The sequence below is a fragment of the Rahnella sp. BCC 1045 genome, assembly GCF_019049615.1.
GTDB classification, from domain to species: domain Bacteria; phylum Pseudomonadota; class Gammaproteobacteria; order Enterobacterales; family Enterobacteriaceae; genus Rahnella; species Rahnella contaminans.
This window is the reverse complement of record NZ_JAFMOZ010000125.1, coordinates 1-57671: the sequence shown is the minus strand read 5'-3', so window position 1 is coordinate 57671 and position 57671 is coordinate 1. Positions and strand designations below refer to the sequence as shown.

The 57671-nt window shown below is 50.3% G+C and carries 50 protein-coding genes, 1 tRNA gene and 4 pseudogenes (1 of these 55 running past the window's edge); 31 read left to right on the top strand and 24 right to left on the bottom strand.

Going from position 1 to position 57671, the window contains the following annotated elements; all coding sequences use genetic code 11:
* The 3 genes from upp to hda all read left to right on the top strand — a co-directional run.
* Positions 1–70, top strand: the final stretch of a protein-coding gene (gene upp / locus J1782_RS12125; RefSeq protein ID WP_104922995.1) for a uracil phosphoribosyltransferase. The gene continues 557 nt to the left of window position 1, outside the view; 70 of the gene's 627 nt are visible here — the last part of the coding sequence; its start codon lies beyond the left edge, outside the window; it ends in the stop codon at positions 68–70.
* Positions 71–152: 82 nt separating this feature from the next.
* Entirely contained in the window at positions 153–1445 is a 1293-nt protein-coding gene (gene uraA / locus J1782_RS12120; RefSeq protein ID WP_217153233.1) for a uracil permease, read from the top strand.
* A 165-nt stretch (positions 1446–1610) separates the two neighbouring features.
* Complete coding sequence (hda, locus tag J1782_RS12115; RefSeq protein WP_152328029.1) at positions 1611–2318, top strand: DnaA inactivator Hda; 708 nt, start codon at positions 1611–1613, stop codon at positions 2316–2318.
* A 63-nt stretch (positions 2319–2381) separates the two neighbouring features.
* On the opposite strand, the gene arsC is transcribed toward hda, so the two are convergent.
* Positions 2382–2738 (bottom strand): arsenate reductase (glutaredoxin), encoded by a 357-nt coding sequence (gene arsC, locus J1782_RS12110; protein ID WP_217153255.1) that lies wholly within the window; start codon positions 2736–2738, stop codon positions 2382–2384.
* A 26-nt stretch (positions 2739–2764) separates the two neighbouring features.
* Positions 2765–4141 (bottom strand): annotated as a pseudogene (locus tag J1782_RS12105) (M48 family metalloprotease); the annotation flags it as partial.
* A 420-nt stretch (positions 4142–4561) separates the two neighbouring features.
* Between J1782_RS12105 and J1782_RS12100 the strand changes: the two are divergent.
* Positions 4562–5626 carry an AI-2E family transporter gene (locus J1782_RS12100; RefSeq protein ID WP_152327940.1) on the top strand — a complete coding sequence of 355 codons (1065 nt, stop codon included), beginning with the start codon at positions 4562–4564 and terminating at the stop codon, positions 5624–5626.
* 108 nt (positions 5627–5734) lie between these two features.
* On the opposite strand, the gene bcp is transcribed toward J1782_RS12100, so the two are convergent.
* Positions 5735–6202, bottom strand: a complete 468-nt coding sequence (bcp, locus tag J1782_RS12095) for a thioredoxin-dependent thiol peroxidase (RefSeq protein ID WP_165059358.1) — start codon at positions 6200–6202, stop codon at positions 5735–5737.
* Positions 6203–6227: 25 nt separating this feature from the next.
* Positions 6228–6794, bottom strand: coding sequence for a glycine cleavage system transcriptional repressor (locus tag J1782_RS12090; protein WP_152327942.1), 567 nt, complete (start codon positions 6792–6794; stop codon positions 6228–6230).
* A gap of 145 nt (positions 6795–6939) precedes the next feature.
* On the opposite strand from J1782_RS12090, the gene dapA reads away from it, so the two are divergent.
* From dapA to ypfH, 7 genes are all read left to right on the top strand, one after another.
* Positions 6940–7821 (top strand): 4-hydroxy-tetrahydrodipicolinate synthase, encoded by an 882-nt coding sequence (gene dapA / locus J1782_RS12085; RefSeq protein WP_152327943.1) that lies wholly within the window; start codon positions 6940–6942, stop codon positions 7819–7821.
* Between the two features lie 16 nt (positions 7822–7837).
* A complete protein-coding gene (gene bamC / locus J1782_RS12080) occupies positions 7838–8917 on the top strand; it encodes an outer membrane protein assembly factor BamC (protein WP_152327944.1) in 1080 nt (359 codons plus the stop codon).
* 56 nt (positions 8918–8973) lie between these two features.
* Positions 8974–9687 carry a phosphoribosylaminoimidazolesuccinocarboxamide synthase gene (gene purC, locus J1782_RS12075; protein ID WP_047608889.1) on the top strand — a complete coding sequence of 238 codons (714 nt, stop codon included), beginning with the start codon at positions 8974–8976 and terminating at the stop codon, positions 9685–9687.
* A gap of 226 nt (positions 9688–9913) precedes the next feature.
* On the top strand, positions 9914–10792 hold the full coding sequence (locus J1782_RS12070) for a neutral zinc metallopeptidase (protein WP_217153232.1): 879 nt from the start codon (positions 9914–9916) through the stop codon (positions 10790–10792).
* A gap of 114 nt (positions 10793–10906) precedes the next feature.
* The gene (locus J1782_RS12065; protein WP_101075569.1) at positions 10907–11359 is read left to right on the top strand and encodes a DUF441 domain-containing protein; all 453 of its coding nucleotides are present in this window, start codon (positions 10907–10909) and stop codon (positions 11357–11359) included.
* A gap of 10 nt (positions 11360–11369) precedes the next feature.
* Complete coding sequence (locus J1782_RS12060; RefSeq protein ID WP_217153231.1) at positions 11370–13409, top strand: tRNA(Met) cytidine acetyltransferase TmcA; 2040 nt, start codon at positions 11370–11372, stop codon at positions 13407–13409.
* Positions 13410–13517: 108 nt separating this feature from the next.
* A complete protein-coding gene (gene ypfH, locus J1782_RS12055) occupies positions 13518–14168 on the top strand; it encodes an esterase (RefSeq protein ID WP_152327947.1) in 651 nt (216 codons plus the stop codon).
* Positions 14169–14235: 67 nt separating this feature from the next.
* Here ypfH and J1782_RS12050 read toward each other — a convergent pair whose 3' ends face one another.
* From J1782_RS12050 to J1782_RS12025, 6 genes are all read right to left on the bottom strand, one after another.
* Complete coding sequence (locus tag J1782_RS12050) at positions 14236–15336, bottom strand: phosphoserine transaminase (RefSeq protein WP_217153230.1); 1101 nt, start codon at positions 15334–15336, stop codon at positions 14236–14238.
* 2 nt (positions 15337–15338) lie between these two features.
* Positions 15339–16610, bottom strand: coding sequence for a RimK family alpha-L-glutamate ligase (locus tag J1782_RS12045; RefSeq protein ID WP_217153229.1), 1272 nt, complete (start codon positions 16608–16610; stop codon positions 15339–15341).
* Between the two features lie 129 nt (positions 16611–16739).
* Positions 16740–16925, bottom strand: coding sequence for a YpfN family protein (locus tag J1782_RS12040; protein WP_152327950.1), 186 nt, complete (start codon positions 16923–16925; stop codon positions 16740–16742).
* 15 nt (positions 16926–16940) lie between these two features.
* Complete coding sequence (locus J1782_RS12035; RefSeq protein WP_217153228.1) at positions 16941–17615, bottom strand: M15 family metallopeptidase; 675 nt, start codon at positions 17613–17615, stop codon at positions 16941–16943.
* Complete coding sequence (gene dapE, locus J1782_RS12030; protein WP_165059374.1) at positions 17612–18739, bottom strand: succinyl-diaminopimelate desuccinylase; 1128 nt, start codon at positions 18737–18739, stop codon at positions 17612–17614. The genes J1782_RS12035 and dapE overlap by 4 nt, the downstream gene beginning before the upstream one ends.
* Before the next feature lies 1 nt (position 18740).
* Positions 18741–19124, bottom strand: coding sequence for an ArsC family reductase (locus J1782_RS12025; protein WP_165059375.1), 384 nt, complete (start codon positions 19122–19124; stop codon positions 18741–18743).
* A 198-nt stretch (positions 19125–19322) separates the two neighbouring features.
* Between J1782_RS12025 and ypfM the strand changes: the two genes are divergently transcribed.
* Positions 19323–19382: a protein YpfM gene (ypfM, locus tag J1782_RS26555; protein WP_152328030.1), complete on the top strand. Its 60-nt coding sequence runs from the start codon at positions 19323–19325 to the stop codon at positions 19380–19382.
* A 174-nt stretch (positions 19383–19556) separates the two neighbouring features.
* On the opposite strand, the gene acrD is transcribed toward ypfM, so the two are convergent.
* Entirely contained in the window at positions 19557–22712 is a 3156-nt protein-coding gene (gene acrD / locus J1782_RS12015) for a multidrug efflux RND transporter permease AcrD (RefSeq protein ID WP_165059377.1), read from the bottom strand.
* Positions 22713–23027: 315 nt separating this feature from the next.
* On the opposite strand from acrD, the gene J1782_RS12010 reads away from it, so the two are divergent.
* Positions 23028–23318, top strand: coding sequence for a helix-turn-helix domain-containing protein (locus J1782_RS12010; protein ID WP_152327955.1), 291 nt, complete (start codon positions 23028–23030; stop codon positions 23316–23318).
* Between the two features lie 72 nt (positions 23319–23390).
* The gene (gene nudK / locus J1782_RS12005; RefSeq protein ID WP_152327956.1) at positions 23391–23981 is read left to right on the top strand and encodes a GDP-mannose pyrophosphatase NudK; all 591 of its coding nucleotides are present in this window, start codon (positions 23391–23393) and stop codon (positions 23979–23981) included.
* Positions 23982–24050: 69 nt separating this feature from the next.
* On the opposite strand, the gene J1782_RS12000 is transcribed toward nudK, so the two are convergent.
* A complete protein-coding gene (locus tag J1782_RS12000) occupies positions 24051–25226 on the bottom strand; it encodes a hypothetical protein (RefSeq protein WP_165059381.1) in 1176 nt (391 codons plus the stop codon).
* Positions 25227–25482: 256 nt separating this feature from the next.
* Between J1782_RS12000 and J1782_RS11995 the strand changes: the two genes are divergently transcribed.
* Positions 25483–26553, top strand: a complete 1071-nt coding sequence (locus tag J1782_RS11995) for a DUF1176 domain-containing protein (RefSeq protein WP_217153227.1) — start codon at positions 25483–25485, stop codon at positions 26551–26553.
* Between the two features lie 90 nt (positions 26554–26643).
* Here the strand turns inward: J1782_RS11995 and ybcJ are convergent, their stop codons facing one another.
* The gene (gene ybcJ / locus J1782_RS11990) at positions 26644–26862 is read right to left on the bottom strand and encodes a ribosome-associated protein YbcJ (protein WP_152327959.1); all 219 of its coding nucleotides are present in this window, start codon (positions 26860–26862) and stop codon (positions 26644–26646) included.
* 32 nt (positions 26863–26894) lie between these two features.
* Complete coding sequence (gene folD / locus J1782_RS11985; protein WP_152327960.1) at positions 26895–27767, bottom strand: bifunctional methylenetetrahydrofolate dehydrogenase/methenyltetrahydrofolate cyclohydrolase FolD; 873 nt, start codon at positions 27765–27767, stop codon at positions 26895–26897.
* Between the two features lie 185 nt (positions 27768–27952).
* On the opposite strand from folD, the gene J1782_RS11980 reads away from it, so the two are divergent.
* The 4 genes and pseudogenes from J1782_RS11980 to J1782_RS26385 all read left to right on the top strand — a co-directional run.
* A complete protein-coding gene (locus tag J1782_RS11980; protein WP_217153226.1) occupies positions 27953–28870 on the top strand; it encodes an L-lactate dehydrogenase in 918 nt (305 codons plus the stop codon).
* Positions 28871–29017: 147 nt separating this feature from the next.
* Positions 29018–29094: transfer RNA gene (locus J1782_RS11975), tRNA-Arg, on the top strand.
* A 195-nt stretch (positions 29095–29289) separates the two neighbouring features.
* Positions 29290–30504, top strand: coding sequence for a tyrosine-type recombinase/integrase (locus tag J1782_RS11970; RefSeq protein ID WP_217153225.1), 1215 nt, complete (start codon positions 29290–29292; stop codon positions 30502–30504).
* 135 nt (positions 30505–30639) lie between these two features.
* Positions 30640–30880 (top strand): annotated as a pseudogene (locus J1782_RS26385) (hypothetical protein); the annotation flags it as partial.
* A 115-nt stretch (positions 30881–30995) separates the two neighbouring features.
* Here the strand turns inward: J1782_RS26385 and J1782_RS11965 are convergent.
* The 8 genes from J1782_RS11965 to J1782_RS11930 all read right to left on the bottom strand — a co-directional run bounded on the left by J1782_RS11965 (position 30996) and on the right by J1782_RS11930 (position 46297).
* The gene (locus J1782_RS11965) at positions 30996–32498 is read right to left on the bottom strand and encodes a hypothetical protein (protein ID WP_254303064.1); all 1503 of its coding nucleotides are present in this window, start codon (positions 32496–32498) and stop codon (positions 30996–30998) included.
* Positions 32495–37471: an AAA domain-containing protein gene (locus tag J1782_RS11960; protein WP_217153224.1), complete on the bottom strand. Its 4977-nt coding sequence runs from the start codon at positions 37469–37471 to the stop codon at positions 32495–32497. Before J1782_RS11960 ends, J1782_RS11965 begins: the two co-directional genes overlap by 4 nt.
* A 116-nt stretch (positions 37472–37587) precedes the next feature.
* Positions 37588–40869: a type I restriction endonuclease subunit R gene (locus J1782_RS11955; protein ID WP_217153223.1), complete on the bottom strand. Its 3282-nt coding sequence runs from the start codon at positions 40867–40869 to the stop codon at positions 37588–37590.
* A gap of 90 nt (positions 40870–40959) precedes the next feature.
* A complete protein-coding gene (locus J1782_RS11950) occupies positions 40960–42387 on the bottom strand; it encodes a restriction endonuclease subunit S (protein ID WP_254303063.1) in 1428 nt (475 codons plus the stop codon).
* Positions 42377–43981, bottom strand: a complete 1605-nt coding sequence (locus J1782_RS11945; RefSeq protein WP_217153222.1) for a class I SAM-dependent DNA methyltransferase — start codon at positions 43979–43981, stop codon at positions 42377–42379. Before J1782_RS11945 ends, J1782_RS11950 begins: the two co-directional genes overlap by 11 nt.
* Before the next feature lie 442 nt (positions 43982–44423).
* Positions 44424–44561: an AlpA family phage regulatory protein gene (locus tag J1782_RS11940; RefSeq protein ID WP_217153221.1), complete on the bottom strand. Its 138-nt coding sequence runs from the start codon at positions 44559–44561 to the stop codon at positions 44424–44426.
* A gap of 210 nt (positions 44562–44771) precedes the next feature.
* Positions 44772–45392 (bottom strand): inovirus Gp2 family protein, encoded by a 621-nt coding sequence (locus tag J1782_RS11935; RefSeq protein WP_217153220.1) that lies wholly within the window; start codon positions 45390–45392, stop codon positions 44772–44774.
* 695 nt (positions 45393–46087) lie between these two features.
* A complete protein-coding gene (locus J1782_RS11930; RefSeq protein WP_217153219.1) occupies positions 46088–46297 on the bottom strand; it encodes an AlpA family transcriptional regulator in 210 nt (69 codons plus the stop codon).
* Positions 46298–46762: 465 nt separating this feature from the next.
* Between J1782_RS11930 and J1782_RS11925 the strand changes: the two genes are divergently transcribed.
* The 11 genes and pseudogenes from J1782_RS11925 to J1782_RS11875 all read left to right on the top strand — a co-directional run bounded on the left by J1782_RS11925 (position 46763) and on the right by J1782_RS11875 (position 54185).
* Positions 46763–47566 carry a hypothetical protein gene (locus J1782_RS11925; RefSeq protein WP_217153218.1) on the top strand — a complete coding sequence of 268 codons (804 nt, stop codon included), beginning with the start codon at positions 46763–46765 and terminating at the stop codon, positions 47564–47566.
* A gap of 79 nt (positions 47567–47645) precedes the next feature.
* A complete protein-coding gene (locus J1782_RS11920; protein WP_254303062.1) occupies positions 47646–48527 on the top strand; it encodes a GTPase family protein in 882 nt (293 codons plus the stop codon).
* A gap of 244 nt (positions 48528–48771) precedes the next feature.
* A complete protein-coding gene (locus J1782_RS11915) occupies positions 48772–49326 on the top strand; it encodes a hypothetical protein (protein WP_217153217.1) in 555 nt (184 codons plus the stop codon).
* A 2-nt stretch (positions 49327–49328) separates the two neighbouring features.
* Entirely contained in the window at positions 49329–49820 is a 492-nt protein-coding gene (locus tag J1782_RS11910; protein WP_217153216.1) for a hypothetical protein, read from the top strand.
* A gap of 54 nt (positions 49821–49874) precedes the next feature.
* Complete coding sequence (locus J1782_RS11905) at positions 49875–50231, top strand: hypothetical protein (RefSeq protein WP_217153215.1); 357 nt, start codon at positions 49875–49877, stop codon at positions 50229–50231.
* A 143-nt stretch (positions 50232–50374) separates the two neighbouring features.
* Positions 50375–51196: a DUF932 domain-containing protein gene (locus J1782_RS11900; protein WP_217153214.1), complete on the top strand. Its 822-nt coding sequence runs from the start codon at positions 50375–50377 to the stop codon at positions 51194–51196.
* Between the two features lie 82 nt (positions 51197–51278).
* Positions 51279–51730: pseudogene (locus J1782_RS11895) on the top strand (antirestriction protein).
* An 11-nt stretch (positions 51731–51741) separates the two neighbouring features.
* Positions 51742–52221 carry a DNA repair protein RadC gene (gene radC / locus J1782_RS11890; RefSeq protein WP_217153213.1) on the top strand — a complete coding sequence of 160 codons (480 nt, stop codon included), beginning with the start codon at positions 51742–51744 and terminating at the stop codon, positions 52219–52221.
* A gap of 249 nt (positions 52222–52470) precedes the next feature.
* Positions 52471–52839: a type IV toxin-antitoxin system YeeU family antitoxin gene (locus tag J1782_RS11885; RefSeq protein WP_217153212.1), complete on the top strand. Its 369-nt coding sequence runs from the start codon at positions 52471–52473 to the stop codon at positions 52837–52839.
* Between the two features lie 74 nt (positions 52840–52913).
* Entirely contained in the window at positions 52914–53234 is a 321-nt protein-coding gene (locus J1782_RS11880; RefSeq protein ID WP_004720097.1) for a TA system toxin CbtA family protein, read from the top strand.
* Positions 53235–53351: 117 nt separating this feature from the next.
* Positions 53352–54185, top strand: a complete 834-nt coding sequence (locus tag J1782_RS11875) for a DUF4942 domain-containing protein (protein WP_038251289.1) — start codon at positions 53352–53354, stop codon at positions 54183–54185.
* A 203-nt stretch (positions 54186–54388) separates the two neighbouring features.
* Here J1782_RS11875 and J1782_RS11870 read toward each other — a convergent pair.
* A pseudogene (locus tag J1782_RS11870) lies at positions 54389–54817 on the bottom strand (integrase); the annotation flags it as partial.
* 339 nt (positions 54818–55156) lie between these two features.
* Here J1782_RS11870 and J1782_RS11865 point away from each other — a divergent pair.
* Complete coding sequence (locus J1782_RS11865; RefSeq protein ID WP_217153210.1) at positions 55157–55561, top strand: tail fiber assembly protein; 405 nt, start codon at positions 55157–55159, stop codon at positions 55559–55561.
* A gap of 52 nt (positions 55562–55613) precedes the next feature.
* On the opposite strand, the gene J1782_RS11860 is transcribed toward J1782_RS11865, so the two are convergent.
* Positions 55614–57671 (bottom strand): hypothetical protein (locus tag J1782_RS11860; protein WP_371819776.1); only part of this gene is annotated, 2058 nt, incomplete at its 5' end.

Genomic DNA, 57671 nt, shown 5'->3' with positions numbered 1-57671 from the left:
ACTCAACGAAAAGGGCTACATCATGCCGGGGCTCGGCGATGCGGGCGACAAGATATTTGGTACGAAGTAAGCGTTAAGCCGACTCATGAGTCGGCTTTTTTTTGGTTTTTAAAACACATAACACAACACCACACTTTAAGAGGATCACATCCATGACCCGTCGTGTCATCGGGGTAAGTGAGCGTCCGCCTTTACTGCAGACAATCCCCCTGAGTTTCCAGCATCTGTTTGCCATGTTTGGTGCCACCGTTCTGGTTCCCATTCTGTTCAAAATTAACCCGGCAACGGTGCTGCTGTTCAATGGCATAGGGACTTTGCTGTATTTATTTGTCTGTAAAGGGAAAATACCGGCGTATCTGGGTTCAAGCTTCGCGTTCATTTCACCGGTGCTGTTGCTGTTGCCGATGGGGTATGAAGTGGCGCTGGGCGGATTTATTGCCTGCGGTTTACTGTTCTGCCTGGTGGCGCTGATTGTTAAGAAAGCCGGGATTGGCTGGATTAACGTGATGTTCCCGCCCGCAGCGATGGGCGCAATCGTTGCCGTCATCGGGCTGGAGCTGGCCGGTGTGGCTGCCAATATGGCCGGTTTGCTGCCGGCTGACGGCGTACCGGTGGATTCCAAAACGATCATCATCTCTCTGGTGACGCTGTCGGTGACGATCCTTGGTTCCGTGCTCTTTCGCGGTTTCCTGGCGATTATCCCGATCCTCATCGGCGTGCTGGTAGGTTATGCGCTGTCCTTCTTTATGGGCGTTGTGGATGTTTCTGCGATTGAAAACGCGCACTGGTTTGCTCTGCCAACTTTCTACACACCGCGTTTCGAATGGGTAGCGATCCTGACCATTTTGCCTGCGGCGCTGGTGGTTATTGCCGAGCATGTCGGGCATTTAGTCGTGACGGCGAACATCGTGAAAAAAGATTTGCTGCGTGATCCGGGCCTGCACCGTTCGATGCTGGCTAACGGCCTTTCTACCGTGTTGTCCGGTTTCTTCGGTTCTACTCCCAATACCACATACGGCGAAAATATCGGCGTGATGGCGATCACCAAGGTTTACAGCACCTGGGTGATTGGTGGTGCGGCGATTCTGGCGATCCTGCTTTCCTGTATCGGGAAACTGGCGGCGGCAATTCAGGCCGTTCCGGTTCCGGTAATGGGCGGCGTTTCCTTGCTGTTGTATGGCGTGATTGGCGCATCCGGTATCCGCGTACTGATTGAATCTAAAGTCGATTACAACAAGGCACAGAACCTGATCCTGACGGCGGTGATCCTCATCATCGGCGTCAGCGGCGCGAAGATCCACATCGGTGCGGCGGAGCTGAAAGGCATGGCGCTGGCCACGATCGTGGGTATCTTCCTGAGTCTGTTGTTCAAAGTGATCGAGATTTTCCGCGGCGAAGAACAGATCATTGATATCGATGACGAGAGGGAAAATCCTTCAGTCTGAGGGTGATCATTTCTGACCGGTTTGCCAGCGCGCAACCGGTCAGGTGCTCGGATCGCAAGCGGTTGCACCGGGCACAGTTCATTTCACCGCGGATCCTTGCTAGAATTCGGCAGTTCCTTTTATTGACGTGACAACATCTGCGGTCTTCATACCGCTTTGGTTGAGGTGCTTCTGAATACGCCGGCACAGCTTTCCCTGCCACTTTATCTGCCCGATGATGAGACTTTTGCCAGTTTTCATCCGGGGGAAAACTCTTCTCTGCTTTCTGCGATTCAGACCGCATTGCATCAGGAACACGGCACGTATATCTATTTTTGGTCCCGCGAAGGTGGTGGCCGCAGCCATCTTTTACACGCAGCCTGCGCCGAATTATCGCAACGCGGTGAAGCCGTGGGTTATGTGCCTTTAGACAAGCGCGCTTATTTCGTCCCTGAAGTGCTGGACGGCATGGAGCATCTGGCGCTGGTTTGTATTGATAACATCGAAGGGATTGCCGGAGATGATGAATGGGAAGCGGCCGTTTTCCATCTTTATAACCGCATTCTCGAAACCGGTCGCACGCGCCTCTTTATTACCGGCGATCGTCCTCCGCGTCAGCTGAATCTCAGCCTGCCGGATCTCGCTTCCCGTCTCGACTGGGGGCAAATCTACAAACTCCAGCCGCTTTCCGATGATGAAAAACTTCAGGCATTACAGTTGCGCGCCAAGCTGCGCGGTTTTGAATTGCCGGAAGACGTGGGGCGTTTCCTGTTAAAACGCCTGGATCGCGAAATGCGGACATTGTTCATGACGTTGGATCAGCTCGATCGCGCGTCCATCACGGCGCAGCGGAAACTCACGATCCCGTTTGTGAAAGAAATTCTGGGGCTGTAAATCAGGGTTGTAAATCGGAGAAGATCCGGGTTCGTGTGGCGAACCCGAATTTGACGCGGGGAATTACAAAATCTCTTTCACCTGTTCCGGAGGCCGGCCTAAACGCGCTTTGCCGTTGGCGATCACAATCGGACGTTCAATCAGTTTCGGGTTTTCCACCATCGCCTGCAAAAGCTGAGCTTCACTCAGGTTTTTATCGGCCAGATTCAATGTTTTATAAATCTCCTCGCCTTTGCGGATTAATTCCCGCGCAGAGCTGAATCCCAGCTTTTTCAGCAAACCTTGCAACGTTTCGGCAGACGGAGGTGTGTCCAGATACAGGATCACTTCCGGTGTAATACCTTCATCTTCCAGCAGTTTCAACGTTTCGCGGCTCTTTGAGCAGCGCGGATTGTGATAAATAGCAACTTCATCTGACATAACTTTCTCTCTGATAGATTCAGACATCAGCCTTTCTGATACTGGCGGAAACGCCCCTGTAACTGGCGGAGCTGATCAATACGTGCGTCGTAGCGGGCCTGCTCGAGGCTGCCTAATTTCTGCAATGCACTGGCATTACTCAGCATTTCAATCGCCTGATCCAGGCGCCCGACCAGCGCCATACTTTCAGCGCGCGCGGCCAGTTCCTGCGCACGCAAGCCTTGCGCGGCAGCAGCCTGAGACAATAAATCCCAGCCGTTCGGGTCGCCCGGATAATTGAACGTATAACGGTTAAGGATTTTCATGGCGTTGGCCGGTTTCGCACCTTCCAGATAGGCGTTTGCCAGGTTCAGCTGCAAAACAGGGTTGGAACTGGTCGCCGCACCGGCCTGCTCCAGACGGGCGATCGCCTGTGGAGCGCGTTTGCTGTCGATGTCATTATCGGTGGACAAATCGAGCAACCATTCGTTGCCCGGATAGGTCGTCAGCAACGGCTCAAGAATGGCGCGCGCCTGATCGAATTTTTTCGCTTTATAGAACAGCAATGCGTGGCCATATTTCGCCGCCAGCTGCTCGCGGACATTGCCGTTACTCAGCTTTTGCAGATAGTCATCGGAAAGCGGATAGCTTTCTGAGCCGTACATCCCGAGGATACGCACCTTCGCCATCACGTAGTCCTGTGACGACTGGACGAACAGATGCGGCATCTGGTTGGCGCGGTTACGGATATCGGCCAGACGGCTGTCCGGCAACGGGTGCGTCAGCAACATTTCCGGCGGACGCGTCGAATAACTGGCCTGATCGGCAAGCTTTTGCAGGAATGCAGGCATGGCCTGCGGATCAAAGCCGGAACGCTGCAACACCTGGATCCCGATGCGGTCGGCTTCCTGTTCGTTGGCCTGCGTGAAGCTGATCATCCCCTGCGCGGTTCCGGCCAGCGTGCCGGTCAGCGCCGCCATGCCCATTTGCGGGCTGGCCATTGCCAGAAGAATCGAACCGAGTGCGCCAACCCACGTCAGCGGCGCGTTACGCTGCTGATCTTCCATCGCACGCGCCAGATGGCGTTGCGTTACGTGAGAAATTTCGTGCGCCATCACCGAAGCCAGCTGGCTTTCGTTATCGGTATACCGGAACAGCGAGGAGTGAAGCACTACGTTGCCGCCGAAGAAGGCAAAGGCGTTCAGCTCATCGTTATTGACGATAAAGAAATGGAAAGGCGTGCGGACGGAATACGCGTGGGCGACCAGACGTTGGCCGAGCGCATTAATGTATTGATTCAGCAGCGGATCGTTAATCAGCGGCGTACTGGCGCGCATCTGACGGACGTAAAAATCGCCCATCTGCAGTTCCTGATTAATACTGAGCGTCCCGCCTGCGGTGGTGCCGATGTCGGGAAGCTGATCGCTCGACACGGGCGCTGACGGTGAACGGGTATTTTGGGATGAAGAACCAACGGGCGTCGACCAGAATGAACTGTCGTCGGCTCCTGCGGGGAGGACTGTGCCAGTGAACAGGCTGCCCAGGCACAGGGCGATCACCGTTTTTTTCAACCGCATTACCATAAACATTTGCTTCCCAATAAGTTAACCGCGATGCCGATAAGCATTAAGAGCCTTTCATCCATGAACTGTTGGTCACACCATTATTTTGTGACGCTTTTCTTTGCGCCGGTCTCTATAGTAGCTATCCTCGTGAGAGTTTAAAACACTCCGCAGCTACAGTTGTGTGACAACGAGATTTGAAGATAGTTACTTGTGTCTGAGCGCGCAGGGAACGAACAGCGCAAACCCGTCAGACCCGGAATTTACAGGAGTGTTCTCACGATGTTGGACATGTTATTGCAATGGTATCGCCGCCGCTTTACTGACCCGCAGGCCATCGCGCTGCTGGCTATTCTGGTGGCGGGTTTTTGTATTCTTTATTTTCTCAACGGCATTCTGGCACCGCTTTTAGTGGCGATTGTGCTGGCGTATTTACTGGAATGGCCGACGGTACGGCTGCAACACGTCGGGCTGTCGCGCACGCTGGCGGTCAGCGTGGTGCTGATTATATTTGCCGGAATTTTACTGCTCGGCATGTTTGTGGTGGCGCCGGTGACGTGGCAGCAGGGCGTCAATTTGCTGGCCGATTTGCCAAGTATGCTTAACCGTTTCTATGATTTTGCCGCCACATTGCCTAAACGTTATCCGGCGCTGGTGGATGCGGGCATCATCGATATGATGGCCGAAAACCTGCGCAGCAAGCTGTCAGGGCTAGGCGAATCCGTAGTGAAATATTCACTGGCGTCGCTGGTCGGTTTACTGACGCTGGCGATCTACCTGATTCTGGTGCCGATGATGGTGTTCTTTTTGCTCAAGGATAAAGAGCAGATGCTGAACGCTGTGCGCCGTATTTTGCCCCGCGACCGCGGTCTGGCCGGGCAAGTGTGGGCAGAGATGAATCAGCAAATCACCAATTATATCCGCGGAAAAGTGCTGGAAATGATCATCGTGGGTGTGGCGACCTATCTGGTGTTTGTGGTTATGGATTTGCGTTATTCGCTCTTACTTGCTGTGCTGGTGGGCGTCTCGGTGCTTATCCCGTATATCGGCGCGATGCTGGTGACGATTCCGGTGGTCATTGTGGCGATGTTCCAGTGGGGTCTTGGCGCGGATTTCTGGACGCTGATTGTGGCGTATCTGGTGGTTCAGGGATTAGACGGCAACGTTATCGTGCCGCTGTTGTTCTCGGAAGCTGTAAATCTGCATCCGCTGGTGATTATTCTTTCGGTGGTGGTATTCGGCGGACTGTGGGGATTCTGGGGCGTGTTCTTCGCGATACCGCTGGCCACACTGGTCAAGGCCGTGGTTCACGTCTGGCCGGATGAATCCCTGAACGAAACCGTCTGAAAGGGCGTTACATGTTGGTTTAGCAGCAATAAAAAAAGCGCGTCTGCGCTTTTTTATTTTCCACTACCGTAAGCCAACTTTGTGATGGTGCGAAGGTTACCGGTTGGCTCAATTGCCGTTGAGGTAAGCCATCACAATGTCGTGGTGGTTGGTAGTTTTGAAGTCGTCGAAGACTTTCTCAACGTTGCCATTCCCGTCGAGCAGGAAGCTGATGCGATGGATGCCGTCGTAGGTTTTCCCCATAAAGGATTTTTCACCCCAGACGCCAAACTGTTCGCAAACCTGATGATCTTCATCGGACAGCAATGTGAAGTTCAGCAGTTCTTTTTCTGCGAAGCGTGACAGTTTTTCTGGCTTATCAGTGCTGATCCCCAGCACTTCAACGCCTGCGCTTTTCAACTGATCCATGTTGTCGCGAAGACCACAAGCCTGCACGGTGCAGCCCGGCGTCATCGCTTTAGGGTAGAAATAGACCAGGACTTTCTGTCCCTGGAAGTCGGCCAGATTAATTTGTTCACCATCTTGATCGGGCAAACTAAATTGCGGCGCAGGGTCACCGGCTTTCAGTGGGCTCATTGTCTTTCTCCGTATCTCTTAGCTGTTACTGCAGTTTATCTTCATTCTCAGAATAACTAACGACGTTAATACTGCCTTGCGCTTTCAGTTCTGTACATAGCTGATGGAACGCTTGCTCAATAATTGCCGGGTCGGTATTGGCGGCACTGTGCGCGGTCATCTGAATAGATAACTGCGCAGGCGTGGTCGCATCGGCCGGACGTGTTTTTGACGCAAGTTCGGCGATATTCATCTGATGTGTATCGAATAAATCAGTAAAACGCTCAATCAGATGAGGGGAGTCTTTAACATCCACTTTTACCCAAACCGTCGCAGGCATCGGCGGGCGTTCATGTGCGCTGGTACGCTTCATCACGATCAATAATTCCAGCTCAGCGCCTTTCTGCGGCAGGGTGGATTCAATCAGCGTGATGGCATTCCAGCTGCCGGAAAGCAGCATAATAAACGTAAATTCATCGCCGAGCATCGCCAGACGGCTGTCTTCGATATTACAGCCGCAGCTGCTGACCTGGCGGGTGATGGTGTTCACGATACCCGGACGATCGGCACCTAATGCGGTAATAACCAGATAATGTTGTTGTGGCTGCGGCAAATTGTGTCTTCCTGTCGTGCTTGGGAGTATTCCCAAGGTAAACATAAAAAAAACCGCCGGACAAGCGCTTACCGCTCGTTGTTTGCTTGCTTTTGCAGTGGTGTCAAAAGTACCATGAGTGACCTGTTTGTGGAGGGGAAGGTCAATGTTTACGGGAAGTATTGTTGCACTGGTTACGCCGATGGACACCAAAGGTGCTGTCGATCGCGCGAGTCTGAAAAAACTGATTGATTATCATGTGTCCAGTGGTACTGCGGCGATCGTTTCCGTTGGCACGACCGGTGAGTCGGCAACGTTAAGCCATGAAGAGCACGGTGACGTGGTTCTTCAGACGCTGGAACTGGCCGATGGGCGCATTCCTGTTATCGCCGGGACCGGGGCAAATGCCACCGCTGAAGCGATTTCTCTTACACAACGCTTTGAAAATAGTGGCGTTGTTGGCTGCCTGACAGTCACTCCCTATTACAATCGCCCGACGCAGGAAGGCCTGTATCAGCATTTCAAAGCGATTGCTGAAAACACGTCTCTGCCGCAAATTCTCTATAACGTGCCTTCACGTACCGGCTGCGATATGTTGCCGCCGACCATCGCGCGTTTAGCAAAATTGAAGAATATTGTTGCTGTTAAAGAGGCAACAGGGAACTTAAGTCGTGTTAGTCAGATCCAAGTGCTGGTTGATGATGAAGATTTCATTCTGCTGAGCGGCGATGACGCCAGCGGTCTGGACTTTATGCAACTCGGCGGCAAGGGCGTCATTTCCGTCACTGCCAACGTAGCTGCCCGTGAAATGGCTCAACTGTGTGAGCTGGCGGCCTCCGGTAACTTTGCCGAAGCGCGTCGCCTGAATCAGCGCCTGATGCCGTTGCATCAGCATTTGTTTGTAGAAGCAAACCCAATCCCGGTGAAATGGGCCTGTAAGGCACTGGGTTTGATGGCAACCGATACTCTGCGTCTGCCTATGACGCCGTTAACAGATGCTGCCCGTCCGGTCGTGGAAGAAGCATTAAAAAGCGCCGGTTTGCTGTAACTCTTAGGAAGATTTGATGGCCTCTTTATTTGACAAGAATAGTTTCCAGATGACCCATTTGCAGAAGTCTGCCGTAGCAAAAGTGGTCGGGGTTTCCCTGATTATGTTGCTGGCCGCTTGTTCAAGCGATCAACGTTATAAGCGCCAGGTAAGCGGCGATGAAGCTTATCTGGATGCCCCTGCGCTGCATGATCTGAAAGCGCCAGCGGGCATGATTTTACCGGTTCAGAACGGTACGTATGAAATTCAGGCCGGTTCAATGCAGGGCGCTGTCGGCAAACAACTCGACATTCGTCCGCCGTCCCAGCCGCTGGCCTTACTGAACGGTTCTCAGACCCAGTTCTCTGGCGACAGCAGCACCGTACTGCTGGAAAACACGCCGCAAAACCGCGACCTGTGGAACAGCGTAGTGAAAGCCGTTGAGCAAAATAATTACAAAATTGCTAACCGCGATGATGCTAACCAGACTCTGACCACTGATTTCGTTAACTGGAATCGTGCCGATGAAGACTTCCAGTATCAGGGCCGTTATCAGATCAGCGTGAAACAGCAGAGCTACCAGTTAGCGCTGACCGTGAAAACGCTTGAGCTGAAACAGCAGGATAAAGCGGTCACAACCACAGCTGAAATCCAGCGTTACAACAGCCAGATGATGAACACCATCACGGCGAATCTGGATAAAGTGCAGCAGGATACTCAGGCACGCCTCGACAACCGTCGTGTGGGTGAGATTGATGTCCAGAGCGGTGCGGATGATACCGGTTTACCGGTGCTGATCGTTCGTTCAACGTACGGCGTAGTGTGGGATCGCCTGCCGAATGCCCTGGCGAAAGCTGGCATGAAAGTCACCGACAGCAGCCGTCCGCAGGGCACCTTGTCCGTGACCTACAAACCACTAAACGACGACGCGTGGCAGACACTGGGTGCGAAAGATCCGGGCCTCACTTCCGGTGATTACAAACTTCAGGTCGGCGACCTCGATAACCGTAGTAGCTTGCAGTTCCTTGATCCGAAAGGACATGCTCTCAGCCAGTCGCAAAACGACGCGATGGTGGCGGTCATGCAGGCCGCGTTTAGCCAGAGCAGCGCAAAATAATACCAAGGGGCTCCGGCCCCTTTTTACATCTGTTTTTTCCACTGGAGTAAGTAAAGATGCAAAAGTTAGCTGAGTTGTATCGCGGCAAGGCGAAAACCGTCTACACCACCGAAAACCCGGACCTGCTGGTACTGGAGTTCCGTAACGATACGTCAGCACTGGATGGTCAGCGTATTGAGCAGTTCGACCGTAAAGGGTTGGTTAACAACAAATTTAACCATTTCATCATGGCTAAGCTGGAAGAAGCGGGTATCCCAACGCAAATGGAACGCCTGTTGTCTGACACCGAAGTGCTGGTGAAAAAACTGGATATGGTCCCGGTTGAATGCGTTATCCGTAACCGTGCTGCGGGTTCGCTGGTAAAACGTCTGGGCATTGAAGAAGGTCTGGAACTGAACCCGCCATTGTTCGATCTGTTCCTGAAAAACGACGCGATGCACGACCCGATGGTCAATGAGTCCTACTGCAAGACCTTTGGCTGGGTAAACGAGGAAAACCTCGCGCGCATGAAAGAGCTGAGCTACAAAGCGAACGACGTTCTGAGCAAACTGTTTGACGATGCAGGTCTGATCCTGGTCGACTTCAAACTGGAGTTCGGTCTGTTCAACGGTGAAGTTGTACTGGGTGATGAATTCTCCCCGGACGGCAGCCGCCTGTGGGATAAAGAAACCCTGAACAAAATGGATAAAGACCGTTACCGCCAGAGCCTCGGTGGCCTGATCGAAGCGTACGAAGAAGTTGCGCATCGCATCGGTGTAAAACTGGACTAAGCGACCGCTATTTTTTTAGCGGGGCTGCGCAATCGTTTACGCGGTGCAGCCCGGTGTTCAACGGGTGATGAAAATCATCACCCGCTCTTTTCTTTACGTTTTATTTTCCCTTTTCCTCACTGTTTTATTTCATTTAAATATTCCTCGCCTAAAATTACGTCCCTTCGCAGATGGTATTAATCGTGTGCGCTGGCTAGTCTTTAAAAAAACAGTCTGGAGGTGGGGTATGCGTTGGCAAGGGCGTCGCGAAAGCGACAATGTAGAAGACAGACGCGGAGAAGGAGCTAACGGCGGGCCGGGAATGGGCGGTGGCGGAATGCGCCTGCCTATACGTGGCAAAAGCGGCATTGTGATTATTATCGTCGTACTGGTGGCCGGTTATTACGGCATCGACCTGACGCCGCTGATTGACGGCGGTCAGTCCGGCGACATACAGCGTCAGACGCAATCGCAATCCATCAGCCCGAAAGATGACGAGCAGGCGAAATTCACGTCCGTGATCCTCGCGTCAACAGAAGACACCTGGAAAGAAATATTTCAGAAAGAGGGGATGACCTACCGCGAGCCAAAACTGGTGATGTACCGCGACGCAACCCGAACCGGGTGTGGCACCGGTCAGTCGGTCATGGGGCCTTTTTATTGCCCGGCGGACAGCACGGTTTACATCGATCTTTCTTTCTATCAGGATTTGCAGAATAAGCTCGGCGCGGGCGGCGATTTTGCGCAGGGTTATGTGGTCGCGCACGAAGTCGGTCACCATGTGCAAAACCTTCTGGGCACCGAGCGTAAAGTTCGTCAGATGCAGCAGGGCGCTTCGCAAACTGTGGTGAATCAGCTTTCCGTAAAAATGGAACTTCAGGCCGACTGTTACGCCGGTGTCTGGGGCCACGCGATGCAGCAGCAAAACGTGCTTGAAGAAGGCGATTTAAAAGAAGCGCTGGATGCCGCGCAGGCGATCGGCGATGACCGTTTGCAACAGCAAAGCCAGGGGCGCGTCGTGCCGGACAGCTTTACGCACGGCACGTCTCAACAACGCTACACCTGGTTTAAACGCGGGTTCGACACCGGTAATCCTGACCAGTGCAACACCTTCGCCAGCCGCTGATTAAGTGAGAATAAGCTCTGGTCTGCCAGTAAAAACTGTTCAATAATCAATGTCCGACTTTGAGAGGCTCACTGAGCCTCTCTTTCATCTGCATGTTGAACCGCTGGGAACGCCATGGCTTTTCTCGATCCAACCCTTTTAATTCTGCTCGTTTTTGCCGGTCTCGGAATTATCAGTCACAACAGTGCCGTCACTATCGCAATGTTTTTTCTCCTGACGGTGCGCATTACACCGCTCAATAATTTCTTTCCTTGGATCGAAAAATACGGCCTTACTATCGGCATTATTATTTTAACCATCGGGGTGATGGCACCGATTGCCAGCGGCAAAATCAGCGCCAGTACCGTGGTTCACTCTTTCTTCCACTGGAAATCCATTCTGGCGATCCTGGTGGGCGTGCTGGTGTCATGGCTGGGCGGACGCGGTTTGACGCTGATGGGCAGTCAGCCGCATCTGGTGGCGGGTCTGCTGGTCGGGACGGTGCTGGGCGTGGCGATGTTTAAAGGCGTTCCGGTCGGGCCGCTGATTGCGGCAGGTCTGCTGTCGATGCTGGTGGGAAAAACCTGAGCGGTAACCCATGGATATTGCGCTAAAAAATACCCTGCAACAGCAGATGCTTGAACAGGGCGTTCGCCGTCTGCTGGTTTTCAGCGGCGAGGCCGCGTGGTGTGCCGCACAGGCGGAGCAGTTCGCGCAAGGGCAACCTGGCGACTGGGTGTGGGTCAGCGGAAATTCCCCGGCAGGCGCGCAGTCTGTGACTTTTTCTGCGGTACACACGTTGCTGGGACAGGAAAAACTGCACGGCATATTCGACGCGCGAACCGGGCTGAATGCCGACGCGCTGGCGGTGTTTTCCGGCATTCTGAAAGCGGGAAGCTGGCTTATTTTACTGGTGCCGGAATGGGATGAGTGGCCGCAGCGTCCTGATGCCGACAGTCTGCGCTGGAGCGAACAGCCGCAGGCGATCCCGGCTCCGCGTTTTATCCAACGTTTTCAAACTTTACTGCGTCGCCATCCGGAAATTTCCGTGTGTCGCCAGAATGCGCCTTTAGCCATTCCACCTTTATCGCCCGCCGTTGCGTGGATACCGCCCGACGGCCAGCCAACGCCTCAGCAGCATCTGATTTTGCAACAGCTGCTGAGCGCGGACTCCGGCGTCTGGGTGCTGACGGCACCGCGCGGTCGCGGCAAATCAACGCTGGCCGGCATGCTCGCCAGTCGCTGGCCGGGTATCTGCCGGATTACCGCGCCGGGTAAAGCGTCCGCAAATCAAATCCTCAGTCATCTTCCGGAATCGGCCTGTTTTATCGCACCGGATGCCTTGCTTGCATTAGGTGACACCGGGCCGGTGACGGACGCCGACTGGCTGATAATCGATGAAGCGGCGGCGATCCCCGCACGGATGCTCTCGGCGCTGATTGCCGCGTTTCCCCGCGTTTTACTTTCCACCACGGTTCACGGCTATGAAGGCACAGGCCGCGGTTTTCTGCTGAAATTCTGCGCCTCGCTGCCGCACTGGCATGATTTACGTCTGACCGAACCGGTCCGCTGGTCCGCAGGCGACCTGCTGGAGCCGTTCATCAGCGAGTTATTGCTGTTTTCGGAAGAAATTCCCGCCGGAGATACCACGACAGCAACGTCCGAAATATTCTCCATCGATGCCGGTGACTGGCTGCGTGAACCTGCGCTTTTGCAGCAGTTTTACGGTTTACTGACCAGCGCGCACTACCGCACCTCTCCGCTGGATTTACGCCGCCTGCTCGATGCACCTGGCATGATTTTCAGTGCCGCCCGGCAGAAAAGCACGCTGACCGGTGCGCTGTGGCTGGTGGAAGAGGGCGGGCTGAGTGCGGAACTGGCGCATGAAGTCTGGGCCGGAAGGCGGCGTCCGCGCGGGAACCTGGTCGCACAATCTCTTGCTGCGCACGCCGGTTTCCCGCAGGCGGCGGTTTTGCGTTCGCGCCGCATCAGCCGTATTGCTGTTCATCCGGCGTTCCGGCGTCAGGGAATTGCCAGCGAGTTGCTGATGCAGCAAAAACACAGCGCGCAGCAACAGAGGCTGGATTTTATGTCGGTCAGTTTCGGGTATACCGATGAACTCGCCGCGTTGTGGCAGCAGGCCGGTTTTCGTCTGGTCCGCGTGAGTTCGCAGAAAGAGGCCAGCAGCGGATGTTACGCCGCGATGGCGCTGTTACCGTTAAGCGATGCCGGAAAGGCGCTGACGGATGCCGCAGAGTCGCAGCTCAACCGCGACTGGCGCTGGCTGGCACCGCAGATTGACCGCCAGCTGCCGCTCCCGTTAACGGGCGATTTATCATTAGATGAAGCCGACTGGCGCGAACTGGCCGGATTTGCGTTTGCGCACCGGCCGCTGGAAAGCAGTTTACCGGCGCTGAACCGCCTCTTACTGCAACTTTCCCTGCCGCTGGTCGCCCTGCGCGCTTACCTGCAACAGGGGAAAAGTGTCGCCGACATTGTGCAGATGCTGCGGCTGAATGGCCGGAAAGACCTGCTGGTCCGCTGGCGTCAGGAAACGGCGCAGGCGCTGAAAGCCACGGATGCGACGGCGTGTGAAATTTGGCGTCGGCGGGCAATTTCCCTGCACACTGGCGATTAAATCAACGGTTTTATTGCAAAAAATGGAAAGACTCGTTCAATAAAACCCGATTTCACTGACCGGCGGGCGGCGTATAGTAAGGCCATTAACCTACAACGGGAGAAATTCATGAGCTCAGAACAGATTATTGTCCAGCAACCGGAAGAAAGAGCTAACCAGCTGATTTTACTGTTTCATGGCGTGGGCGATAACCCGATTTCCATGGGTGAGATCGGCAAGTTTTTTGCGCTTTCTTTTCCACAGGCGCAGGTTATCAGCGTCGGCAGCCCGGACATCTGTGATTTTGGCCGTGGCTTCCAGTGGTTCTCCGTGCAGGGCGTGACGGAGCAAAACCGTCAGCCGCGTGTCGACGCGGCGATGCCCGCATTCGTCGAAATTGTCCGCGACTGGCAGCAGAAAACCGGCGTGCCGCCGGAACATACCACGCTGATTGGTTTTTCTCAGGGGACCATCATGGCGCTGGAATCCACCAAAGTGGAAGAACATCTGGCTTCGCGCATTGTGGCTTTCAGCGGACGTTTCTCCGTCCTGCCGGAAAAACCGATTTCTGCCGGTACGGTGGTGCATTTTATTCACGGTGAACAGGATCCGGTGATTAACCCGTTCCAGTCAAAAAGTGCCGCTGAGCGCCTCAAATCATTAGGCTGCGATTGCACCCTGAATCTTCAGCCGGGCATGGGCCACGGGCTGGATTCACACATGATCAATACCGCGATTGCGCATTTGAAAAACTACGAACCGAAGTCTCATCAGCACTGATTTTTACCCGTAAAAAAGCCCCCGCCTGTTGATCAGTTGGGGGCTTTTTTATTGAAATCACAGAGGTTTATTTGCGGTTATGACGCAGGAAGTCATCCATGAAGTTGGTCAGTTTCTCTGCCGCTGGCAGTGAAAGCGCGTTGTAGATTGAGGCGCGGATCCCGCCAATGGCGCGATGCCCCACCAGACCTGAGAAACCGGCTTCATGGCTTTCTGCCAGGAATTTTTGCTCCAGCGTCTCATCCGGCAATTTAAACGCCACGTTCATTTGTGAACGGTCTTCCTTGCTGCTCCAGCCTTTGTAAAAACCGTCGCTGTTATCAAGCATCGCATACAGCAATTCGGCTTTATGGCGGTTGGTTTGGGCCATATTTTCCAGACCGCCTACGTCATTGAGCAGCCAGCGGGTGACCAGCAGAACCACGTAAATCGCAAAAACTGGCGGCGTATTCAGGTTGGAATGGGATTCAACCTGACGACGGTAGTTGAGGAATGTCGGCAGTTCGTCAGAGGAGGCTTTCACCACGGTGTCATGCACCAGCACAATCGTCACACCGGCCGGGCCGATGTTTTTCTGGGCATGGGCGTAAATCACCGAGAATTTATTAGCATCGCACGGTTTAGACAGGAAATCAGAGGACATATCGCAGACGCGAGGCACATCATCGCGGCCCACAACACGCTGGAATTGCAGCCCTTCCACGGTTTCGTTCGAAACGTAATGCAGATACGGCGCGTCCGGTGAAAAATCCAGCTCGCCATCAGATGGCAGACGGTTAAAACCACAGGACTCACCGCTCCACAGCACTTTTACCGGGCCTTCGCGACGCGCTTCGGTCACAACCTTGCTGCTCCAGTAACCGGTATCCAGATATTCAGCCGCATGTTTCTGGCCGCGAAGTAACGTCATCGGTACCATGGAAAACTGCTGCGTGGCGCCGCCTTGCAGAAACAGAATATGGAAATCCTGAGACAAGCCGAGCAGGGTACGGATGTTATTTTCCGTTTCTTCGACGACGGCAGCGAACCAGTCTGAGCGGTGGCTGATCCCGAGGATCGACAGGCCAACCTCCGGCACTTCTTTGATGGCGGCCTCGACCTGCGCCAGAACCGTTTCCGGCAATGCGCCGGGACCACCAGAGAAATTCAGGGCGTTACGTGAAATCATGCTTATTCTTGTCCTGTTAGCGCATCAGCGGAAGTGTCGGCGTGCGCAAAGGCACGGGATAACAGCAACTCGCGGCATGCTGTTTTAACTTTATTCATATGGATTTGTTTGTGCGGGAACATGACTTCCAGATCCATGGCGTGAACCACCATTGCCGGGTCAATTTCAAAGACCAGCAATGAGCCGTCGGGCGCTTCGCTGCAATCAATCCCGACATAATCGAGTTGGGTTGTGTCATAAATGGCCTTCAGCGCGGCGTGGTGGCGCGCGGCGAATTCGTGGAAATTCGTCAGGAAGGCCGCTTCTTCTTCACGTTTTTTGTGATCTTCATACATCGCCGCGTTGACGTAATGCACCATCCAGTGCGACGAAATAGCCATATGGCAGGCGTAAGGTTTACCGTCGATCAGCGATATACGGTATTTACGGAACTGGCCGTCCGCGTTGCTGTAATCGATGAATTTCGACAGGAAATAATCTTCAACGCCAACGCGCGCAAGGTAATCCGCCAGTTCGTCCTGCCGGGTGATTTTCTCCAGACCGTGGCCACCGTGCGAACCTGCGGGGCGCAGGATAACCGGGAAATCACTGCCCGGTAACGCATCGCTCAGCGTCATTTGCCCGCTTGCGACCGCAGTAAGCAGGGCGTGCGTCACCGGATGCGCCTGCGCGATGGTGAGCCCCGGTTTGTTTTGTAAAACGCGGCTGGCGATGTGGCGTTCTGAATGAGGAATGCACTCGGGAGCGTTGATCACCGGCACCGGCCACTGGCAGGTCACGGTTTCCAGTTGTTGCAACAGGAACAGATTATCGGTGGTCGCGCTGATGCCAATCATCAGCAGGTCATGTTCAGGAATGGGCGCTTCAAACGGTGCTTCCGGCGTGATGTAGTAATAAATCAGGTCGATGTCGCTGTTTTCCAGCAGACAGTCGAGGGGCACGTTGGCGGACAGCGTACCGGGCACCATCAGCATCAGTAAACGCAGTTTTGCCGGTTTTTGCACCGCGCTGAGGGTATAAACCTGCTGCATCGCCAGCGCCTGATTCTGGATAGCCAGGCCAAGATCGGTGCGTTGCAGGCACAGCATCACCGTGGAAAGGTTCATCCACAAAATGGCATCATCAGGATTTTGCTGCGCACGTGTGACCAGTTCCTGCGCGATCGCGGTGCACTCGTCACCGGCTATGCTCATGCGTAAAAATGGAGCAAGCCCCAGAAATTGCGTGGCGTCGGCTGTCGCCTGCTCTGGTGTCGGGGTTGTTAAAGTTGGCAAAGGACTCGTCTCTCCGTACGTCAGTTTCACGTCACATGATACTGGCCGGAGAGAGAGTCAATCGGCGGAGAATCGCTACATAATCCGCCGACTAATATTGATTAGGTTTTGTAGCCGTGCTGACCGGTGTTACTTTTTCTTTGGCCAGTCATCGTCTTTATCCCACTCGGCATTGTTGTCGCGATGCGGTGGAAGTTCAGGTTTATCTTTCAGGTATTTCTTCACGTCCACACGACGTAACTCTTTCATCCCGCTGATAAACATGCCGATCAGAATGATCAGAACGATCCACCAGTAATCTTTAATCCACTCCATGGCGTGCTCCTTAATTTATGTAGGGTTTAGGGCGATAAAACGCAGAAAAATTGTCGCTATCTCACTGATGACCCAGTCAGAACCGGCGATATCCTGGCCCTGCCACGCGCTGATTAGCACCTCCGGCGTCAGCTGTGATTCGCACTGCTGTGCCAGAGGACGATAACTCAGGTGCCAGGGTTCAACGGCAACGCCGCCACGATCCTGTGCAAAAGGCCGGTAAAAGCCAAATGCTTCCATGTGTGCCGACATCCAGAGGTTCAGCGGATGAAAATAGCCGTTTTCCTCGTATTCCCACGGCTCCAGTTGCAGCGTCCGGCCTTCCGGAAGCAGAGACGGATCGTAAACATCCAGATCGCTGCCCCAGTGGTGGCGGCTTGCGCCCGGTAGTGCCGACCAGCGCAGGATCAGTTCACAACGTTCAGCGGCAGACAACGTGCTGATGTCCACCGGCTGGCTGTTCTTATCTAATACTGGTCGCTCGCCGCGAAATTTGCCATTCCAGAGGGCCTGCTGGCGACTGAAATCACGAAAAGTACTGGCTGGCTGCAAATTAAACCCGGCCTGTGCCGCTGCTTTTTGCATTTCTGCAAAGGCACCAGCGGCGGCTTTTTGTAACCGGTGCGGGCCTTCGCCCAATGTGACCAGATGCGCGTCTGAGCGGCCGGTCAGCATTTCGTGGCTGATCATGCGACTAACTGTTCCATGATGCGCTGATACATACGGCTGAGAACCTGCAAATCGGCGGCATGTACGCATTCGTTGATTTTGTGGATGGTGGCATTCACCGGTCCCAGTTCAACCACCTGAGCGCCCATCAGCGCGATGAAACGCCCGTCGGAAGTTCCGCCGGTGGTTTGCAGTTCTGGCGTGATTTCGCTGTAGTGGCGAACGGCATTCACGACGGCGTCAACCAGTTCACCGCGGGACGTCAGGAACGGCTGGCCGGACACCACCCAGTTCAGGGTGTACTGAAGATTGTGGCGATCCAGCAGTTCAGCGACGCGCTGCTTAATGATGGCATCGGTCAGTTCCGTGCTGAAACGGAAGTTAAACTGCACATACAGCTCGCCGGGGATCACGTTATTGCTGCCGGTACCGGCATTGATATTGGCGATTTGCATGCTGGTCGGCGGGAAGAATTCGTTGCCGTTATCCCAGACCGTAGCGACCAGTTCGTTGAGCGCAGGCATGGCGCGGTGCACCGGATTATCGGCCAGATGCGGATAGGCAACATGCCCCTGAACGCCATGCACGTGCAGGTTAGCGGTCATCGAGCCGCGACGGCCATTTTTCACAATATCGCCCACGCGCGTGGTGCTGGACGGCTCGCCGACCAGGCAAAAATCCAGGCGCTCTTTGCGTTCCATCAGGGCGTTAACCACTTTGACGGTGCCGTTCACGGCGCTGGCTTCTTCATCGGAAGTAATCAGAAACGCCAGACGGCCTTTGTGATTCGGGTTTGCTGCCACAAAGCGTTCTGCCGCGACCACCATCGCCGCCAGCGAACCTTTCATATCGGCAGCGCCACGGCCATACAGCATGCCATCGCGCAGGGTTGGCTCGAACGGGCCGGTTACCCACAGATTGTGATCGCCGGTCGGTACGACGTCAGTGTGCCCGGCAAATGCCAGGGTTTTGCCTTCACCGCGTGTCGCCCAAAAATTGAGGGTATCGCCAAAATTCATCGGCTCAACGTGAAAACCAATGGCCTGCAGGCGGGCAATCATAATTTCCTGGCAGCCTGCATCGTCCGGGCTGAGGGAAGGGCGGCGGATTAACTGCTGGGCTAAATCGAGAACCGGACAACTCATGTTACTTCACCTGTGCGAGAAATTGCTGATAGCTTTCTGGTTTGAATCCCAGCAGAGACTGGCCATCTGGCGCCAGCAAGAAAGGGCGTTTGATCACCGCCGGATGTTCAAGCATCACGGCTTTGGCGCTGGCTTCGTTATCACAGGCCGTGCGCGTGGCTTCGTCCAGTTTGCGCCAGGTGGTGCCGCGCGTGTTGAGCATCGCTTCCCAACCCTGTTTGTCGATGAGGTTTTGCAGCAGCGCCTCGTCCAGGCCTTCAACCCGATAATCGTGGAACTGGCATTCAACGCCATTTTCTTCCAGCCAGCGGCGGGCTTTTTTGACGGTATCGCAATTTTTAATGCCGTAAAGAATAAAAGTGGTTTGAGCAGACGTCGTTGCCATAAAAAAACATAACCTGTGAGTAATAAAGGAACTTTTGACCAGCGCAAAAAGCGGGACACGAATAATCACATAATGAGGCAAAACGCGGGCAGGATCCAGACGGGGCGGGATTGTGATCGCGATTAAACAATTGTCATTGAATTTTTGCGTGTACAAAAAATAGACGTATAATGATGCCGTCCAATCAAGGGGAGAAAAATGTTAGAGCAAGAATTAGGTAACTGGAAAGACTTTATCGACCGTATGTTGAAAGCGTAATTGCCCACAGTACCAGCGACAAAGCAAAGAGAAGATTTATTCACCGTGCCAGCGCGTCATAATAAAAACGTTTGTTCAGGAAGACCATTACGTCCATTTAGAGACGATTTACACCAGCCAATAAATCATTAATAAAAAAGGCGTTAATTCACATTAACGCCTTTTTTGTGCCTGCTATTTGTGTTCGTGAGGCACGGTTGCGACGATATCCGAGATGACCGGCTCACCGGTTTTCCCCGGGAAGCGGCGGCGGACCAGCACAAAGAACAGCGGAACGAAGAAGATTGCCAGAACGGTGGCAGAAATCATCCCGCCGATAACCCCGGTGCCGACTGCGTGCTGGCTCGCGGAACCCGCGCCGGTGCTGGTCGCCATCGGCAAGACCCCGAAAATAAACGCCAGCGACGTCATCAGAATAGGGCGCAGACGCATCCTTGAGGCTTCGAGCGTGGCTTCCACCAGCGCTTTGCCTTTGTGGTTAAGGTCATTGGCAAACTCGACGATCAGAATGGCGTTTTTGGCCGACAAACCGATGATGGTTAACATCCCGACCTGGAAGTAAACATCGTTTTCCAGCCCGCGCAGCCACGTTGCAATCACCGCCCCGATCACGCCTAACGGCACCACCAGCATGACCGAGAACGGAATCGACCAGCTTTCATAAAGCGCCGCCAGACACAGGAATACGACCAGCAGGGAGATGGCGTACAGCGCCGGAGCCTGCGCACCGGAGAGGCGTTCCTGATAAGAAAGCCCCGTCCATTCAAGACCGAATCCGGCGGGGAGTTTCGCTACCAGTTTCTCCATCTCGTCCATCGCCGTACCGCTGCTGACGCCCGTTGCAGCTTCACCGACAATTTCTACCGCAGAATAACCGTTGTAACGTTCCAGACGCGGTGAACCGGTTTGCCAGTGCGACGTGGTGAATGCGGAGAACGGCACCATCGTTCCGCTGGAATTGCGCACGTACCATTTATTGACGTCGTCCGGCAGCATACGGAACGGCGCGGCAGCCTGAACATAAACTTTCTTCACACGCCCGCGGTCAACGAAGTCATTCACGTACGTGGAACCCCAGGCGGTACTCAGCGTGCTGTTGATATCCGCAACGGAAACCCCCAGCGCCTGCGCTTTTACCTGATCGATGTCGATCTGCAACTGCGGGCTGTCATCGAGACCGTTATGACGAACGCGGCTCAGCGTGCTGTCTTTGCTGGTCATTTCCAGAAGCTGATCGCGCGCGGCCATCAGTGCATCATGACCATTCCCGGCGTGATCCTGCAATTCCATATCGAAACCGGCAGATGTCCCCAGTCCGTTGATGGCCGGTGGTCCGCTGGCGATAACGCGCGCCTCGCGGATGTGCCGGAATTCTTTGGTCGCGCGGTCAATAATGTCGAAGACAGAGTTATGACCGGAGGTGCGTTTGTCCCAGTCCGTCAGGCTGATAAACAGACGGGCAACGTTCTGACCGTTACCGCCCGGGCCTGCGCCCAGCGTGGAGAACACGGAAACCACATCATTCTTTTCTTCCGTCAGGAAATAGTGCTCGATTTTCTCGACCACTTTTTGTGTCTGTTGCAGCGTAGAACCCGGCGGCAGCTGAACCTGAACGGTCAGTACGCCCTGATCTTCCTGCGGCAGGAATGACGTCGGCAGTTTCACAAACAGGAACGCCAGAATGCCGAGGATCAGCAGATAACCCAGCATATAACGCACGCTGTGACGGAGAATGCTGCCAACGCCCCGTTCATAACGGTGCGCATTCTTATCGAACGTGCGGTTAAACCAGCCGAAGAAACCTGTTTTGCCGTGATGATGGCCCTTGGCAATCGGCTTAAGAATGGTCGAACACAGCGCCGGTGTGAGGGTCAGCGCGACAAAGACAGAAAGCACCATCGCGGCAACAATAGTGATGGAGAACTGACGGTAGATCGCACCGGTTGTACCGCCGAAAAACGCCATCGGGATAAATACGGCCGACAGCACCATGGTGATACCGACCAGCGCACTCTGAATTTGCCCCATCGATTTTCGGGTTGCGTCTCTGGGGCTTAGCCCTTCCTCGCTCATCACGCGCTCGACGTTTTCCACCACCACGATGGCGTCATCGACCAGCAGCCCGATGGCGAGCACCATCGCGAACATTGTCAGGGTGTTGATGGTGTAACCGAACTGATGCAGCACCACGAACGTCCCCAGCAAAACCACCGGGACGGCAATGGTCGGGATCAACGTTGCGCGGATATTTTGCAGGAACAGATACATTACGAGGAACACCAGCACGATCGCTTCGAACAGCGTTTTCACCACGTCGGTGATCGCCGCTTTGACGAATGGCGTGGTTTCATAGGCGATGCGGGTTTCGAGCCCGTGGGGGAAGTATTTTTCCAGTTCCGTCAGACGTGCGCGAACCAGTTTGTCGGTTTGCAGTTCGTTGGCGCCGGACGCCAGCTGCACGCCCATACCAGATGCGGCCTGGCCATTATAACGGCTGAGAATGCTGTAGTCTTCAGCACCCAGACCGACGGTTGAGACATCGCCGAGTTTGACCTGTGAGCCGTCCTGATTCACTTTCAGGGTGATATCGCGAAACTGTTGCGGCGTTTGCAACTGCGACTGCGCGTTAACCGTTGCGTTGAGCGCCTGCAAATCAACCGACGGTGCGCCGCCGAGCTGCCCGACTGCCACCTGACTGTTCTGGTTTTCAATTGCCGTCACCACATCGCTGGTGGTCATCTGGTAGTTAGTCAGTTTGTTCGGATCGAGCCAGATACGCATCGCATATTGCGTGCCGTAAGCGGTAATGCTGCCGACACCGTCGATACGGCTTAGTGGATCCTGAATATTGGAGGCCACATAGTCGGCGATATCCTGCTTATCCATACTGCCGTCGGTGGACACGAATGCGACGGTCATCAGGTTGGTATCACCGGTTTTCGAGACGGTGACCCCCTGCGTTTGCACCGCCTGCGGCAATCGCTTCATCGCCTGTTGCAGCTGGTTTTGTACCTGCTGCAAGGCTTCATTCGGGTCGGTTCCGGCCACAAAACTCAGGGTAATCTGTGACTTGCCGTTGCTGCTGCTCTGAGAAGACATGTACATCAGGTTGTCTAACCCGGTCATGTTCTGCTCGATGATTTGTGTCACCGTGTTTTCTAACGTCTGAGCTGATGCGCCCGGATAAGTCGCGGTTATACGCACATTTGGCGGAGCCAGATCGGGGTACTGTTCAACGGGCAAAGAATAGATAGCCAGTGCGCCGGACAAGGAAATGATGATCGCTAAAACCCAGGCAAAGATCGGGCGATCGATAAAAAAGTTAGCCATGCGTCAAGAACCTCGTTGTCACTCTGGCGTGAGTGACTAACATCAGCAAACAAACAGAGCGTCAGTAATCTGACAAAAAAATCCCCTGAAAAGGTTTTCTCAGAGGCAGTACCGTCCGGAAAGGACTGAGCGAGTGTTAGAGTGTCGTTCTACGTCAATGCACTTTACCTTCTCATTCCCGATAAAACGTGGAGAAATAAAGGAGATAATGTAAAAAAGCCTCCCCGCACACAGGGTTATGTCTCACACGTATTCGCTGAAACAGTCTACGCTTTGGCTATCTTCTTTTTATGACAATACGCAGGGGTCGTCCAGATGAGTTTGAATTTGAATTCGGTGTTTGCGCGCCGTCTCTATCTTTGCTGGTTGCTGGATAACGAACAAAAACCGAATGTGCCCAAACTGATGGAGATTACCGGCTGGCCGCGCCGCACTTTGCAGGATGTGCTGAAAGCGTTACCGGGGATGGGCATCGAGCTGGAATTTGTGCAGCAGGGCGTGCGCAATAACGACGGCTACTATCAGATTTCCGGCTGGGGACCGCTGGATCCCCAATGGATTGGCCGACATCGCGAGCAACTTCTCGACGCCATTGAGCACGGCTGACGCTGGCAGGGGCGTACTATTGCGGCTATGATATCGGGCTTCTCTCACCCCTTCTGAGCGGAGGCACGCTAAATGTCATCTCATGGCAGGTCATCTAAAATCGAAAACGTCCGGACCGAGTTACTCTCTGATAACTGGTATGTTCTTCGAAAATTCACCTACGACTTAATCAAACGCAACGGTGAACGTCAGCCGCAATCCCGTGAAGTGTATGACCGGGGAAACGGTGCGACCATTCTGCTTTATAACCGGCCAAAGAAAACCGTTCTGCTGATCAATCAGTTTCGTATGCCGACGTATGTCAACGGCAACCCGACCGGCATGTTGCTGGAAACCTGCGCAGGGTTGCTGGACGATGATTCGCCGGAAGACTGCATCCGTAAAGAAGCGATTGAAGAAACCGGTTTTGCCGTCGGGCACGTCGAGAAACTCTTCGAATGCTACATGTCGCCGGGCAGCGTGACGGAAATCGTTCACTTTTTTGCCGCAGAATATGATGAATCGCAGCGGGCGAATGCTGGCGGTGGCGTGGAAGATGAAGATATTGACGTGCTGGAAGTGCCGTTCACCGAAGCGCTGGCGATGATCAAAGATGGCCGCATCAAAGACGGTAAAACAATTATGTTGCTGCAATACGCGCAGTTGCAGGGCTGGCTGGCGTAAAAATTTTAATCCCGAAAAGTCACTGTTATCTTAAAAGTCAAAGGCACCCGCAGGTGCCTTTGTTGTTTTTTAGTGTTCCAGACTGATGGCGGTGCTCCCTGCGTGGCCTTTCAGCGCTGACCACGGCAAGACTGACCATTCCGGGCTTTCGCACGAACGTTGTACGCGGGCGAACGTCGGATCAAAATACAGGCCTTTCGGTGTGAAATACCACGCCGGGAACTGCCAGACGGACGGATCCGAATAATCGCAGTCATCGTCGCTATCGTCGGTCGGCTTCTTCATCTGTTCCGGATGCGCCGCAGTAAGTTGTTTCACCAGCCACGGTGCCCATTTCTTATCGCGGTACGAGGCGAAGGTATCGAAATCCACGTCATTTTTGCCCGATGAGGCACGATCTTCCGCATTGAGATAATGGAACGGCGCGCCGTCACCGACCCACACGATGTCTTCCAGCGTCAGTGTATCCGCCGTTTGGGCGTTCATATTGACCGGCGCTTCGCCGAAATCAGGATGCGCACCGCCGCAATCATAGGACGTGAACAGACTGACACTGACGACTTCCGGGCTCATGAATTCCGGCGTAACGGTCTGCTGATATTCGCCCTGACCAAACCGGCTGGCGCCGAGCATACACGCATGCCATCCGCTGACTTCCTGCCATAAACGGGTGCGCAGTTTCTGGTTCATCGCCTGCAAACTGGCGTCCGGATAACCGGACACAATCTCGAAAAGCGTGATTTTCGACTGAGGCTCAACCCACCATTGCAGCTGATAGCCCATGAAATTCTCGCTTTTACCGGCCTTCAGCTGCAATTCGGATAACCGCAGATACTCGTAAGGATCGGTATGAATCAGCGAACCCAGATAGCTGTCGTCGGTAGCCGCCGCAGGAAGCTGCGCAGGTTTTAGCGTCACCGGCAGCGTTTTGCCCTGCGGGTTGGTCCAGTTGCCTTGCCAGCCACCGTTTTCATCTTTGGTCAGGGTAAATTCAGGACGCGGCGTATCGTCAAAATCGTCCAGCCCTTCCTGAAGTTTGAGATCCTGCCCGTCCAGCGCGCCGTTGAGTGGCAAATCCAGATGGTACTTCTGATAAAAGTAACGGCCCGTCACTTCGTCAGGTTTATTCATGTCCAGCTCAACCACTATGCTGGTTTTTCCCAGTGTGCCGTTGTACACCACCGGCGGCTCTTCCGCCCACGCGGACAGAGAGAACAACGTTATCAGCCAAATCCATAACTTCATCTGAATCTCCCGGAGAAATGAACATCATCCTTTCGCCATTTTTTTTCGTTATTGGCGGAGTCAGTGTACTGAAAGTTTCGTTACGTCACCATTACGTGATTTCGTAAGTGGTGAAAAATAAATGCCTGCAAAAAAATAAATCCGGCAAAGTATCTCTTTCTTATTTCGAATAAAAAATGCTGCATTGTTGGCAGAGTCTTGGCGGCGGTTACGCTATTATCAAAAAAGATAATTTCGAACAGAGCAGAAACTCATAATGAGCAGATGGATTACCGCCCCTTTATGCCTGCTGGCCGGAATGCTGGCTTTCAGCGCGCAGGCCGAGCCGACGCAGGCAATTTATAACGACTGGCAGGTCAGCTGCGACAATCTCAATCACTGCGTCGCCCGAAATTCTCAGGACGGGCAGGAGCTGGTAATGAAAATTACCCGCGAAGCCGGACCCGAAGGTAAATCGACTGTCAGCATTGATTACCAGCGCAACAGCGATGAACAGTCTGCTGAAGCGCCAATCGCCAGCCGTTTGCAGATGAATGGCAAAACGCTGAGCTTTAATCATCGTGAATGGGATGTCAGCAAAAAACACCTTTCTACCGGTAACCGTCTGGTGGTGAATGATTTTATTGCCGCTATCCGTGAAGGCAGCAGCATTCAGCTGGCCGGTAAAGCCGATACCGCGCAGCCGGTCAGGCCGGTTATTTCACTCAAAGGGCTGAAGGCCGCTTTGCTGGCAATCGATGCACAGCAGGGGCGCGTTGGCACGAAAACTGCCTGGGCGAACCGCGGAACGAAGCCGGTGAATACGGTGCCGCCGATCCCGGCAACGCCGGTTCTGCCGCGTTTCAGCGAACCTCATGCGCTTTCTGAAACTGAGATTTCGGCGATTACGCAGAATGCCGCGACTACCATTGAGAACAACGATTGCAGCCTCGACCCGTCGGAGCGCGAAGTACATATCTTTGCACTCAGCAACGAGAAAGCGCTGATGACGGTGAACTGCGATATGGGCGCGTATAACCTTTACGCGCTGGGATTCCTGGTTTCGCGTCAGTCACCGTATAAAATGGACGATCTGGCGCTGAGCATGCCGTTCAAACTGGGCGAAGACGATCAGTCTCCGGAACTGATCAATGCTGATTTTGATCCGAAAACCGGATTGCTGACGACCTACGATAAAGGCCGTGGCGTCGGAGATTGCGGCGTCTCTTCCCGCTGGATATTCGATGGCAAAACGTTCCGCCTGGCCGCGTTTACGTCAGAGCCAAGCTGTGATGGCTACAGCAGCGGCGGCGACTGGCCGGTATTGTGGGTTACACAGGCTCCGTAACTCAGTCTTTGTCCTAAAGCAGACATAAAAAATGCCCTGTCAGCGTGAAGCTTGCAGGGCATTTTTTCGAAGCCGGATTGGGTCAGAAAATTATACTGACGCCTTCACCACGACTTTATTGCTGGCGAACTCAACGTTCTGGTCAGCAACGATTTTGCAGCGTTTACGGGTTTCGACTTTACCGTTGACCTTAACCTGGCCTTCAGCGATCACCGCTTTAGCGGTACCGCCACTGTCACACCAGCCCATAAATTTGAGCAGGTCGCACAGTTCAACGTGCGGATGTTTTTCGAGAAAAAAAGTTTCCATGTATTCCTGACTTTATGTGTAGTGCTACTTGTTTAAGACTTATTTGCGCTGATGTCGTGATATTCCTCGCAAGCCTGCAAGGTATTCTGGATCAGCGTCGCGACCGTCATCGGGCCAACACCGCCCGGCACCGGTGTGATAAAGGAAGCTCGCTCAGCGGCGCCATCATATTCCACATCGCCGACAACTTTACCACTTTCCAGACGATTTATACCGACATCAATGACAATCGCGCCCGGTTTAATCCATTCGCCCGGAATAAAACCCGGTTTACCGACGGCAACCACCACCAGATCGGCGTTTTCAACGTGATGGCGCAGATTTTTAGTGAAGCGGTGCGTGACCGTCGTGGTGCAGCCCGCCAGCAGTAACTCCATGCTCATCGGACGGCCAACAATATTGGATGCGCCGATCACCACGGCGTTCAGCCCGAATGTATCAACGCCATAACGTTCGAGCAGGGTCACGATACCGCGCGGCGTACAAGGGCGCAGCGTTGGCGCGCGCTGGCACAGACGCCCCACGTTGTACGGATGGAACCCGTCGACGTCTTTGTCAGGATGAATACGCTCGAGCACCTTGATGTTATCAATGCCCGCAGGCAGCGGAAGCTGAACCAGAATACCGTCGATTTCGTTGTCGTTATTGAGCTGATCGATAAGGCCGAGCAGTTCGCCTTCGGTGGTCGTCGCCGGTAAATCGTAAGAGCGGGAAATAAACCCGACTTCTTCGCAAGAACGGCGCTTGCTGGCAACATAAATCTGCGATGCCGGGTTTTCACCGACCAGTACGACAGCCAGCCCGGGAGCACGTTTCCCTTCCGCCAGTCGTTGTTGAACACGCGCCGCAACTTCGTTTCTGACTTGCTGCGCAATCGTTTTACCGTCAATAATCTTTGCTGCCATCAGGGAATAAATCCATCAATTAAAAAATGCAGGGGGATGCGTCTATTTTGTCAGAAGCGGCGTGCGCTGTCAGGCGCTGAATGCGAATAACTTGTTATCGGCGGGTGAGAATTTAACCTGAGACAGTGGCGAAAAAAGTGTCTATTTTAGATGTGACTCTATTTAAATCATGAGGAAAGGAATAAATGACACGTAAAGTGGGAATCATCGGTGCCGGGCACGTGGGCGCTGACGTCGCGTTTTCACTGGTCACACAGGGTTTGTGCGACATCATTGTGCTGCTGGATGAAAATGAAAAGAAAGCCGTCAGCCAGTCGCTTGAACTGCGCGATATGGCTTCACTGACAGCTTCGCGCGTTCAGGTCATCGCTAATGATTACAGCGAATTGCATGACGCCGACGTGCTGGTCATCGCCGTCGGCCCTAAAACGCTGTTACGCGAAGACCGTCTGGAAGAGTTGGCCGAAACCCGTGCGGCAGTCCGTGAAGTCATTCCCCGTGTCATCGCCAGCGGTTTTGGCGGCGTTATTATCAACATCACCAACCCGTGCGACGTAATCACCCAGATTATTCAGCAAACCAGCGGCCTGCCGGATTCGCAGGTATTTGGCACCGGCACGTCTCTGGATACCGCACGGATGAAACGCGTCGTCGGCGAGTTTTTCGGCTTTGATCCGAAAAGCGTCACGGGCTACGTGATGGGCGAACACGGTGAGTCGCAGTTTGTCGCCTGGAGCACTGTCACGCTCGGTGGACGTCCGGTCGCCGAACTGGCGGGCGATCGCGAGGTTGACTGGGCAAAAATGGACGACGCCGTTCGCGGCGGCGGCTGGGAAATCCTGCAAGGGAAGGGCTGGACCAGCTTCGGTATTGCGACCGCGACAGCGCGTCTGGTGGATGCCGTGCTGTCCAATGCGCAGAGCGTGTACCCGGTTTCCGCGTGGGATGAAGAACTTAGCGTGTATATCGGGCAACCGGCGGTGATCGGTAAAAACGGTATCGTACAAACTTTGCAGCCGGAACTGACCGCCTACGAAGGCGTGGCATACCACGCCTCCGCGCGCGTTATCACCGCTGCATTGAAATCTGAGCACGAAAAATAACCACCGCTGATGACATCGTCTTATCAGGCATACCGGGAATAACTGCTAATTGTTCAGGCATTAAGCAGAGAGTTCGAAAGCCATTGACTCAACCCGGTCTGCCCGTATAATCCGAACCCGCAACGCTCCCAATTTGGGACAAGCAATGCGCCCTTAGCTCAGTTGGATAGAGCAACGGCCTTCTAAGCCGTAGGTCACAGGTTCGAGCCCTGTAGGGCGTACCATTTCAAAGTAAATAGACGTCAACCGACGTCTTTTTTTATGCCTGAAATTCAGTGAGTTGGTTGATTTCAGCGCGTCGAAACTCTCTCAGTATCTACCTACATCTACCAGCATCAAGTAGTATCTGTTGGTATTTGTGATGGTACATCCCCGTTCAATGAAATCTTGTACCAACAGCCAGCAACGGAGGGCCTCAAATGGCATTAACCGATGTGAAGGTAAGAAGTGCAAAGCCCACGGATAAGCCTTATAAGCTTACTGATGGCGAAGGCATGCATTTAATGGTTCATCCTAATGGTTCTAAATACTGGCGCTTACAGTACCGCTTTGATGGTAAACAAAAGATGTTGGCGTTGGGTATCTATCCTGAGATTTCGTTATCTGAAGCCAGGCAGCGGAGAGATGAAGCTAAGCGGCAAGTCGCAAACTATATCGATCCCAGCGAACAGAAAAAGGTTGAGAAACAAGCTCGCAAAGCGACAGTGGAAAATACCTTCAAAGCTATCGCATTAGAATGGCATGAGTACAAACGTCCTAACTGGTCGAAGGGTTATGCTGAAGACATTATGGAGGCGTTTGAAAACGATATCTTTCCGGATATCGGTAAGCGCCCAATTGCAGAGATAAAGCCTCTGGAGATCCTTAGTTCACTTCGCAAACTCGAAAAACGTGGTGTACTCGACAAGTTGCGCAAAATCCGTCAGGCCTGCAACCAGGTGTTTCGTTACGCTATTGTCACTGGTCGAGCTGAAAGTAACCCAGCCTCAGAGTTGGCAAGTGCATTAACCCCGCCAAAATCTGTTCATTACCCTCATTTGCTAGCGGATGAACTTCCTTCTTTTTTAGAGGCTCTCACCGCTTACTCCGGCAGCCCAATAACTCGGCTAGCAACAAAGATTCTGATGTTGACGGGAGTTCGTACCGTTGAACTTAGAATGGCCGAATGGAAAGAATTCGACTTCGATAAGCGAGTTTGGGAAGTACCGGTAGAAAGGATGAAGATGCGCCGCCCACATCTGGTGCCATTGTCCGATCAGGTAGTGGGAGTACTACGTGAAATCCATGCTGTGACTGGTCGCTACAATCTGGTATTTCCTGGGCGTAACGACATCACTAAGCCGATGAGCGAAGCGAGTATTAATCAGGTACTGAAAAGGGTGGGGTATCACGGGAAGGCGACTGGCCATGGTTTCCGGCACACGATGAGTACTATCTTGCACGAACAAGGCTATAACACGGCGTGGATCGAGTTACAGCTTGCTCATGTGGATAAGAACACCATTCGTGGCACGTACAACCATGCTCAATATCTGGAGCAGCGTAGGGATATGTTGCAGTGGTATGGGGATTATATTGACAAACTAGAACTCGGTGGGGGTGTGGTTCACGGGGAGTTTGGTAGCCGAGCCTAAGTTAACGTGATTTTTCTTAATTAGATCAACAGTGCTAGAGCGAAAGTGCTGGCACTGTTGGTTTCAGCAGCCACTTGTTTTTTTTCGGTGAGATAATGGAAGGTTTGCGCTGGGTTGGTGACCGTAATCTGGCCGGAACCGATGATCGCGAACACCGTCAAAAAAGTAATGCGTGTGATGGACTATGATACCTAGGTTGAAATTGCGGACGTATTGTCACCGCCAAGGTTTTTGACCATATTTCAGAACTATGGCTTGTAGTTCGTTGATTGAGTCGGGATTGTGGTCGAAGGATGCGGTAGAGCGGCAGATGAGCCATCACGAGCGTAACTCTGTACATGCTGCTTATATTCATAAGGCGGAACACCTTGATGAGTGTTCTTGACCCGCCATATCCTACCAGTTATGCAGCCAATAGAGGATATCTTGCGTTGCATGGGTACCCTATCACCAAAAAAGTCAGTTACCATTAATGGCAACTGACTTTGATATCAGCGATTCAAGCTAAGAATAGGCCTGGTAGCAGGCCGAGATATGGGAATGGTTAGCCAGTTTTGTGGTAGCAAATCTTGGATTTTGTCTGGGGAATTTGTCCCTTTGGAAGAGGCCCAAGTACAATTCAAATTGCTGAAGTCGCCGACTCTAGATTTAAACAATAATTCCAAGTGCTTAATCCGGTCCGGGTCTTTGGTCATGTACCCAATAGGCAAACTCACCCCGCTATCGGTATTAGGTTGACCATGGTACTGAATCAGGCCAAAAATGTCGGGAATTACAAACAACTCGAGTCGATCGAGGGCTAACGGGGTCGACAAACCACATGGGAATATATTCTTCAGGTACTGTCGTACATCCCAGTGTCCACCTTGATGAATTAGGGATACTTTTGCATCGCTATCTTTCTGCTCAAGAATGCTTTTGAGATCCTGAACAAAGCGATCTATGTCTTCTGAGTTGGCCCCCCAAAATGGAACATTGCTCGGCATCCACAGTGCTTTTAGATCTGTAACTTCATCCTGCTCGTGTAGTGTTTTACGAATCCATTGCAATGCATCACGCCGATTTTCAAGTAGATATAAGGGTCCAAATACACCACGCGTATCAGTCGAGCCATAACCAGTCTTGCTCTCATCTCGGGCAAGCATCCAACGTGAGTAGTCTACCCGGTATCCGTTGACAAAATTTTTCAACACGTGGTCATTAGCTAATTGGCAGTAAGTTTCCGCATCTGTGCCTTTTTCTTCGATGTAGTTCGAGCCAAGGAAATCTGCGATATGGGCTTCCAGCCTACTGCTGAGAGGGCGACTCTGGTTAGGGCCCAGCCGTTCAGTGGAGCGGATCAACTGTTTTGGCTCCCCCTTAGCCTGCTGATAGGTGAACTCAATATCGACTGCTAGCTGAAGTACATCACTAGCACTGCTGCCCATCACTTTGTAAAGTTGGGTACGTTGACGTTCGTGCTCGTTGTTGCGAGTGATTTCTAGATGGCTGCGGAACTGTCGACCGAATTCTTCAATGATTTTATCCATACCTAATCCCTTTGCGGATTCGGGCATGGCAAGCTCTGGTAGACCGAACATCAACCGACTCAGCCGCTGTTCTTTACGTACTGTCAAAGCGAAAGCGTCAAGTATTACATGTTCGGTCTGCTCGTTGTATTTAACCAGCATTGGTACGCCATCACCATAACCGACCTGACTCTTTAACAGTGGACTGGGGACTAGGTAACCTTGGTTATCCAATGCGGCTAGGCGTTTATCTTCTAATGAATTAAGCAACTCTTCTTCTTCTCGCTCCGAGAGCCCGAAGAATTCACGGAGCTCGAGGGGCAACATCCGTTCAAAGAGTATAAGTAGTCGGCAAGCAAATAGCTCAATGGCAGGCATGGGCTTTTCTTCGGTCCATGCTACGTTCATGATGTATTTTCGGGCGGGAATCAGGATGGTGATGCGGTTCCCAACACGAGCTTTAGTATCTGTAGAAAGCGAGATCATACTGGTATGCCTTCCTTGTTGAATTCAAGAGTCGTAATCATCTGGTAATGGCTATTGTCTTGTATTGCTCGCTCAGTGATGTATTCATACACTGAGCCCAATGCAGAGTCATTGTTATCTTTACGCCACATCCTGCCAGCCCCAAGGATAACTAAGCGCTCCTGGGCACGAGAAATAGCTACGTTGATTCGAGGCGTATCCCGCAAAAAGCCCTGCAGGGCGTTGGGATTGTCCCGCACTAAGCTAAGAATGATGATCTTGTTTTCCTGACCCTGGTAAGAATCGACGGTGTCGATCCGGATTAGGTGACGCAGCGGGCCCATCCACTCAGCTTGATTGAGCTGAGTCTCAATCTCATTTTTTTGGGCTCTGTACATGGTAATGATACCGATCGGATGAGGGTGTTCATTTGTGACCGTTCGTTGCAGGTGTTCAACAGCATCTGCATCTACTAGCACTCGCAACGAATGCAATAACAAATCTATTTCATGCTGGTTGGTGTAGCCAGGTTTAGTCTGTTTCTCACCCTGCTCAGAGGTTGTATCGATCCAGCTAACCCCCTTGTTCCATGGGGCGGGTAATTCATCGAACCATGCCTTGGCTGGTCCTCGTCCTGTGTGCAGCTTACCAATATCATCTGCGTAAAAACAGGCTGAGACTAGATCGCCTATGGGTTCAATCATTCGGTATTGTGTATCCAGAGTCACTCCACCACATGCATTGAAGGCCCGCTCGAAATCAGATTCCACGAAGGCTTCTTTGCTCACATCGAGTAGTTTGCTGGCGTGTTTTATATGCCCATTCTGGTAAAATGGTGGTAACTGCTTATGATCGCCCACCAATAAGACGCGTTTTGCACTTTGCAATGCAACCATCAACTCACTGGCCTGAGCACGGCCAGCCTCATCGACAATAACCCAATCAAATTGGCTCTGATCCAACTCTAAACTGCGACGTCCAACCCCAACGAGTGTACCGCAGGCTAATTGTTTGGTTTTCAGCATAAAGCGGTCATAGCCGGCCTCTCCAGAGCGCAGGACATCGAGCCACTCCTGACTTAGGGATAACAATCGATGCAGGCGATCCACCTTGACGGGGTTGTTCACTCCATGGCTCTGAGCCAAGATTTGAAGTAGCTTGTCTAGTAACAGCTCACTATTTGTTGGCAACTCGCCAAATGCACTGTTGAACTGCTGGCGGACGATTGTCTCAATTGTTTCCACCGTCTGATTTCTTTGGTGCGTTAATTCCACTAACTGGCTCACATGGATCTCATTGGACTCTCCGCCAGTGCGCACCAGCTTTTCTCGCTGACGTTCATACTGTCCTAATTGCACCAACAAAGGAGCTAGACTACGGTGTAATCGCGTTGCATCTTGAACCAGCTCATGTGGTAGCTGTAGTCGGGTGGAGAGGGCGCTAACCCGTATGTCATATTCCCGGTGAAACTTGTGGCGGATCTTCTGCTGCAAAGCTCGGGTATGTGTAGGCAGCATACGATCATCGATCAGCGATTCATTCCCAATTCGAATAGTATCCAGTTCCAGACCCTTGTCAGAGCAAAGCTCTCTCGCCTTTATCGCGACGTTATCCACCGCTGAGTGCTGTTGGCCCACCAGTAAGATGTTGTTCACACCGGCATGTTCAAACAGATAGTGGATGAATTTACTGACAAAAGTAGTTTTACCAGTACCTGGCGGTCCTTGAAGCACACCGACAGGGCCTTGTCCTACTAAGAACTGAAATGCTTCAAGTTGTTTATTATTTGTTTCCTGTCCTGGAACATCGTACAACTCCCGCAGTTTCTGAACTGTCGGACGATCCGCCATTTCTCTCAGGGCTGGTTTTTGTCTGGTATCAAAATAGTCAGCCAAGTTGGGTATGACCGACTTTTTCGTCATAACCCGGTTCAGAGCCTTAAGTCTCAGATCCCTTGATGATTTGCTGCGAATGGATTCTAGTTGAAGTGATTTTCCGGGTATAAACTGCTTACTAGCCCAATGGTTAACCGGCTGTATCGCCATATAGCTACCGGTCGTCTCGTTGATCAAGAGCTCACCAAGCTTTTCATCTGACTTATGCTGATAGATATAGTAGGTCTCATCTGCATCGATCTGCAGATCCCGTCCATCGAGGCACAAATAGGGGTACATCGGGTATCCACTATCGCTGACTTTTTCCTCAACGTTAGATTCAATTTGAAAGCTTTGGCGAAGTTGCCCTTCCGTATCAGCCAACGCTTTCCATAATTTATCTGGGGACAACTCCAAGCGCTCTTCATCCGTCAAAGGAACGTCATAAACTTCCTCGGAAAGACTGAATTGCTCAATAATGGCATCAATCACAGCCTCCATGCTTAGAATTGCATCAACCAGAGTGCACTGCTCATCTAGAGGGCCATTTTGCAGAGCAATAGGCCGGGATAGTCGCCCAACAGAACGCCGTTGGGCGCTGACTACATCACTCAGTGGAATAGAAGCTGTGTGTCGGACTTTGGTTATTTTACGTGCTTCAACATCTAGGTTTACTTGTAGATAAGCTGTATTACCCGTAATAAAACAAGCAAGTTCTTTAGTAGGGCCGTGGACTCGGCTATTAACCCATTTGCAGTTGAAATAGTAACCGCCGTCGATTGTGTCCAAAAGTGTGGGCGCTGTCGGAAAGCTGTTAGCTCTCCAGCTCAACAAAATAGGCTCTTTTTTTTCAATCTCTGCTTGTTCTGACTGTTCTGACTGTTCTGGCTCTAGGGCTGTATGCAGTGCATTGAGCAATGGGGTAAGAGAGACTGGGATTTGAGTTTGATTGTCACGAGCTCTAATGAATTCCTCTTGAACTTTCGGTGGCAATTCTCCTGCGAAAAGCTCTTCGACGATCTTGAAGACGGCACATCGGTCACGACCATAGGCATCAGTTATGGCAGGGTTTGATGGCCCATACTCAGTATTAAACGCCTCCGTTTCACTACCGTAATCGAGCACGTCTACAAGCATGATTTTCTCGGCATTGCAGTCTTTCACAAGAATATTCTCTGGATGTAGATCTCCATGGGCAAATCGCTTTTCGTGAAAATCAATTACGGTACTAACCAGATTAATTGCAAGATCCCGCTTGTCTTCTTGAGACAATGTAAGATCCAATAGATAACTTGGCCAAGTTTCACCTTCCACATATTCTGTAGCGACAAACAGCCCCTGAGGATTCATTAAACCGAAGTCCACGATCTTTGGAGTTGCTAAAGTGGCGTCCTGGAACTGTTCCAGACGTTTCAGAAACTGTAGTATTCGACGGTTGGAGCCGGGTTGATTTCGAGAGACCTGAACGTTGTCCCACAACTTCACAAGCATTTCCTGGTTATCTTTATGAGCCAAGAAAGCCTTCTTGCTGCTCCCGCTGGCTAAGGCCTTGAATGCATCCTGAAGCTTATCTGGTGAAGGGGGAAAGGCCTGTAGTATTAAGTATGGTGTGAGATCTTGGCGTCGGTGGGGGCTGTGCATCAATTGCTCAAAGATCTGTTGGGAGTCCTTATCTTCTGCAGGGCACGTTCCGGTGAGGGAGTTGAACTCTGTCAGCATGCTAGGAGCACCTTCAAAGCGTTCAACTGCATCCCAAGAGAGAGCTTTTTCAAACCAAGAGTTCAGTAGGCCATCGAAAGGATCGTTTACGGGAATGGTCCATTCGGGGACTCCATCCACTTGCTCAAGCTTCTGATTGAAGCAGATCTGATAAGCCACTGAGGCCAGTAGGAAGACATCAATACGAAAAGCATCAATGATGTCACCTTCACACATAGCATCTTCGGGCAATGCGACTGGTGAACTTTGAAGCAATTTTCGATGTTCGGCCACTGTTCCAGTTTCGGGAAAAAATGCGGCGCCAAAGCCAGATGCCAGAATACTATCGTGATTGTTGGCATACCAGAGGTTGTGTGGGTCAACATCACGATGAGCAATGTTCAACGCATGTAAGTCAGCAAACGGGGCCAAAAGCGCTCGTACGCGATCCATCCGTTGCTCCCTTGACCAGGCTGCAGAATCACTAGCGATGACTTCATCCAAGCGCTCGGTATTTCGAGGCAATTCATATAACTCACAGAAATCCTCCGTGACGTCATCGATGGAAACGTCGTTGACGTACCTAAGCAGGTAATCACGCATATTGCTGTTATCGCGAATGAATTTGCCTATCCGGTTTTCACGGAGGGCAATATCAGCCCAGGTCGATTGTAAGGCATGCAGGGTACCTAATTGATTGAAGTCCCAGCGGCGGATCAGTCCCTTCGCTGAGGGCATTGACCGGTCTTGAGCCAAGTATTCCTTGTAGATTGAGTTTCGGTGAGCAAACCAAGATTTATTCGTGTGAGCCTGAAAGTTACCAACAACAAGCTCTTTTTTCTGAATCTTTGGGCCTTCGATAAATTTGTAGATGATCTGCAGGGATTTTTCAGAGTTTGGCCTTGCTTTCCCGGTTGAGTTGAAGAATCCGGCCAGTTTTTTATTGGCGACGAGAGTGTCATACTTTTCAGGAGCTCGAATAGCAAGAAACTCATCCAGTGAGTGAACGAAAGGCCTTTCTATGAGGGGAAGATTTTCTGGAGTAGCGTTTCCGCATAGTACAACATGGGCCTCTACGGTGAGCCAATAACCGAGGTTGTGTGACAACTCTCTATCAAGTAGCTTCTGTAGGCGTAGGGCATGCTCTCGTTTGATAGCAAAAGGGCTTTTGCCACGGTTTTGGCCATTCTGGATCCACATCCCATTGTCATATTCGATTATACCATTCCACTCTTTCAGCTCGACCAAAAGCAGTCGGTCATGAGTAATTATAAGGCAGTCGATTTCCATTGGCCCTTGAGCATCCGACGCAACCAACCCCGCAAATCCGTGCCAGCTGCTTTGAAACTGCTGCTCCATTTTACTGATTGCCCTAAGCTCACTTGCGTGAAGTCCAGCTCCACCCACTTTTTTTATGTCCATCGACCTTATGCCCTTATTTCAGAGGTTTTATAATTTATTGAATATAAATTATTTTTATTGTCTGAAGCGGCAATCAGTTATAAGTCAAACTTCATGCCAATCCTCAATTTGATAAATCAGCTATGAAGGTACTTCTTGAAGTTCTCCGCCTGCTCTAGCACGCTCTTGTAGACTGCATCGTTGGCTACCGGTGGGAAACCATAGCGGTGTAATAGCAAGATAAGATCTACCTTCAGCTTGGCCTTAATGTCATCGCGGTTGCTCCAATCGGGATACTGGGCGCTGTCGTCGACAATCACCTTCATATCCTTGGCTAATTCCAACATCTTATCTTTGTCATAGGTAAAATCATACTTCTCGCACATATGCACAAGGATATCGAGAAAGGCCTTCTCTTCCATGTCGATGCCGATATCAGCAAACGACATCATCTCGGTCTTAATATCGTAGATCATGTCGGCCATCTGCTGAGTGAATGTGTCGAACTCTTCACCGTTGAGCACATCGTTCTCTTTGCGCTGGTTGTACTGTTCAACCAATGCCTGAAAACGCTTGGAGAAATTAATGCCTTGCAGCTGGTTCACCTTTTGGAAATCGCTAATGGCTTTTGCCAGCATCTTTTGCAGCAGCTGCATTCGGGTATTAGGTAACTTGATCTTGCCGATACGAGCCATGTACTCGTCGTCAAAGATGTCGATAGTCTCGGCTTTATCTTCGCCTAAGGTGAAGATCTCTTCTACCCCTTCAGCCTTGAGCGCCTCGGCAATCATCTCACGCACTTTCTGGTTCATCTGCGCGGTATCCGGCGCATCGCCCTTAGTCAGTTTGTAGACAATAGAACGCACGGCCAGATAGAAATGAATGCGCTCACGCTCATCCTGAGTGATCTCTTCACTACCCACGCAAACGTCATAGGCGGCTTTCAGGCGTTTCACCAATCCCATAAAACGCAGCTCAATCTTCTTGGTCTGCAGGGCAAACTCGGCGGCCCGGTTAAGGCATTCCAGCTGTAGCGTCGGTGTGCCAGAGAAGTAACCGCGGCTATCGAAATTATGAAACACCTGAGCAAGCAGGTGTAGGTGATTACGCACCTCAATCAGCGACTGTTGGATATCTTCAAAGTTGGATTTATCAGCCTTCGAGTACATCGCTAAAGCCATATTCATTCGACTTTTGATGCCAATGTAATCGACTACCAAGCCCTTCTCTTTGCCCTCAAAGCGGCGGTTTACTCGCGAGATCGTTTGAATCAGATTGTGCTTTTGCAGCGGCTTATCGATGTAAATGGTATCAAGTTCGGGCACGTCAAAACCGGTCAGCCACATGTCCACCACAATGGCAATTTTGAAGTTGGACTTAGGGTTCTTGAACTGTTTGTCTAGCTCACGGCGGTACTCCTTAGTACCGAGCAAGTTATACATGGCCTCATCATCATCTTGGCCTCGGGTCATGACCATATTGACCAGAGGAAGACTCATCAATTCATTTTTCTCTTGCTCGGTCAGAGTGACACCATCGATAGCCTGTTTCGCCTCGAACCACTCGGGGCGCTGAAGTTTCAGTCTCTTATAGAAATCGTAGGCAATCTCGCGGCTGGCACAAACAAACATCGCCTTGCCTTTGATGGTCGAACCTTCCGTCACCCGTTTTTCGTAATGCTGGGCGAAATCCTTGGCCAATGCCTCGATGCGATCCGGATCGCCCAGGATGGAGTTCATATTGGCCGTAGTTTTCTTGCTCTCTTCAATCTGGTGTTCACTGGCACCCAGTTTTTCGCATTCTTGGTAGTACTGCTCGATCTCTTCCAGCTTACTGTTATCAAGCACCACTTTGGCAGCTCGCCCTTCGTAGACAATCCGCACCGTGATTTCATCGTTAACCGATTCGGTCATAGTGTAGCTATCGATGGTAGGGCCGAACACATCCAGAGTGGCGTCGATAGGGGTGCCGGTAAAGCCAACATAGGTCGCGTTAGGCAGCGAGTCGTGTAGATACTTAGCAAAGCCGTAGGTCTTTTTCACCGTTCCGCTTTCAGCATCGATGCTGATCTTTAGGTCGAGGTTGATCTGGCTGCGGTGGGCTTCGTCAGAAATACAGATGATATTGCTGCGATTGGAGAGCAGTTGAATATCTTCAGTAAACTTGTGGATGGTGGTCAGGAATACCCCGCCGCTCGCGCATCCAGCCAACTTGTCTCGCAGATCCTGACGGCTGGTGACCGGCTCAATCACCGCATCGCCGATAAAAGCGGTAGCATTGCAGAATTGCTTGGCGAGCTGCTCATCGAGATCGGTACGGTCGGTAATCAGAACAATGGTCGGGCTGGCAAAATCGACGCTCTTCATCAGCAGGCGGGCCAAGAACTGCATGGTGTAGCTCTTGCCGCAGCCCGTGGCACCAAAGTAGGTTCCCCCTTTACCGGTGCCACCGATATTCTCGTCGTTGGCCGCTATCTGCTTGCGCTCTTTTTTAATGTTGTAGTAAAGCTTGCGGGCGGCGTAATACTGCGGATAGCGACAGCAGATCTTCACTTCCTGTTTGCTGGTGTCTGGGAAGAAAACGAAGTTCTTTAACACGTCCAGCAGACGAACCGGATGAAATAACCCTTGGATCAGAGTGTAGAGGCCGTTGATACCATCTTGCTCGGTGGATTCATTACCGTTCACCTTGCGCCAAGCGTAGTAGAACTCGTAAGGGGCAAACAGGTTTCCCAGCTTATTGTTCACCCCGTCGCTGAGAATACACAGCGCGTTATAGACGAATAGCTTAGGAATATCGCGCTTGTAGCGCACACAAAGTTGGCGCCAAGCGTCATAGGTGGTGGCCTCTTCTTCCCGTACCGCTGATTTAAACTCGAAGACTACCAGCGGCAGGCCGTTCACATACAAGATGCCATCGGGGATGCGCAGTTGCAGCCCGCCGTCACGGGTCTGGCCTTCTATCTCCAGTTGATTAACCAACCGGTAGATATTATTGCCCACCTCGGCAATCTCTTCGCTATGCCCTGTAAATAAGCTGGCTAACTGCCCTGACAAGCTGCGGGTATCCATCAGCTCGATATAGAGGTCTTTCTTATTACGATCTTCACGTTTAAGTAAAAAGCCGTTGCTGAGCCAGTGGCAGAAGGTTTTATTGCTCTGGTAGAGGTCGCTGGCAGGAAGCGTCTGCAACTGATGGAGGATGTGAGAAATCTCCCCTTCCGTGATCCCCTCTGCCTGATACTGGTTGGCTAAATACTGGCGCAGGTCATCGGTAATCAGCACCTCACTTTTTTCTTTGCGCGGCACATTGCCACCCACAAAATGAGGGTAACAGGCTTGGCCCTCCGCATTCGAGTGCTGCCCCAGTAGGGAGATAATGGCCTGTTCCAGCTTCGCTTCCGTGAAAATATGGCTCATGGCAATGGCTTCTTATTCGTGTTGTGGTCGGTATGGCCGATCAAGTAATAACCGCCTCACCATAAATAAACCGTGCGGCGGTCAGATGATTTATGCCAATACTTCGTCTGCGGTGTCGGCCTCACTATCGCTAAGGCGCAGCTCACCGGAGATTAGCTTAGGTAGCAGAATGTCGCGAAGATTCGCCAACATATACCTTTGTTGGTTATTGGCCCGTATTTTTTCAAACCAAGGGGATATAGTTTCTCCAAATGCATTAGCTATTAACTCTCCAGAAAACGCGAATTTGAAAGAATTAAAAGTATCTCTAGTAATTGTACTAAAAACAGAACCATGGCTTCTTTGTTGCAGTTGGGATACTGACTGGCGGATAAGATAGTAAATGAAATAATCATGGATTCCATTTGTACCGATAACACCATAACAAGATTGATTCATAGCCATAGGTGTAGCAACTAGGGCACATTTACCAACAGTACCTCTAGCACTTATAATAGTTGTACCTATTCTCAAAACTTTAGTTGATGAGTTTTTAACGCCTAAATCTGTGATTTTTTTTTCGGTACTCAGTACAAATACATCACTATCATTCGGAGCATCAACTACTGAAAACCAAGGTATATCCCCACCCCAATAGCTATGTTCAGACGTTTTAGGCGTACCACCACCAATCAAATCTATCAATGAGCCTACTGGCAATGATTCCCACACCTTCGGCACCCAACCACCTAAACCAAGTGAAGGCTCCGAGCATTCCTCAAAAGCAGCAGGGAATAGCTGGCGGATATCCTCCGGCAATGGTTTGAAGTCGGCACTTTCGCGCGCAGCTTTGCGGGCCTCAACACGGCGCAGCAACTCATCAGGGAACTCTAAATCCTGCTCGAAAAAGCCTGCATCCAGCGCGTTATCAACCACGGGATCGAAGTCTACAAACCAGGATTTAAACAGGGTTTGTGCCATATTTTCTAGGGTCTTATTGACTTGGCAATTGAGAGTTATTTTTTTGTCTAGTGGCGTAAGATTAGCAATAATTACTTTTTGTGTTTCAAGTGAAGGTATGGGAATCGGTAAAGCTTTAATAGTTGCAATATTTGTATAGCCTTGAACTGAACCACCTTTAAATTTCTCTAAGATTTTTTTGAACGAGGCACTTGATATGTAGTAATACAGATACTCTGGCAGCAATTTACTTTGGGCCGGACGCAGTATTGCAACGGAACTTGAAATCCCAAAGTAATCCGTTTCCTTGTATAAATAACAATTCCCGAATGTCCCTATGATTCCCATCAGCACATCGCCAGCTTGTAACTTCCTTTGTGCTTTTTTTGTATTCGTAAATAGCTTTGAAAAACTTGATTCAGAGATAAAATCAAAATTATCAAGTTTTAATTTTCCGTCACCAATATTTTTCGACGTTAAATACATAATACCGGATACTTGTCGCTCAACTTTTGCATGGGCGCCATCAGTTATGTAACAAACATCGCCAAGAGTCATTAATGTTGTTTTATTTCCCATACCCCAGCGCCTCCATATTGGAACGAATTGCCTGATCCAGCTCTGTAGCTTCATCCAATTGTTGATAGAGGGCCCGAGTCAGCTCCTGCATCTTGGTTTCAAAAGCAATCCCATCATCCTCAATATCAGCAGCTCCAACATAGCGACCTGGAGTCAACACAAAGTCGTTGGCCTTCATATCATCAAGAGTCGCAACCTTGCAGAAACCGGCCTGATCCTGATATTGCTCGGCACCGATCTCCTTGGCCTTAATGCGGCGTTTGAGTTCGCTCTCGCTGCTGCGCCAGGCGTGGAAGGTATCAGCGATGGTGGCGATATCTTCTTTAGTCAGCTCTTTTTGGGTACGGCTCACCATAGTGCCAAGATTGCGGGCATCGATAAACAGAGTCTCACCGCGACGATCGCGGTAGCCGTATTGAGGATTGGCTTTTTTGCTTTTGCTGATAAACCATAGGCAAACCGGGATCTGGGTGGTGAAAAACAGCTGTCCCGGCAAGGCAATCATGCATTCGATACGGTCATCTTCAATCAGCTTTTGACGGATCTCGCCTTCACCGCTGCTATTCGAGCTCATAGAGCCATTGGCCAGCACAAAGCCCGCAGTGCCGTCTTCACTCAGCTTGGAAAGCATATGCAAGATCCAGGCATAGTTAGCGTTGCCGGTAGGCGGAGTGCGAAAACCAGCAAAACGTGGATCGTTGGTGAGCTCCGCTTCGTTGCGCCAGTCCTTCAGGTTAAACGGTGGATTGGCCATGATAAAATCGGCCTTGAGGTCCGGGTGCTGATCGGCAAAGAAGGTATCAGCAGCACGCTCTCCCAGATTGCCGGAAAGACCGCGTACTGCCAGGTTCATCTTGGCTAACTTGTAGGTAGTGCTAGTGAGCTCTTGGCCGTAAATGGCGATGTCCCTGCTTTTACCCTTATGACTCTCGATAAATTTGAGGGACTGCACAAACATACCGCCAGAGCCACAGCATGGGTCATAGATCTTGCCTTGATAGGGTTCGAGCATTTCAGCAAGCAAGGTCACCACTGCTTTAGGGGTGTAGAATTCACCACCGCCTTTACCTTCGCTGGCGGCAAACTTGCCAAGGAAGTACTCGTAGACGCGGCCTACGAGGTCCTCTTCCGTCAGATCACTTTCGTTGGCGAGAGTGTCGATGTTCTCAATACTATCGATGAGAGAAGCGAGCCTTTTCACCTCTAACCCCTGACGGGAGAAGTAGTTATCCGGCAGGGCACCAGTCAAAGACGCATTGCGTTTCTCTATAGTAGAAAGGGCCGTATCGATAATCACTGCGATGTCATCTTGCTTCGCGCGGGCTTTGACATAAGACCAGCGGGCTTCTGGTGGCAGGAAGAAGACGTTGTCCTGCTGATAGAAAACATCCATATCGATAAAGGCTTCCTGGCCGTTGTCAATCAACTGCTTACGCTTGGCTTCGAACTTATCGCTGATAAATTTCAGGAATACTAAGCTCAACACTACGTGCTTGTATTCGGAGGATTCCACGCTGCCACGCAGTTGGTTGGCAGTATCCCAAAGGGTCTCTTCGAAGCCTTTGCCAGCTTTCTTGGTTGGAGATTTAGCCATGTAAATGCGTTCTCTTTTTCTTATGAAAAACAATCGGATTCCCATGAATTGGAAACTAAGCTCTGAAGAGCGAAAAAACCATCCTAGGTCAATTACGACGTGGGCTTCCGACAATGTTTGCAAAATGATATTGACCGGGATTATCTCATAGAACCAGCCTGACTTTATTGCCTTTGGCCAAAATAGATGCATGTTTGGTGTCATTACCGATGGGTAAGGCAATAGGTCGATCGTGAGTAGCATCATTATAAATAGTGGAATTGGCGGTTTGTACCAAAATCAGTGGTGAACTAGCTTGCCGCAGTGTTGGTGTCGAGTAGCGCCCTTTAACAGTATCTATGCTTGGTAAGTTTGCCACAAAATTGGAATGTTTTTCTCGGTCTAGCTGGTTATTGAATGTTGAGTCAAGGCCGATCTTATCGGTCACTGATGGAGTAGTCGGTTATTGACGCGATTGTGTAATACGCTGTTGCATCCAGCTTTCCACTTCGCTCTGTAGCCAGCGAGAGCTGCAGTCCAGTTCGATGGGCTTGGGGAAGATACCGTCCTGCATAAGTTTATAGAACCCCTTGTCGGGCATGACCGTGTAGGTGGTGATAAAGGTTATATCAATGAGCTGATCGTTTAGCAGGGTGGGGTGATGTTCATGATTACATCTCCTTTAAGTCAGTTGGTTAAAGGAGAAATGACTGTCTTCAGGACGGTATTGCAGCCTCCTCAGGGGATGGACGGTCGTGTAAAAAATAAAAGTAATGATGGTCTTAATACACACGGCGGGGATGTGTCTATGTTATCTGACACTCCCCCCAAATGAACGGTCTTCCTTGCTGTAGGCCTTGGTGTGTTCTTTAGCAAAGTAGCTCAGGTGGCGTCGTAATCCCAGGTACTGTTGTCCAAAGCGGTCCACCCGAAGACTCTCCAGATAATGTGGCGTGTTGTTGAAGGAAACCAGCGTTCGGTACTCAGGAAAGTCGAGTAGGCCTAATGCACTTAGCCAGGCCTCGCTGATATAGCTCCCCAGGTTATGGTCTTCCTTCGAATAATCCCCTAAACCATTGAAAGTATCTTTGTTAACGAATATCGCTGCGTGATAGTGAGATTTACGGCTGCTCCCTACCTCACGTACCCAGACGTATCTCAGGTCCGTTGGACATACCTGAGACTTTTCCCGTTTACGTCGTTGCTGATGGGCTGCTATACGCGCCCTCAGCGCCCCTGTGAAGCGTTCCATTAAACCGGTCTTCAGATTAGGGGTGCAGGCAATACTGTCACCTGTATCGCGGTACTCAGGCAGTCTGAGTACGAAGGTGAAAACGGATGTTCTGGCGTGGGCTTTTGTTGCTTTGCTGATGATTTCAGTAATACGACTCATATAGTCAGAGTTTAGGGGGCCAAATTTACTGTTGGTCATGAAGATTACTCCTGGGGCATATTTCAATCGTGCGCAGGCCCTGCCAGAGTAAATGGCAGCGATGGAGGCACGAATGAGGGTTAAAGTGACATTAAGTAGAAAGGCATGGTGCTGTAAGGTATGTGTCAACGGTCGATAATGAGAAACTTGACAGTGAATGCTTTTGTCAGTTGAATCTATGCGATGCAGAACAGAGGTGGGTTTAGTTATTGGTGGTCATCATAACTTAATGGATATCATGAGGTGTAAACTATGCTGTTATTATTAATGATATCTATACCTTCCATTAATTATATTCCAAAAGTGTTTTTCTAATGTGCTGTGTAATATCCTCGGTGACAAAATTAATATGATTTCGTTTATTTTATTCACTCCTTAACTGGTTGGTTCTATATATTTAGCAATCCATATTCATATGTCTTGCTGTATATTTTATTGTGTATGCTTATCCATGTATGTAATATATATACTGTATGGGAATAGGATGAAATTACTTTATAGTGCCTTGCAGGTAGCGGTTGGATATATTTATTGTGCTTAAATTTTACTCCAGGGTTATCAATTCAGAACTTAAAAGAAAGCATTGTTTTCTGAAAGACCGGGAGCTCTCATGAAACCACTCCTGCTTAATCCATTTTGGGCTTCTGCTAGACCTCACTGGTGATGGTACAGCCTTTCTTTTTTACCAACATGCTTCAGTGACCACGCGAGTCAGTTATACGCTGCTGCACCCAGGCTTCCACTTCACTCGTAAGCCAGCGGGAGCTGCGCCCCAGTTTGATAGGTTTCGGGAACTGTCCTTCGCTGATGAGTTTGTAGAACCATTTATCGCTGCAGTTGGTGTAGGTAGTTATGAATGCCATATCAACAAGCTGATCATTCAGCAGAGTGGGTGATGTGTTCATGGTGGAATCCCCTTTACGTGAAAAGTGAAAGGAGGAATGACTGTTCTCAGTGTTGTGTTGCAGCCTTCCTCAGAGGATGGGAAGGTCGCGTAAAAAAATAATGATTACGCAATGTTCACTCTGCCTGTTCAGCATCATTACAAAGGTATGGTTGGGCTGAAGTTGAAAATAGGCAATGCAGATGGCGGAGAGTGAAGACAGGGAGTTGCTGTTACGGGCAGGGATATCTCATTTTTAGCATCATTATGATAAACATTAAATAAAACAAAAGTAGGTCACTTTTATAACCTACTTTAATTTTTAATTACATATAAAAGTAGGTTGCAATCACGTGTTGATGCGACTGCCTGCCAGGAATGTAAGATGGATGGCTGAGTGCCGGAAAGCGGTTATCAGGTGGTTTTACTTTTGATGCGGTGGTCATGATAGGAGACGGAGAAGATGGGTTATAAATACAAGGCGACGATGTACTATTCTGATGAGGATACAGAGCAGTTTCTCAGGGGAAAGGCAACGAAGCCTAATGGAAAGAAAAGTGCATCGCATTACCTTTATGCGTTAGTTAGCAGAGAAAGAGAGAACTTGGATATCATTAATACTACTGTAGATGAAACAGAGGTAATCAAACTGTATCCCCAGTTTACGGTTGGGAAGAGAATTGATTTCAGTGGCCAGGTTTCTTTTTCGTCATTCATCTCTATCGGTGAAAAGAGAAATAAAACGGCGGATAATAGACTAAAATTAAAAAGCCTGATGGATGCTATTGATAATGCAATCGCTTCTGATTTTGCTTTGGACATGCGAAGATTTAAAATATCAGATGATAAAACCGATGAATACAGCTTCTCAGTTATCCTGAAAACAGAGGTGGACTGCTATTATAACGATGACGTTTTACCAGGTGAGAATTATAAAGGGATTTTTAGAGCTACATGTATAATTATTAATGTCAGCCGGTCTGAATGGGGACGGTTGGACGGGAAGTATGATTTTGAGGGGATAAAATATTTTAAATACGAGGAGGTTTTAAAAGCTCAGAATGGAAGGTTTAAAGGGTTATGTAAAATAGCCGAAATAGATCCCCGAGACAAAATTGGCGCATTTTTCATTCCTGTACGTGTAACTTCAAAAGAATTTCCATATGACAGAATACCTGCAGGTGGATTCTGTATTCAGGGGGTTAATGTCGACTTCAACAAGGGAAGAGTGAAACTCAAATCAATGAATACTAGTCAGAAGGAAAGGCATTTCGGATCAGGTATAGGCTGAGCCGGTTTAGTTATAAAAATCCACAGACCAATATCATCTCTGTGATAACCAGATTGAATTATTATCACAGGTGATATTGATGAACAACGAACATCCGGCAGATATGCCGCTGGCGAGGATACTCTCCCGTCTGCCAGCAGATACAGTACGTGAGATACAGCATCATTTCAGTCGTGCCATCTCTTATGAACCCTACATCGGACTGATGGGCAAAACCGGTGCAGGCAAATCCAGCCTGTGCAATACGCTCTTTAGCTCTCCTCCTGCAAGCGTCGATGCAGTGAAAGGATGTACCCATCTTGCTCAACAGTACAAAACCTCTGATGGTCTGTATGCACTTAACATTGTTGATTTTCCTGGGATTGGTGAAACACCAACGCTTGATAAGATGTATGCCCATTTGTACCAACACTGGTTGAATAGGCTGGACCTGATCGTCTGGGTGCTGAAAGCCGATGACCGCGCATGGAATGATGATATCCGATGTTACCGGCAGTTGGTTTCTCAGGGCACAGATCCCGCCCGCTTTCTGTTCGCTATCAACCAGGCCGATAAAATCGAGCCTTGCCGGGAATGGGATGCTACAGCCCACCAACCTTCTCTGCGGCAGATGCAGAACCTGCAGGAGAAGGTGACTCAGGTGAATACCGTGTTTTCTCCCGTTCATCCTGTCTTGGCGGTTTCTGCCTCTGAAGGTTTCAATATACCTCGGTGGGTCGAAGCCCTAATCACCGCTTTACCCGACAAAGCCATCAGTGCTGTGACCCGTCATCTTGAGCCTGAGTATCGGACGGAGAAGGTTACCACTACGGCACAGGAAGGCTTCACCCGCGTTGTAGTTAACATCTTTGACGAAAACGTGGAGGCCCTGCTTGAGTCACATATTTTAAGAAAGTGGTTAAAACAGGTCCGCTACCGACTGATCTCTCTGGCCAAGTTGCTCTGGCATCGCTTCTTTTAACGTATGCCCGACAACCTGACATGCGTTCGATCTGTTTCGCCGATCGAATACAGATAACGCATAGATTTTGGCTATCAATTTAGCACTAACGATCGATTTTGCCGATAGGTTTGAACGATCGGTCTCGGCTAATTGATCTTTATTAACGATTATCCCTCCTCATTGCATCCCGATACGATCCCCCTCTGGGGGGGTTGTTCAATCCCAAAACTTTCTAATTTATTATTAATAAAGGAATATTTCTATGTTGAAACCTTATCCGTTTCTCAAGCAAGACACCTACGCCTGGTGTTTGTCCATTGGCCTTCCAATACTCTGGGTACCCTTCGCCATTTTCTGCCCTAAAGAGATTGCCCTTGGCCTGTATATGGTGTTTTCCCTTATTTGGGTGCTGCTGGACCGACTCAGCTTGATGAAGCAAGAAAAACTCGCACCTTCATTTTTATATTTCCTATTACCGATGGTTTATCTTCGACAACGGGACGAGCGTCAGGGGAAACCTTGGCGTTTGTTACAGGTTTGGCTGATTTGCACCGTTTTGTCAGCCGTGGCCGGTAATCATTTTAAAAAGCAGTCGGGTACCGAACAACTTGCAAAGAGCGCCTGTTCTACTGTTAGCCAGATCATGCAACATGAAGGCATTGATGAACGCTGTATTCGCGTAACGGATTTAAAGGAAGAGGTCAGCGGGCGTTTTTATCGGGCTCAGGCACTGATGAACACCGGTAACAAGGAGCCAATGACCATTGAAGTTAGGGGCAGGGATATTTATGTCGTATTACCCGAACTGGGGGAATGAAAATGACAGATCACTTAAAAAGTATCGCCAGCGTTCTGCTGTTAAGTACCGGGCTGTTGCTGTCATGTATGAACGCTGCCCAGGCTGAAGGTCAGCGCTGTGCAAAGCCGGTCTTTTATGCGCAGACGCTCAACCATAATAAAGAAGTCGAAATCTGCATTAATACCCCGTACGTTTCTTATTCCTTCGGTAAAACCGGCGCAACAAATAAAGAGATGGATATCACTGTTCCAGCGGCCAGCACCACTTACGCTTACCAGAGTAATCAGGTCATCAGTATTCAGGAATTTATTGTGCGAAACGGAGAAACCCGCTACCAGGTATCCGTCGGAACAAACGATGAGGGAGAGCCAGTAGCTTCACTTTATGTATTTAAGGGCGCTCCGGACACCGGAAAACTGCTGGCAGAGATAAAGCTCGATTCTCATACGGTGGTGAACAACATCAGCCACGCATTGGCGGATGACGGTATCGCCCAGGCCGATGGCTTCTGATGCTACATCTGGCCTGTGTGCCAGGATACAAACCGTTGTTAATAAGGAATTTTAATGATGTTTAAAACCCTGCTTACCACCATGCTACTTGCCGTCGCGCTTCCTGCGCTGGCGGATAATGCACCGCTGTCTGTCAATGCACAGGAAACTTATCTCCCGAAAGTTAATTTTCCAGTCTGGCAACTGACGCTGACCAGCCTTGAAAATGACATCACTATCAAATCAATCACCCTGAACCGGGGTAACTGCCTGATTTCAATGTCGGGGAGGGGACAGAATGTGAATAAGCGCCTGGGTTACGGTCAGACACTGTCCTTTACCACTCCTAGTAACAGCAGCTTCACGCAGTGTCGCCCTCTTGAGCTGAGCGTACAAACAAGTAAAGGCGCTTTTACCTTTAACTGGAAATAACAGCTTTATCGCATTCTGGATAAAATGGGTCCCAAATTTTCACCGGTAAATACTTAGCCGGTCATACATTACTGCACTTACAGGGCTGTTCCTCCTTCGGGAGGAGCAGCCCTTTTCTTTTTCTACCCGATAGGGAGTTAACCATGCGATTAGCCAGCCGCTTTGGATCCGCCAATCTTGTACCCCGTGACCGTCCGCTGATACGTTATGAACTGGCACACTATGTACCCAGCATCTTCAGTGAAGATAAACATGAATCACGCAGCGACCGCTATACCTGTATTCCCACCATTACCCTGCTCGACAACCTGCAGCTCGAAGGCTTTGAACCCTTCTTCGCCTGCCAGACGAAAGTCCGTGACCAAAGCAAGCGCGAGCATACCAAGCACATGCTTCGCCTGAGGCGTACCGGGCAAATCACCGGTCATCAGGTGCCGGAAATTATCCTCCTTAATTCCCACGACGGCTCCAGCTCGTACCAGATGCTGCAAGGACTCTTTAGGTCAGTTTGCCAAAATGGGCTAATTTGCGGCCAGTCGTTTGGCGAAGTGCGCGTGCCACATCGGGGCAACGTGGTGGAGAAAGTGATTGAGGAAGCTTACGAGGTACTGGGGATATTTGACCGGGTGGAGGAGAAGCGTGATGCGATGCAGTCGTTGATATTGCCGGCCCCGGCACGGCAGGCTATCGCCAATGCTGCACTACGCTACCGGTTTGGCGAAGAGCACCAGCCGGTGACCGTGTCGCGGTTGCTTACGCCACGTCGTCATGAGGATAGCCGCGATGACCTGTGGACAGTTTTCAATCGTCTTCAGGAGAATTTGAGTAAGGGTGGGCTAGACGCTCGAACGGCCACCGGTAAACGCACCTGCAGTAGGGCCGTAAAGGGCATTGATGGCGATGTAAAACTGAACCGCGCGTTGTGGGTGATGGCCGAGAACATGCTGACCTTTTTCGATAAGTAGTGACGTTTCTGTCGGGAATACAAAACCACCACATTCTGCCTGACCCAACCCTTTCACCCATTGACTAAAAAGGAGATTCATCATGTCTGCTGAATACAACTCTCACAACAATAATGACGCGACAACTACGACAGCGCTTCAGCCCACGCCCGTTGCTGATAGTGCGCGTATTCATTTCTGGCCGGAGCACTTTGGTAGTATCCCGCAGTGGATAACGCTGGAGCCCGTATTTTCGCCTGGCTTGACCGACTATGTGCAGAATACCACGGTGACTGCTGGGCATTTTATACCCTGTCCAATGGCGGTGCCTTTACGGTGCCAGACACTGAGCAGGACTATGTATTGTTTAATGAACTCAACGGCAACGGGGCCACCGTTAGCCGTGAGGCGGCGGGAGTTGTCGCCTGTCTCATGATGTACAGCCACCACGCCTGCCGTACCGAGTGTGATGCCATGACGGAACATTATTAACGTCTGCGGGACTACGCCCTTAGCCATCCTGAATGCAGCGGCATCATGCACATTATCGACTGAGGATTTTTACCATGGAGAAGCAACTGGCTTTGTTTCCGTCCGCACTACCACTTTCAGCGCAGCTGACTATAAAACAGGCACTGGCCTTGTTGGAGCAGCACTTGTGCGAACCGGGTGCATCATTTACCTCAACCCATGCCACCCGTGACTGGTTACGTTTGAAAATGGCAGGGCTTGAACGTGAGATGTTTATGGTGCTGTTTCTGGACAACCAACACCGCCTGCTCGAGTGCGAAACGCTGTTTAGCGGCAGTATCAACAGCTCCGAAGTACCTCCCCGTGAAATTGTCAAAGCAGCACTTCGCCACAATGCCGCTGCCGTGGTCCTGGCACACAACCATCCCTCTGGCTATGCAGAACCCAGCGAGGCAGATCGGCAGGTTACTCAGCGGACAGTTAACGCGCTTACTCTGGTGGAGGTGCGGGTGCTGGATCACTTCGTTGTCGGAGGTAAGGAAGTGGTTTCTTTTGCCGAACGTGGTTGGTTGTAAGAGATGCCAAAAATAGAAGCTTTGTCCGACAGAGAAAGACCCTACGGTCGCCCGGTTACCGATGACGATCTCTGTACCGAATGCTATTACCTCATCCATTACCCTGGCAGTTTGTCGTTGTGCAGCCGGTTAGCTGAGGGAAACCGTTGGCCCTGCGCCATCATCGCGGACGGTGGCGCGCTTTACTGCGAGCGTTTTATCGACTGTCAGGAATAGCGTGTTTTCCTCTATGACTAAAGGAATACTGAAATGAAACCTACTCCATCCAAAACTATCCCACCGAAGGACACTACCGCCTGTCTGCAATGGGGGCTTCGGCACGACATCACGCCGTGTTTTGGCGCAAGACTGGTACAGGAAGGCCAACGCCTGCATTTTCTGGCTGATCGTGCTGGTTTTTGCGGTGTATTCAGCGAGGAAGGGGCCCGATATCTGGATCAGGCTTTCCCACTAATAATGAAACAACTGGAACTGGCATTACTCTCCGGTGAGCTTGATCCTCGCTACCAGCGGAGCATCACGCTGAGCCACAATGGCCTGACCTGCGAAGCCGACGCCCTCGGGTCGCACGGCTACGTCTACATCACTATTTATCCGACACCTTCAGTAACGGCATAAACCCCAAAAGTTTATCCTTAGGTTACCTCAACGCCTTCACAGTCCCTTTCCTTTCACATTACGAGATAATAACCATGCAAACTTTACCCGTATCTCCGACGCGGGAGGCTCAGCTTGGCCCGTCACCCGCAGCTGTCTGGAAACAACTCCTGACGCATCTGTTTGAGCACCATTACGGCCTGACGCTCAATGACACTCCCTTCTGCTACGAATTCGTAATACAGGAACATATTGAATCCGGCATTTTGCTGAAAGATGCCGTGAATTTTGTGGTCGAACGCTATGGCCTTTTACGTATTGATCGCAGTAGTTTCTCCTTTGATGAGCCGTCACCGTTTATTAATTTTACCGATATTCTTCGAGCCAGACGAGCAATCGGGCTGATGAATACTTAAATTCTCAGAGCCCATTTCCTGATTTCCACCCCCGAACTTTCTCTTATTTCTACCCGCCGCATAATGCGCCAGCTATGCCCGGTTGGCGTGTTTGCTTTTATGCATGGAAAACACATTATGCAGACAGAACCCGAAGTATTAACTGACCATACTGAGCTTATATGCTCGACCAATATTGAGCGCATCGTTTCCAGACGTAACGCAGCACTGGCACAGACTGAAGCCCTTATCTGCCAGCTTGAAGGCATCTCGGCAACCACCAGCAGCATTGGCGGTGGAATTGCAAGAGACTGGGCCATGCGACAAGACTTTCGCTGCGGCTGCTGGCTTATGGAGAAAACAGAAACGGCGATGAAAGTGATCACCTGCAATCTTGATCGCGGTATATGGCGAGATTTGATGAAGAAATCGGGAATGCTCAGTTTGATGGACGCTCAGGCAAGGGACCAGTGGAACAAAAGTCTTGAGGATGAGAATATTCCTGCCATCAGTGAAACCAACATACTCAGTACCTTTGAGCAGCTACATCAGAGCAAAGATGAGGTATTTGAGCGCGGGATTATCAACGTCTTTAAGGGATTGTCATGGGATTACAAAACTAATAGTCCGTGCAGCTTTGGGAAGAAGATCATCATCAACAATCTCGTTACTCATAATCGCTGGGGCTTTAGCCTTAACTGGGGTTGGCGACGGGATCAACTGGCAGACCTGGAGAGAATGCTGTTTCTGCTGGATGGCAAACCCATCCCTGACAACCGGGGTGATATCTCTACCCGATTGATGGAGCATATCCAGGATAATCCGGCTAAGGACGTTTACGAAGAGGAGTTCTTCAGCATTCGTTACTTTCAGAAGGGAACCGCTCATCTGACTTTTAAGCGGCCTGAGCTGACTCAGAGAATGAATGATATCATTGCCAAACATTATCCGGGCATGTTGGCCCAGCGATAATGGGCTGTATTTTCTGACAAATTTATCTGTTGGTATAAATGTTGGTACAAATTTTATCGAACACGATTTTATCCATATAAAACATATCAATACTTGATGTATTCGAATCCTGTAGGGTTTCAAAAACAACCACTTAGCTGTCAGTCGTTCCCTTCGAAATTTGCGAATGGGACAGATTTGGGACAAAAAACCCAAAAATAGCGTCTATCTGCTTCGCGTGTCAGCCATTTGACTCGGCGGGAGATTGGCTTTCTCGTCTTGATGACAGGTGCCTTGCTTAGCCACTTCCATTCATCGGCGGCGATCCGAAATAATCCGCGAATGAATGAAAGGTATTGGCTGCGCGTGGCCGCTGAAATCAGCTTCTCTTTGTACTGAGGAACTGGCTTGCCTTTCCTCAGAGCTGCATCCCTGCGCGATTCCCATATCTGCTTGTGCTTCCTGTCAGGCATCCTTGCCACCGCTTTCATCACCTTATCCTCAGTAATGCTGGATAGTGGCTTGCCGGACAAATGACCCAGGAAGAATTCAATCTTCGCCCGGTCATCGTCCAGCGATCGCTTATGTTCCTTTTCCGTCAGCCAGCGCAGGCAAGTTTCATCAAATGTGTGCTCGGCTATCTCACCAAGCTTAACCTCGGTCAGTTTCCGGGAGGAAACAACGGGAATGGCAGTTGTTATAAATTCCCTAATGGCCTGCAAATTTTCCGGTTTACTATTTCAGTACCAGCAAACTCAACAGTAACGTGGACATTCCCACTCGCATTTATCTCTCAGCCACAAATTACTATTACGGCTGTCACTCCCGCTTCCGCTGTCCCAAGTGCCATGTGGGTTTCTGCAGTTTCGGTAACAGCCTGTAGTGTGTTCAATCCAAACACAGCAGGAACTAATGTTAACTTAATTGCTCTCTTATAAGGTAAATGTGTTATGAAATTTATTACTGTGGACTCGAGCTGATTGGTAAATGGAATGTTTATCATAAACCCAGAGGACGGGGATCAATTTAGCGATGTTGAATTAGCCTACCAGAAAGCATCTGGGCTAATAGCATTATCTGACGAGGATTGGGCATCAGTCGGGCCGGGATATTCGTATGTGAATGGTACTCTTGTCGCTCCGCCAGCAAAGACCCCAGAAGAAATCCAGACAAAACTAAATGCGGAGAAAGTAGCAGTAAACACCGCGAAGAAAGCCGAGTTAATTACAGTGGCGATAGATAGGGTATCAGTACTGCAAGATGCGGTTGATCTTGAAATGGCAACCGATGATGAGATTGCCATGCTAAAGACATGGAAAACCTACAAGGTACTATTAAGTAGGACTAATACTAATGTGCAGGAAAACATATCTTGGCCTTCTGCTCCAGATCAGTAAGAGAAGGAGACCCTTGAACCTTTCAGTTCAAGGGTTAAGTTGGACTTGAGTACTATTTTTTTCCTACTATCCTAATGGAATCACATGAGGGATTTCCATGTTTACCAATGCTCATTGATATAGGAACGTTATTGAATTTACTAAGGTCAATCGTTGCTGAATGATTGTTTTCAACATGGGTAGAAACCTCGTGGCCTGATAGATCTGAAATTGTCACATCAACGCCATCTGCGGCTTGACATGTATTTTTTATTGATGAAATATCAAATGCTTTGACGCCATTCAAAGTCCAATTAATTGTAGTAGGACGTGTTTCGCCAGGGTGGGCATAAATAGTTCCGTCGTCATCAATGCTTAGCTTACCCCAGATATCTCCAAGAGAAATTAATCCTGTGGCATATGGTATGAATAGGTCGGTATCATATATACCCTTCCATTGTGGGTAACTCACGTAGTATTTCGAAATAAAAGACATCATCTCATCATAAGTATATGGCCTCATCCTCTCATAAATATATGCAGTGACGCCTCGCTCAAGAGGATATCCTTGACCTATTCTTTTAAAAGCCTTGCCAATTCCCTCGTTGCGCAGTAACTGATCTGCTGGAATTGTTATAACTTGTTGCCCAGAAGGATTTAAGTGTGTTTGAACCGGATCGGCGACAATGAAGTATTTAGACATTAGCGATGGAACATTTAAACCGTCCCTAAGATCAACTTGAGAAATTCCTGCAATGAAGTTACTTAGTTTTTGATTGGACAGGGTGTCTAACATGTTATCGTTTAGAACACTACTTGATGATAAAACTGTCAGTTTATCATCCCCGTGCAGCATTCCTTGAATATCTGATGATAGGCGCAGATAATTATTATAATTGTCAACACGCATTGGAAGGTATTTTATAGGGAGCAAGTTGGTTATAAAGTTATCATTTTTATCAAATAGAGATTGCTGATTAACAACAAGGCAAACGATAGTTATAAACCCTATGAAAGTTATTTTGGATGCGTTATTTGATAGCTTTGAGAATATATATTGCAACCCAAACGTAGAAACTATCAGCGCCCACAATGCGAATGGAAGACAGTGATGCACTCCGGGTGACTGAGTTCTTGTGAAAATGAAAAAACTGAAAATAAGATTAAAGGCTGAAAATATAACCAAGTAATCTTTTTGGGTTTTTCTAGTGAAAAACGACAAGCAGATTGAGAGTAAAAACATAGGTAGCAGATATAATCCTATGTCGTGTATTACATTATTAATTGATAACTCAACGCTTGACTGATAAGCTGAGTAAATGAATGAGTAATCGGTACTTGCTATTCTTTTGAGTAGGTTCCATTGCAGTATTACAGAAAGCAGTACTGATGACATCCCTGAAACGAAAAAGAACACAGCAATTTTAAATATTCTCTTGAGACTATGCCCGTTAGTCTTATAAAGATAATAGTTTAATAATGGCAGAGAAATGTAGAGAGAGACGATTGTGTAAGCATACCAGCGTCTTAAGAGAAATGGCGCCCATAATAACAAGCCAAGAATTATTGCTTTCTTGAGATCTAGTTTGCCTGAGAGATCTGCTTTACTTGAATATATTACCGCAAATAAAATAAATACTAGGCCACATATATCAGGGTAACCCCTAAGTGTTGGAGCCCAGAAAGCGACAAATGTGGCTGGCAAAACAAGCAATATACCCTTCCACCAAACAGACTTCTCTTCAGAAAACTGATTTATTAGTATATAAAATAAGAGGGTGACTGGGAATAAGTACACAATCGATAAAGACAATATGTATACCAACCTACTTTCACCACCAACTATATAAAAAACAGAGGTTATAGCAACAGGAAGGAGATTGTAATCATCATTTTTAATCGATGACAGTAGTGTTGACATAGTGCTGACTGGAGCAGAAAATAGGCCAGACCCAAACTGTTGCCAGAATCTCCAATAGCCGTTTGAATCCCAATAATAAATATTATGCTCATTTCCTACATAGCGCGTAGTAATAAAAGCAATAAAAGAAAGTGATATCGCAAAAAGTAAAATATTTATAGTTCTGCTATTTATCTTCATCGCTGCCCCCGTGCTTCTCCTCAACAAAGA

Bases quoted from the DNA above. Each gene is read 5' to 3' on its own strand.
- uraA (WP_217153233.1), top strand. From the start codon at position 153: ATGACCCGTCGTGTCATCGGGGTAAGTGAGCGTCCGCCTTTACTGCAG.
- arsC (WP_217153255.1), bottom strand. From the start codon at position 2,738: ATGTCAGATGAAGTTGCTATTTATCACAATCCGCGCTGCTCAAAGAGC.
- J1782_RS12100 (WP_152327940.1), top strand. From the start codon at position 4,562: ATGTTGGACATGTTATTGCAATGGTATCGCCGCCGCTTTACTGACCCG.
- bcp (WP_165059358.1), bottom strand. From the start codon at position 6,202: ATGAGCCCACTGAAAGCCGGTGACCCTGCGCCGCAATTTAGTTTGCCC.
- dapA (WP_152327943.1), top strand. From the start codon at position 6,940: ATGTTTACGGGAAGTATTGTTGCACTGGTTACGCCGATGGACACCAAA.
- bamC (WP_152327944.1), top strand. From the start codon at position 7,838: ATGGCCTCTTTATTTGACAAGAATAGTTTCCAGATGACCCATTTGCAG.
- purC (WP_047608889.1), top strand. From the start codon at position 8,974: ATGCAAAAGTTAGCTGAGTTGTATCGCGGCAAGGCGAAAACCGTCTAC.
- J1782_RS12070 (WP_217153232.1), top strand. From the start codon at position 9,914: ATGCGTTGGCAAGGGCGTCGCGAAAGCGACAATGTAGAAGACAGACGC.
- J1782_RS12065 (WP_101075569.1), top strand. From the start codon at position 10,907: ATGGCTTTTCTCGATCCAACCCTTTTAATTCTGCTCGTTTTTGCCGGT.
- J1782_RS12060 (WP_217153231.1), top strand. From the start codon at position 11,370: ATGGATATTGCGCTAAAAAATACCCTGCAACAGCAGATGCTTGAACAG.
- ypfH (WP_152327947.1), top strand. From the start codon at position 13,518: ATGAGCTCAGAACAGATTATTGTCCAGCAACCGGAAGAAAGAGCTAAC.
- J1782_RS12050 (WP_217153230.1), bottom strand. From the start codon at position 15,336: ATGATTTCACGTAACGCCCTGAATTTCTCTGGTGGTCCCGGCGCATTG.
- J1782_RS12040 (WP_152327950.1), bottom strand. From the start codon at position 16,925: ATGGAGTGGATTAAAGATTACTGGTGGATCGTTCTGATCATTCTGATC.
- J1782_RS12035 (WP_217153228.1), bottom strand. From the start codon at position 17,615: ATGATCAGCCACGAAATGCTGACCGGCCGCTCAGACGCGCATCTGGTC.
- dapE (WP_165059374.1), bottom strand. From the start codon at position 18,739: ATGAGTTGTCCGGTTCTCGATTTAGCCCAGCAGTTAATCCGCCGCCCT.
- J1782_RS12025 (WP_165059375.1), bottom strand. From the start codon at position 19,124: ATGGCAACGACGTCTGCTCAAACCACTTTTATTCTTTACGGCATTAAA.
- acrD (WP_165059377.1), bottom strand. From the start codon at position 22,712: ATGGCTAACTTTTTTATCGATCGCCCGATCTTTGCCTGGGTTTTAGCG.
- J1782_RS12010 (WP_152327955.1), top strand. From the start codon at position 23,028: ATGAGTTTGAATTTGAATTCGGTGTTTGCGCGCCGTCTCTATCTTTGC.
- nudK (WP_152327956.1), top strand. From the start codon at position 23,391: ATGTCATCTCATGGCAGGTCATCTAAAATCGAAAACGTCCGGACCGAG.
- J1782_RS12000 (WP_165059381.1), bottom strand. From the start codon at position 25,226: ATGAAGTTATGGATTTGGCTGATAACGTTGTTCTCTCTGTCCGCGTGG.
- J1782_RS11995 (WP_217153227.1), top strand. From the start codon at position 25,483: ATGAGCAGATGGATTACCGCCCCTTTATGCCTGCTGGCCGGAATGCTG.
- ybcJ (WP_152327959.1), bottom strand. From the start codon at position 26,862: ATGGAAACTTTTTTTCTCGAAAAACATCCGCACGTTGAACTGTGCGAC.
- folD (WP_152327960.1), bottom strand. From the start codon at position 27,767: ATGGCAGCAAAGATTATTGACGGTAAAACGATTGCGCAGCAAGTCAGA.
- J1782_RS11980 (WP_217153226.1), top strand. From the start codon at position 27,953: ATGACACGTAAAGTGGGAATCATCGGTGCCGGGCACGTGGGCGCTGAC.
- J1782_RS11970 (WP_217153225.1), top strand. From the start codon at position 29,290: ATGGCATTAACCGATGTGAAGGTAAGAAGTGCAAAGCCCACGGATAAG.
- J1782_RS11965 (WP_254303064.1), bottom strand. From the start codon at position 32,498: ATGATCTCGCTTTCTACAGATACTAAAGCTCGTGTTGGGAACCGCATC.
- J1782_RS11960 (WP_217153224.1), bottom strand. From the start codon at position 37,471: ATGGACATAAAAAAAGTGGGTGGAGCTGGACTTCACGCAAGTGAGCTT.
- J1782_RS11955 (WP_217153223.1), bottom strand. From the start codon at position 40,869: ATGAGCCATATTTTCACGGAAGCGAAGCTGGAACAGGCCATTATCTCC.
- J1782_RS11950 (WP_254303063.1), bottom strand. From the start codon at position 42,387: ATGGGAAATAAAACAACATTAATGACTCTTGGCGATGTTTGTTACATA.
- J1782_RS11945 (WP_217153222.1), bottom strand. From the start codon at position 43,981: ATGGCTAAATCTCCAACCAAGAAAGCTGGCAAAGGCTTCGAAGAGACC.
- J1782_RS11940 (WP_217153221.1), bottom strand. From the start codon at position 44,561: ATGCCCGACAAGGGGTTCTATAAACTTATGCAGGACGGTATCTTCCCC.
- J1782_RS11935 (WP_217153220.1), bottom strand. From the start codon at position 45,392: ATGACCAACAGTAAATTTGGCCCCCTAAACTCTGACTATATGAGTCGT.
- J1782_RS11930 (WP_217153219.1), bottom strand. From the start codon at position 46,297: ATGAACACATCACCCACTCTGCTGAATGATCAGCTTGTTGATATGGCA.
- J1782_RS11925 (WP_217153218.1), top strand. From the start codon at position 46,763: ATGTACTATTCTGATGAGGATACAGAGCAGTTTCTCAGGGGAAAGGCA.
- J1782_RS11920 (WP_254303062.1), top strand. From the start codon at position 47,646: ATGAACAACGAACATCCGGCAGATATGCCGCTGGCGAGGATACTCTCC.
- J1782_RS11915 (WP_217153217.1), top strand. From the start codon at position 48,772: ATGTTGAAACCTTATCCGTTTCTCAAGCAAGACACCTACGCCTGGTGT.
- J1782_RS11910 (WP_217153216.1), top strand. From the start codon at position 49,329: ATGACAGATCACTTAAAAAGTATCGCCAGCGTTCTGCTGTTAAGTACC.
- J1782_RS11905 (WP_217153215.1), top strand. From the start codon at position 49,875: ATGATGTTTAAAACCCTGCTTACCACCATGCTACTTGCCGTCGCGCTT.
- J1782_RS11900 (WP_217153214.1), top strand. From the start codon at position 50,375: ATGCGATTAGCCAGCCGCTTTGGATCCGCCAATCTTGTACCCCGTGAC.
- radC (WP_217153213.1), top strand. From the start codon at position 51,742: ATGGAGAAGCAACTGGCTTTGTTTCCGTCCGCACTACCACTTTCAGCG.
- J1782_RS11885 (WP_217153212.1), top strand. From the start codon at position 52,471: ATGAAACCTACTCCATCCAAAACTATCCCACCGAAGGACACTACCGCC.
- J1782_RS11880 (WP_004720097.1), top strand. From the start codon at position 52,914: ATGCAAACTTTACCCGTATCTCCGACGCGGGAGGCTCAGCTTGGCCCG.
- J1782_RS11875 (WP_038251289.1), top strand. From the start codon at position 53,352: ATGCAGACAGAACCCGAAGTATTAACTGACCATACTGAGCTTATATGC.
- J1782_RS11865 (WP_217153210.1), top strand. From the start codon at position 55,157: ATGTTTATCATAAACCCAGAGGACGGGGATCAATTTAGCGATGTTGAA.